Genomic DNA, 57,104 nt, shown 5'->3' on the forward strand with positions numbered 1-57,104 from the left:
CGTGCCCATCTACAATCTATATAAAGAGCGGGAAGGGACAGCGCGACGCGGGGAGGACTATAAGGAAGTCGTCATTGAGTACATGGAAGGGCTGAATTACATGGTTGAGCGGGATTCAGCTTTCCACTCCACGCTTGACGATATTCAGTTTGTGAACAAAGCTACGGGCGATAAAGTGGTAGCCGAGGCGAAAGCGTATTCCACAGGTCTCAGCCCGAACGATTTTAGAGACGAACTCGCCCGGTATTTCCTCGAATACATCAAACAGCCCCAACCCCACCGATTTGATTTCTATATTTTTGCGGAGACTCTCTCTAATGACCAGCTCTGGAAAGCCCTGTTCGATCGTGATGTCACCGATAATCAGAAACTGGTCGACTTCTACGAAAAACTCAAAGACAGCGTTAACGATGAGGTCGTAGATCGGCTAGATGATACTGATGTAGATGAGTTCCGAGATTTTGCTATTGATACCCATGTTTTCGTAGGTACATACGATGACCTCCGTCAACAAGCTCATCAACTCGAGAAAACAGAACGGTTCCAGTACGAACCATATCTTCATTCGTATGAACCGGTTTCTGAGGAAACAGAATATGCGACGAATCTGTTTCAGGTAACCCGCTACCCTGAGACACTGTACATCATAGAGACGACAGAGGAAGCCGAATCTGCTCGCGTCTATAATTACAACAACGAAGCGTTCCCCATCAAGCTTCACGAGCGGAAATTGTATTCGCTCGTTCATCCGGATCATCTTCCGGGGTCTACTCGTCATTACCTCCACGAGGACCGTTTCGAAACACAGGATTTCGAGGAGTTCCTTCGATCAGGTTCTCAAGAGGAAGAACGCGAAAACATCGTAAGGTCGCTTCTCAGAGGGATATTCACTCTCGTTGCAAGAGACAACGATTGTCTCATCGACCGTGAGAAAGGAACAACCGTATACCCGGAACTGGATCGCAGACAGCACGGTACCGAACGAAAACTAGGTCGATCATGGGTCGCAAAGGAGTTAGACTCCTACCCCGATGTCATCCATCGCGGTGTCAAAGTACGAGTACGGCGCTATGCGAGAGAATACTACTACGTTCTGCTACCCACACAGGTTTTCACTTCAGATGGTCGTCGACCTGTAACAGGCGAGCGTAAATCACGGCTCCAAAACGACTTCTCGCCAAATCGTTTCCACGCCCAGAATAGTAAGTACGACCGCCAACTGCGTGTCTGGGAAGAGTTGCTGATGTCGGATCAGACCCAGCTTGACCGGTTTATGGGTGAAAAGATACCCGTCGTAAAGGAACTCGAAGTAACCAGAGTTGACTCGCTGTCCCTCAATGTCCGCCCGCCCAAAGACGGAGACGAACGTGATGAGATCATCGAGTCAGCTTCTGATCTCGAAAACACAGGTGGAATTGAACAATGACGCCTGAAGATACCCCGTTCACGCTTCGTCACCTCGAGGAGCCAGAGATTCAGTTTGAAGGGGGTACTGAAACCTCTCCCAAACGAGGCCTCATCAGATATGGTCCACGGCTCTATGAGGAAGGACACCACACAATCAAACTCGGGATTATCGGCGATCGAGATTCGATCCGCCGGTTGACCGAACTACTTCATGATATGGAGGTCGGGATCCATCCAGGAACAAGTGATAATCCGTGGCAGGTTCCGTATCCCGGGCTAGGTAAGAGTTCCCCGCTCAATCTCTCTATTAATGCAAAAAAGGGCTGGAGACGCCAAATCCGTCGACGAGACATCCAATCTGTTACGAGTAAATCGACCCCCAGAGATCGGATGGAGCGATTCCTGAAGCTAGTGCGGAAAGACATAGAGATAATCGAACGGGATTCGGTTCAGCCGAACGCAATCATCGTCTGTATTCCGCAAGAAGTGATGGACGCGTGTACTCCTGAGAACCAAGACCATGCGCGAATCCAGTCGGAAGGTTCTGATCTGCGAAATCGAATCAAGCTGATCGGGATGGAGGCTCGAATCCCCACACAGCTGATTAAGCCATCCACACTTGCAATCCGTACTGACCGACAGCGAGCATCTCGGGCCTGGAATCTCACAGTTGGACTTCTATACAAGTCTCAACGAGGGCATCCCTGGAAAACTCGGCAGATCGAAGATGGGCACTGCTACGCAGGACTCTCGTTCTACAGAGAGCGAGACGAAGGAGATGATGTAATTCGAGCTGCTCTTGCTCACGTCTTTCACGGACGGGACCATATTATCCTCCAGAGCGATCCACTCCCGGATATCACCGAGGACGAGAATGGATCTCCCCACCTCTCATATGAGGCGGCTAGGCAGGTAGGTGAGCAGATTTTGGAATATTACGAAGCTCAGAAAGGGACACGTCCCAGCCGGTTCGTCCTACATAAGCCATCTGTCTTCTGGGAAGAAGAACGTGAAGGGTTGCTTGATGCCACAGACGGTGTTCGCGATTTAGATCTAGTCTGGGTTCGTAGGCGGCCAAAGGTCAGGTTGTTCCCGCCTACGGATTATCCCGCCATGCGGGGAACCCTCCTGAGCGTCCCTGATGACGACGTCCACTATCTCTACACATCCGGATATGTCCCGGAAGAGACGACCTATCAGGGGAGTGGAGTACCATCACCGATTGAGATCCGACCTGACGAGATTTGTGAGACACCCTCGTTAGAGATCTGTAAGGAGATTCTCTTTTTCACAAAACTCGACTGGAATACATCGGACTACGCAATTCGGATGCCCGCAACCGTGAGTGTTGCAAAGCGTGTCGGTACAATCCTCTCCGAGGTAGATACGGAGTCCATTTCAGAGGTTCGGCCACAGTATTTCTACTATATGTGAATCGGTGAGTGAGAGGCTTATTCGTCTGAATCAGAGATTGGATCTAGCTGATAACCAGCAGACCGCAGAAATTCGCAGATATGCTCAACCTCCTGCTTCTCCTCAGGGGAACTCGTCCCGAGTAGTTCTTCAATTACCTGCTCTCCATCTTCACAGAGAGTAATTGATTCATTGAAGGGGGTGTTCTCCAGTGGATCTCGTCGCTCATCAATCACGATCGGCTGCCACCCGCCCTGGTACTGGTATCGGTAGAGGGTGATCGTGCGGACGGTGTCTTCGTCGACGAAGAAGCTCGTTTGCTCGCGTTTGCTGCCGACCGCGATCTTCCCGCTGTCGAGATCCGCAGCAAAGTCCTCGAAATTGTGAAACTCAGCAGGAATCGGCCCATCGACGACGTGAGTGATGATTCCCGGCCAAGTGAACCCATAGACACGCTCGAAGAAGCTGACACTATTGTCATCGGGAGAATCAAACACGAGAAGAAGATCGCCCAGCTGGAGTTCTGTACCGTCTACGCTGATATGCGACGAATATGGATAGGCGTCGCCGTCGTCGAGGACTTCAATATCCGGCTTCGGCATATTGTCCGAGTCTAATCGGAGCCACAAAGAGATAGCTAATGGAGCACGCCAGATTTTCCCGAGCATTCAAAAAGTGCATCCCTCCCACCATCCGGACCCCTCACGCCGGTTGAACGACGTCGTATCCTTCTCGACCAAGCAAGTCAACAGCTAACTGTTCCAGTCTCGCACCGTCCCCGATAGCGCGGAGATTTGCTTCAAGAGCAGTATTTGGCATCTATTGGTTCATCTGGGAAGTCCATACTTACAAAACTACCCAGCTACTGTGGCTGCTTTGTTGACTTCTCTCGGTTATCGAGGAATTGATCACACCACGTCGGAAGGGAATCCATCGGTCCATTTTCAGTCACTGTCCCATCGCCTGCAATCCGGGTAAACACGCCGTCCCGCCCCCACGCACACACGACTGGCTCTTGGTCTTGATCGGGTCGAGTTACGATTCGCTGTTGGAGTCGCGACGTATCCTTACTCACATCCTGCAGTACTGTGAGGAGCTGTCCTAGAAGTGGATGACCTGGTGCAAGATGCTGAACGGATGGGAACTCGTCAGCACATACAGCCGAGAACGTCACCGCCACTTCGTCAGCACCAGTCGCAATAGCCTGTGCAATCGTCTGTTCCCCATCCCCGGCTGGGACCTCAATCGGTGCGCCACCTACCGAGAGACGATATGTACTGTCCGCAAAGTCGAAGTCTCCATCATCGTACTCAAAATCAATCTCGTGAACCGGGGTGAATTCGACACCGGCCTCGGCAAGCGCATCGTTATCGACCAATACTGACTGAAGACTCGGTGTCTCGAACGGGGGTTGGTACTCGTACTCCTCCTCGCCGACGTCGACGAGATCCGGGTGACTGTAGGACTGCCACGCATCAAGTTTTGCTTCGTCGACGACGTCCTGAGCGACGAGGTCGTCGACGTCCTCGAGTGACTCTCCGACATCGACGCGGTCGCCCTGATCGCGTTCTTCGAGTTCTTCAGAGAACTCGCGGTCAGCTGATTCGACCGCAGACTGGTCGTCAGCGCTGTCGGCGTTCAAGGTCGCATCCCGAATCTGTTGGCTGACGCCGGAGAGTATGGGTTGCATCTCACCGACGACGTTTTCGAAGAGGCCAATCCGGTCGTCAAGGCGATCGTAGATGTCCGTCTCAACCGTATCCTCGTAGCTGTAGTTGAGAATGCGAATCTCGTCGAATCGTTGGCCGATGCGGTCAATCCGACCGATACGCTGTTCAACTCGCATCGGGTTCCACGGCAGGTCGTAATTGATGAGCGCCCCACACTCCTGGAGGTTTAGCCCCTCACTCGCGGAGTCGGTACAGACGAGGATATCGACCTGCCCATCATCACGTGAGAATTCACGCTTCACGCGCTCTTTCCCGACGTGCTCCCACGTTTCAGAATCGGGGTCGTACAGCTCGCCGCCACGACCAGAGTACGTCGCGATTGTCGCTCCAAGAAGGTCCGCGAGACTGTCCCGGATGAAGTCCATTGTGTCCGCGTACTGCGTGAAGACAATCACCCGGTTGTGACCAGCCCGGTCCAGCTCATCGAGGTCGTTGTACAGCTGCTGAATCTTCGGGTCTGTATCAACCAAGTCTAAGTCGTTGACGAACGCTTCCAGGGCCTCGATTTCTTCCTCGATAAGCTGTTTCCCCTCTTCAGTCACGCTCGGGATGAGTTCAGAGAGGTCCAGGTCGTCGCTACTAGCGTCGAGTTCATCCAAAACGTCCCCGTCGTCGAGGTCCGCGTTTTGTAGCGTTTCGAGGACGACCTGCTCCGCATCACCATAGTCCCGATCACGAGCGCGTTCCCGTCCGGCAAGCACGGTTCGTTGAGCCCGAAGTGTCTCAAGCCGGTGTTTCAGGCTCTGACTGATCGCATAGACACTCGACGTGAGTCGCTGTCGGTACGTGGTCATCACGAACCCGATGGCGCGTGTTTGGGCTTCGTCAGTCTGTTGGGCTCGCTTGTAGAACTCACGTGTGTACTCGTCGATCTGGTCGTAGACCGCCCGTGTCTCCTCGGTGAGTTCGATTTTCCGTTGTTCGGGATTTCGGTTCGGAACGGTCGTATCAAGGAGACCGACCGCCTCGTACTTCCGGAGTGTATCCCGTGTATTCCGGTGGATGAGGGCGTCGACGGGCGTGGACTCTGCGAGAACATCGCAGATGACTCGCCAACCGCCCGGGGAAAGTTCGTCAAGTGCGTCCTGTCGGTCGCTGCGGGACGCCATCAACCACTCGTCGGCGTCTTCAGGATAGAGGAGCCGTTTGAGTTTCGTATCCTCGCTCGCCTCGAAGCGGTCGATGTCATAATCTGCCATCGCGTCGTCGACATGGTCGAGATAGCCGTCGTAGGCGTCTCCATAGGCTCGTGCGAGCCGGCACGCGGTCAGCACACGCTCTTTGGCAATGGCACGGTCCTGTCTGTCCTCATTGATCTCGAGTTCGTCTGCAAGGTGCTGGAAGACTTTTGAGGAGAATGGTCGGTCCGTCGGGAGCCGGTCTTGGTGTTCCAGTCCATCGAGCGTGGCTTGCGTGTCCCAGGAAGCCTCCGCTTCGTCGGACTCTGAACTAGGGTTGTCGAGAACCTCGTTGAGGGCCTGCGACAGCCCGTCTCGGGTTTCGAAGAACTCCATGAAGGTATCCCGGTTATCCCAACCACCTGGAAGATCCAGCAACTGCATCAAATCGTAGAGTTCGCCAGAGTGCAATTGCATCGGGGTAGCCGTCAAGAGGTAGTAGGCGTGCGTATAATCGCGAAGCTGTTCGAGAAGAGCGTAGAAATTACTGCCACGCCGGGCGTTGTGCGCCTCGTCGACGATGACGGCGTCCCACACGCCCATCCGGTCTTCCGTATCGTGGTCGCGTCCGCGACAGCTTGCCGGTATGACGTCCCGAGACCGGTCGGATACCCGGTCTAAGGGAGCGACCTGATCCCACCGGTCGTCGAGACGAGCCGTATGCCAGGACATAATGACGACCGTCGGCCCATCCAGCGGCGACGATGCGTCAGTATCAGTCGACTGCTGTTTGTAGAGGAACCGCCAGATGGGGCTGTCCACCCATTCGCGCTCCCCAGTGAGATCGAGGTCCGTTGCCGATGGTGGATAGTGGTCGCGACCGCGGACATCCCGGAATACGTGATCGCCCGCTGTGTCCCGGTCGAATCGGACGGCGTTGATGTTGAACTTCTCCCAGAGCTCTTCCTGCCACTGCCGCTGCAGACTCGCCGGAACCAGCAACAGCCCGGTTTCAAGCTCCCCGGTGAGTCCAAGCCGGGAGAGTGTAAGACCGGCCTCGATCGTCTTCCCGAGCCCCACCTCGTCACACAGCAAGAAGCTCTGTGGATATGTATTGACGAGTGTGTCCGAGACAACTCGTTGATGTGGCCACGGCGTGATCGTGCTCGCTTCCTCGGCCAGTGCGAGCCCACCCGGCGAGAGCGGTCCATCCTGTATGATGTTCGCTTTGTCGCGCTCCGTCGGCGGAGCTGTACCGTTCGCGATCTGAATCGCTTCCTGGAGATCGCTCTCGGTGTCTGGGGCTTTCCAGTCGATGATGTCCTCTTCGATCGCCTCGGGGAGGTCATACACTTCGACGAAGGGGTGTTCATCACTCCACAGTCGCTCGAAGGTTTCCTCGTCGCCGGCGACGTAGTCCGCCTGTTCAGGAACCCACGACCGATGAACTTTGAACCGCTCATAGTTGCGAGCCCAGCCGCCGACCGTCTCGTTGACGCTGCCCTCGAACGAAATCGTGTTTCCGTCGCTATCGTGGAAGAGTCCAACTTTCGGATGGAAGATCTCCCAATCGTGAGAGGGAGAGCGTGGATAGGCGACCTTGATGTGGATCCGGCCCTCGCGGAGGAGACGCGCGAGAATACGGAGGTTCGCATCCAGGCGTTCGTCATCGAGGTCCTCGAGGTTTTCCTCGAGGCGGTCGGTGAGCGTCTCTAGAACCGGACGGTCAGACTCGTACAGTTCGGTGCCGACGATGAGACGCATTTCACCATCGTTCTCGACGAGGGCGTGAATGCCGTTGGCAGCAGCCGCGAGTGCCGTACTGGAGAAGTAGCCCGCAATCCGGTCGTATTGCTGGCTGCGTTCCAATGCGGGCTCGTAGAAGTCCTTGACGAGATGGGCGCGTCCCTGCTCGGGTTTGCTCTCGTAGATGGACTGCCACTCGCGGTCACGTAGATTAGTCATTCTGGAGGAGTTTCAGGTTAGGCGTGGTCACCGAGTTCAGTCTGTTCGGCTCTGTCTTCTGAGACGTCAGTGAAATCAGTGGGGGTGAATTCGAGACCAAGTGCGTCGTGGGTTCGACCTAAGGCGAGGTCGCGAGCAGCTTCCCATTCCGAACTCCTCTGGGGAAGAACTTGCAAGAGAGCTTTCAGTGTTGCCTTGAACCCCGCGTCTGTGTCGAAGTTGCGTTCTTTGAGCCAATCGATCGCGACGTCCTCGCCCTGTTTCTCGTAGACGTGCATAGCGGCGTGAACCGCATCGAGGGCGATCGTGTAGGACAGCGCTTCAGGATCGACGGGCGTTCGGTTGGATCTTTCTTCGGGGGGGAGTGTGATATCTTGGACGCGGTCCTCATGAGTTTTCAGCTGAATATCCCCACGTTTCTTCCCCCAAATTTTCGTAGAGCGCTTAATATCGTCAATGTCGACACCAATACCGAGCCCCAGCTGATGGCCGTCATCGTAATGGAAGGTGTCCGATTCGTGAACCAGCCAGGAGAGGATATACCACTCTGTAATGTCATCCAAGTCGTCTAGTCGCTCGCCTTCAAGATATTCCTCGACGAGGACTCGCGTTACGGCCTCGCGTGCTTCTTCTAGAGCTCGCCGTGGAGGAATCTCATTATCTTGGTCGTCGACGACAGGATAGGCATCTGCGTAAACTTGCAGTGTCGGCCCGAACGCCGAAATGATGACGTCTGTTTTCGTCAGAGAGAGGCCAGCATCAAGCAGGTCTCTCGCTGCCTCTTTCGCTACTTCACGGGTCTCAGCACGGACATCGCTCCACAGGGTTGGAACCGTTTCAGATTCCGTCTTACTATCGTGCGGTTTTCTCCCTGTGAGCAGCAGAGTACTGTCAGCTGAACCTCCACCACGGGTGTCGGTCCGCTGGGGCATCTCGCTGGTGATTGGGTGGGTTGATGTGATGGTGAACCCAGATCGAATCAGCGACTTTGTAAGGGTATCCCATGCGCTGGATTCTTTGTGGGTAAACATGACAGTCATCACACCGCCGGGCTCGAGAACACGGTAGAGTTCTTGGAAAATCTCCGCCATCTTGTTCTCGTAGTCCTCGGCAGCTAATTCGGACTTAGATTTGGAATCCGAAGCGACTTCTTCGTATTCGGCCACATTAGCAACCGCCTCTTGGCTCTTGTCAGTAAGGTCGTCAGAGAAGATGTCTGGATAGATATCTTGGAGGTATTCTTTGAGCCAAACATAGCTCATATCGGACATCTCAGAATAGATGATGCTATCGTAGTAAGGGGGATCAATTACGATGGCTTGGATGGAATCTGACTCAAACGATAGATCGGCAGCATCTCTTTGTGAGACGTGGACGTTTTCCGCATCTTCATCACGGAGATAATCGGCGATTTCTTCGTAAGAGTCCCTAACTCGATCAACAGTATCCTGATAGCTCTGATTCCCTGCCGAAGGGTTGTTTTCGACAAACGACCACTGGAGTGTGAAGTGTTTGCCACCGAGAGAATTGCCGAGGAGGCCATTACTGATGTCCAATGGCGCAAAACGAACATTTCTATCTACAGTCTTTCCAGCCACTAACGCTAATACTGCCAGTATTCCCTCTGCTTTTTGCTTACTGTACTGTTCAAAGATCTCAGCTTGGCACTGCTTGTAAGCTTGGAGATACTCATACTGAGTTACCAGCTGTCTTGGTGTGAATGCATCCCGCCATTTAGTGACGCCATATGGTCCTGCACGGTCTTCGTCACCAATATAGCGCGGTACATCCAGAAGCGAGCTAAGCTCAAAATCAGCTTCAATTCGATCTGCCGCTTTTGATTGGGCCTCATCATCTTCCGGAATAGGGGCTCTCCAGGCAGTCCCCCCACTCGACTTCTCATATTTCACGCCGTAGATTTCATACTCGAACTCGTAATTACGGATCCGGTCTTGAATGGTATCGGATTCCATTACGATACCGCAATTGAGACATTCGGCTCCACTCCGAGTATGAGGCCCATCTTGGGGGTTGTATTCAGACTTTTCAACGTCATCGGGGAGTCTAACAACCTCGTACTCAATCTCGGTACCATCATTAGACACAGAAGGACGTGCTGCGACACCTTTCGATGAGGATTGCTTCTGAAGCCACCACTTCTTCGTTATCGGGATATCACAGCCACATTCCGGACAATCAACTGCGTAAGTGCACGCATAGTGGGAAGGTGTCTGCCGTTCACCATCACTCGGGAAATATGGTTCAAGCTCCTCGCTAGCAAGTTCATCTATTCGGTCGGCCCACTGGTTGAGTTCGCTCTGGAGAGAACCAACGCTGGGCGCATACTCAAGGAGGACCTTAAGCATCACAGTCGGGACGGGGTTGAGTTCGTTCGCTGCTGTCGGTAGGCCATAGCGCAGAGATTCAAACGGAATAACGCCCCCACCGGCAGTCGGGTCTAAGACAGTAGGTAGCTCTCCGTCCCAATGCTCCCGAAGCAACTCGTGCATCTCCGCTTTCTCATCTGTAGTCGGTGTCCGAGTGTACGGGCGAGGATATCCGTAGTGGTCCTCTAAGTTTCCATCCCGATCATCTTCAGTACGCTTCTTTTCTGCCACGTATTCCTCAATATCGACGTCGATTTCGTCACGAGGCTTGATCTGCATCCAATCCAGCAGCGTGTTGGCGTCCACCTCTGGAGGAAGTATGGACGCAAGAATAGCCAGTCTAGAAGCTGGAGTTGGACGACGTGCAAACCACGGGTGAAGATATCGATGAGGCGGCATAAAGTAGGGGTTGGCCTCTTTCAGATTCTCGATACCAACCGCCTTCAGGGGAAGATTCCCCTCAATTGCGACACGCTTCAGCTCCGAATCGCTATCTTGTGTTTCGGGATTTCGGCTCATAGTTAGATCACTCAATATGGTCCGTCAGCAACACTCGAAGGGCCTTTTCGCCGTTCGGACTCGACGGAGACCGACACTTTGCGTACCAGTAGTAACACTCCTCATCGCTCATCCGTGCAACGCCTCGAGCCAGCGACCGCATCCGATCGATACGCTGGATCGGTTTCACGCCACGGAAGGCAACAGCAAGCCGGACGCCTGCCGTCTCGGGTAGGAACACGAATCCAGCCCCACCAGTGAGAACTTCTGAGGAATCTCCTGGCGTGCCCTCGATCGCTTCCCTGACGACGTCCTGGAGCGCACGGACGCGGGTCGGGTCAAGCCGTGCGACCTTTGCGCCGGCCCACTCATCCCACGTCCAACCATCGAGCTTGGAAAGGAGGTCGTCGCCAGCGATGTCCGAGACAAGATCCTCGACTGGTGTGATACTCAGCGAACGACCATCTCGCTCTAGGCGATCACGGCGGGCTTCAGCCTGTTCACGAGGGAGTAGTTCGTGGAGCGTCCACTCGCCGCCACCGTCTGTCTCTCGTCGGACGAGCGTGAACGTCGGGCGGCCACCGAACATACTCGTCCCGTAGCGAACCAGCCGATCCTCCTCTGTTCCCTCAGCGGGTGAGGTCTCAAATTCCGAACCGCGACTCGCCATCAGACCGTCACCTCCGAGCTCGCCTGAATCGGGCCACGCCCTTCGACCCGAACGTCGATGTTGCCCGCATCGAGGTCATTATCGAGGGCAGCGAGAAGGTCGTCACCCTCGTCAGTAATCGGTTCGGGCTCGTCAAACTGGAAGCGGAACTGGATGGTCTCTCGATCATCGCCGAACGAGCCGGGCTGGTCGATCACGTCACGGAATCGGCTCGGTGACCCCGTGAATTCCGCGCTGTACGTCCCGTCGTCAGTCCGGGTTTCGTACTGCATTCGAACCGTCACCGAGTCTTCGCGGGCTTTGAATCCGGGGCGTTGACTGATGAACTTGGCCGCTTGGAAAGGTTCGTCCCCACCGACCTGGATGGTCACCTCTTCAAGCAGCGGCGTCCGGTCAGTTCCGGCCTTCGATTCCGCATCGCGACGAACCTCTGAGAACGCCCGCGAAGCGGACATCATCTTCTTGCTTGCCTCCCAGGATTCGTCTGGCTGGCATTCCTCGCAGCGTCCGCGTGCGTCCAGCAGCTGCTCGCTAGCGACCTCTTTTCCGCAGGAGCTACAGGTCGTATCGGACTGGTGTTCCTCACAGTAGTAGGGTTCGCTTCCTTCTGGGTTTTCAACCTCCGCCCCACACTCGGCACAGGTAGCAACCGTCTGTTCTGGCCGGTCGATTTCGTCGAGGTGGTCGTCGACGAGCGCGTCGATATCTCGATAAACGACGAAGGCACTCCCGATTTGGACATCGCTGTCCCGAATCGAGGTCTCGACATCGGGAGATTTCGCGAACGGTTCCGGATGCGGCCACGTTTCAGGCTCCGTTGTCCCGACCCAGTACGCTGTCCCAGACTCGCCATCCCAGTATGCGTACCCGTGGTCACTAACGAGGGAGGAGACAGTCTCTCGAATCGGTTTTGTGCTGAAGAGGTAGTCCAGCCCCGGCTTCTTCGCGTATTGGTTGACCAGCGCTTCGGTGGACATAGCGTCCTGGGTCTGTTGCCAGAGTTTCTGTTGGACGTGAGCGGACCCACGAGCGCCGGCGTCGCGTTTCACGATCTTATCCTCGAGCGTTGTCTGGACAGCGTCGACCAGTGTCGTCCCGCCGTTGGATTCGGTCGCACCGATGGTGATGTGGGTGAGCCCGTCCCGGTCGGGGTAGTAGAGGTGCCGGTAGACGTTCCGAACGAGCTCTCCGAGCATCAGCTGTGCCTCGTCGCTCCGTTCTCGAAGCTCCTCGATTTGTTCCGAGGAGAGGTCGGCTTTCTGTTCAGGGCTATCAAGCAGGGCCTCTATAGCCTCGAGACGCCGAGCCTCGTCGATTGCAGCATCCATTCGATCAGCGTCAGGGGCGAGGAACAGAGCGTAGTTCTTGTAGATTCGCGTCTCAGTCTCTCCCTCGTGTTTTGCGGCTTGCTGCTCGTAGAGCTGAGTTACCCGGTTCGGCGGCGTATCGCCGCCGTCTTCGACAGCAGCGGTGTCCGGATGCATCACCGCGAGCTTCGGCGTATCCGGGGTATCCGGTAAGTCCGCCGGCGATTCAGGGAACTCCACCGGCTGGAAGCCACCATCGCCGATTTCCTTCGAGGTGAGACGGTTCTGGAAACGCGAATGAGCGCTCGCTTCGGGAGTAGACTCGATCCGCTGGTCGATGATCCGGATCAGATTTGGTTCTTGCTTGAATCGGAGGCGCTCTTCCTCGTAGAGGAAGTAACACGCGACGTCCATATCGTCGCCCCGGAGTGCAGATAGGGCGGCATCGTAGTCGTCGAAGTTCAGATCGGGATGACCGATTGCGAGGTTCAAATCGGCGTGAGTTAGGCCTGCAGCCTGTTCTCCGTATGCAAGGCTGTGCCAGAGAACTGTCGTCGTCAGATGGGTACCGAGAGGCGGGAGACCGTTTTCGGTCCATTTTCTGTCCTCAAGCTGGGCGTGCGCGGTACCATCGTCGTCGTAGATGTCGGCGGTCACTGCGGGACCGAGATCGACGAAGTCGAATAGGCGCTCACGAAGGATCGTCTGAATCCCACCGCCAGGATCGTCATCAGCGACTGTGAGGTCGTAGATCCGAATCCAGTGGCGGTCGTAACTGTCGGGCTGGTGATTCCAGAGGTAGTAGACGGCTCGAGCAAGCAAGCGGAGGGCATCACGCGTGCGCTGGAATCGAGGGATCGTATCGATCTTGTCCGTGAGAGCGTCGATTAAGGAGGGATGGAAGGGGTACTCGCGAGCGAGGACATCCACGTAGCCAGCGTCGGTGGCTTCCTGTGGATACTGCCGGTCTTCCTGATCATAGAATTGGAAGTATGAGTCAGAGGCTTCGCTCGCGGCGTTTTCTGGAACTTCCGAGAAGAGACGGTGTTGAAGGACTTGTCCGATCTCGTTTTCGTCGGTCGGTGTGACCGTCTTGTGCTGTCGCCGGCCGATCTCGTTGACCTCCTCAATGTGATCACGGACGCCATCACGAACCCGGTCAGCCTGTTCACCAAACGCTGTATCCGCGATAGAGTAGACGACCGTGACGTGCTCCGACTCGGCAGCCGCTTCGAGGAGCGCCATCACGAACGAAAGCGTCTGATCGGCGAGCGTCTTGTCGCCGACAGGCGTGCCCGCGGCTTTGTTCATGTAGTCGGCGATTTCGTCGATCAGAATGAGGGCCGGCTGGTCGTGCTGAGCGAAGAGTTTCGAGAGCGTCCCCTCACCGGGGGCGTCTCGGTCTTGGTCGTAGTCCTTGAGGTACTCGTAGCCATCGAGCCCATAGAGCTGGTACGCGAGTTCACCCCACATCGTCCGGGTATTCGGAGCATCCGGATCGTCGTCGGCATGGCGGGCATCCTTGCTATCAGCCTTCGTTCCGATGAAGACCCCCGTCGCAATATCGAGGCCCTCTGCCACCGCATCTTGATAGTCGGCCGCAAGCTCCTCGTCGCCGTCCAGCAGGTAGTGCGAGAGGTCGTCAATATCTACGGGGTTCTCAGCAAGATGGTAAGAGGCGATGAGGTCGTGCGTTTTCCCACCACCGAACCGTGTGTCGAGACAGAGAATGCTCGAAGTATACGAGCCGGGGTCGTACTTTGTGGTCGCCAAGAAACGCCCCGTGAGATTGGAGAGCAGCGTGCGGAGACCCTCAGTGGGATAGGTCATATCGTAGAACGAGTCGGGGTCTCGATAGACTGGTGCTGCCTTCTCAGGGTTGTGGACGACAGTCGAGAGTTTCGCAGCGAACTGTTCCTCCTGGAGCGAGCCGTCTAAGACGTCGTCTCGTGGCTGACAGCTTTCGAAGAGAGAGGGATACTCACTACTCATCGATTTCCTCCGTGGGTGAGGAATCAGCTTCTGGTTTGGATACGATTACGAATTCACACTCCGTGCTGTTCTCGATGATCGCCTTGGCGATCCCCTTCGACTCCGCGACATCGACCTTGATAGCGTCCCCAACCTCCGCATCGAATTGGTCGAGTTCGGGTCCCGACAGATTCACCCGACCCGATTGGCCGGTGTTCTGTCCAATTGTCTTCTGAGTCATCTGGATAGTCACATCACCTAGCGGGAATGTTATAACCTTTACTTAGTCTAAGTTCCCGATTTTGTAATGTGGTATTACTTCTATAGACCCTCCCCCCACCACCCCCTGAATACTAAGTGACTGGGGGTAATCGGTCTACTCACAATGCAAATTAATCGCGGTCCTCGCGACCACCGATATGGGACGTACTGGGATCGTATCCCGGAGTGTATGCCGAGGCACGTTCCGCTAGCAGACCTGGGAGACTTCTCCATACCCCGTAAAGAGAGTGGAGTACCCTCTAGAGAAGAGTTCCCCTATCCAGTAGTCCCGGTCACCGACCAATACCAGTTACATCTGTTTCCGGCACCTGACCATATCCGGCCGATGCTGGTTCGGCTCACCGATGGCGAAGTGCTCACCGATGGTCACGAAGCGTACGGATTCTGGTTGACCGTCGATGGGATTGCCGAAGCTCGAGAGACACTCATCGCACAGGCAGAGAACTATACGAACCAGACGGCCCCTCAAGAACTCGGAACCGCCCTCCAAGACGCTCTCGCCACGGATGAACTACTTCACGACATCTTCTCAGAGCAACTCACTAAGAAGCTCCGTCCACCGACCGTTCGTTGGCTTCGTGACCGTACCAAGTCTGTAAGCGCAGACACTGTCGAATACACTGGTGGAGCGTACGTCAAAACGGAGTGGACCATCGAGTTGGAGCCTGAATCAAACAGGGAAGAGCGATCCCCACGGACACTCGAGTTCCACACCGATGACCTCATTCAGCAGGATTCGCAACGGTTCACGGTTGATTACCGGCAGCTCTTCCGCCAGCAAATTCGATGCTCGAACACCTGGTGGACGGATCTCAGCAGATACTGGATCTCCTCGGCAACGGTCGAAGATATTGTAGACGACGATTATCCCACAGAAGACGAATCTGCATTCTCGCTCCGCCAATCTGGAAAGGCGAAGTACCACCTCGTACGGAATGAAACTGGGACGACCATCTGTGGTCATGAAGCCCGTTCAGGCGACACCCGGCAATTCTCCCCAGATACGCTCCCGATGCCAGCGGCACTCTGCAATCATTGTTCTAGAGAAGTCAAACGACACCTGATTCCCAGAGAATAGTGTCAATTCGGGCTGAATCGCTGATCGTGAATAGCTGAACACGATAGAATCAGGCGGTCCGCAACACCTGTTTAAACCAGACAGAAGCGGTACAGCACCAGAATATTATGACGTTCCAGTCGTGGTATCTTCGTATGAGTATCCCTGATCTCGCCCCGATACGAGAGTCTCTTGATGCCAGAATCGAGGAGCTGGAAGACGAGCAAAAACGACAGGAAGAGCGGCACGAAGGAGATGGAAGCACACCCGCGGTCTGGGACAAGGTGGAACCGAAAATTCGGCGAGATGTCGTGGAGGACTGCCAGGAGGATCTTGATGGCGTGGACGAACAAGACGAGATTCTCCGAATATTGGCTGAATGGCGCCGTAACGAAAATCGAGAGTGGGAATTCAACCGGAACAGTTCCACGGTAGAGAACGAACGGAACAACATCAAGACGGCTGAAATTCGGATCTGGAAGGAGGAGCTCATAGAACTAATTCCCGAGTCCGAATTCAAGACCTGCGGCCTCTGCGAGTCTCTTCAAATGCCAAAAAGCGACCGGCGCAGGAGTCGAGGGTATGTATGGGAATGTCCTGACTGCTTCTAGTCTGGGCCCACGACAGTCTGGTGATACAATCGAAGAACGCTGGAATAACTTGATGGATGAGTGGGACTGTCAAAGTCGCGCTGACAACGAGGTGTACTCATCCCCTGGAGTGAACACGAAGCCGAAGACTGGCAAAATACCGGTGTAACGAGTTTCCGTCCGTGACCTGATTCCGAAATCCCGGAAACCTTGAATTTCCACGAGTGGTCGTCGACGACGAGAAGACCTCACGAGAACGGTCGCGTTGGCCCACGAGGAGATTGAGTCGTACGATTCCTCGTATTACGAGTCGCAGTTGGTCTGAGCTGTCGAGAGCATACTGGCACCTCTTGACTGGATTCGGAACATATTCGACGAGAGATCAACGGAACACGTGTAGTCGGTATCATGGACTGGACCTGGCGAACCCCCTCCCCCCTTTTTCGAGTTGTAAACTCGTGACGGCAGGAGGGGGTGAACAGCAAGAGGGACTGCAAAATAGCTGATTGTGGCAGATACACACGATAGAGAGAGTGAGCACCTCATCTTCTAACTTGTAACTAGAAATGAGAAGGTTTATGTTGTACGTTATCTTACCATAACCGCACTAGAGACAAAGAAAACAAATCGTCTAGCTGCAGCTAGACGATTGAGATCTCTGGAGTAGATGACCTCTTCATCTCGTCCGTGGTTCTGATCCCGTGTACTATCACATCTCATCGCCTCTACGGCAACTTCTGTTACCTCAACGCTCGTTACATAGCGTCTGGTGTGGCCTGTTCCCATCGACTTACAACTCGAAAAAGGGGGGAGGGGGTGAACCATTCGAGATCACCGAAGCGGCTTCACCAGCAATCATGTCCGAAACCCGGTATTCCTCTCACTCGTGAATGGATCCTACGAGTGTCGTTCTTTCGCAGCTATTCTGGCGCTTACTACTCGAAAACGGGGAGTGTGAGTAAGTCCGTATCACCCAGAGCATCATTTACAAAATCCAGATAATGTGGATTTTGCTTCGAGACTCACTTCGACTTCCTTCTCCTTACAACGTGAGGGTGGGAGCATCGAACCAAGTGTGTTACCGCCTCCCAAAATCTTACAACTCGAAAACGGGGGGGTCCGGGTCATCGAGGAAGATCGACGACAGCGAGTTTCGTCGAACCGTTACAACTCGACAACGGAGGGTGATAGATTCCGAAGACGGTATCTGGCTCATCCAGAGGATACGGGGCTGTAGTCGTTAGATAGCCTGTTTTCGCCCGGTTACAACTCCACAAGGGTCCATATTTTTATACCCAGAGTTCGAGGGGGTTCATAATGGGACGAGAGGGACGTAGAGCAGGATCGAATAATCCGGAAGGTGAGGAGGATCGTGAATCATCTGCTGCTGATCCTGAAACTCCTGCATCGACGGATGAGGAGGTGGCCTCTCCTGGCACGTCACAATCGACCTTCGAAAACGGATCAGATTCCGCTGATTCGGCTCAAGAAGCAACTAATGGCGACGGTGGTGGCATCTCAATTCGTGATCGACTCCAAACCGAGTCGTCCGGTGGCGTTTTCGCGAACAAAGACCTCGTCCGGTCAGATACCATCATCGACGAGGACCGTATCGTCGGTCGTGACGACCAGCTAGGCCGTGTCGTCGACAATCTAAAACCGGTTCTCCAGAATGAAGGGATCCCCGATATGCTCCTGAGCGGGCCATCTGGAACGGGGAAATCGCTCATCATTCATGCGGTCTGCAAACAGATCGTCGAACTGTGTGAATCCCAAGGCAAGACCTTCGGGGTCATTTCAATCAACTGCGAGGGGCCGAAGACTGCAGATCGGGCTGTCTATCGGTTAGTCAAAGCTGCTGCCGACGACCTCGGCGTTGATCCTGGTGTTCCCCAAACCGGCGTCTCAACGGATCAGAAGCTCGAGCGACTGTACGAACTCATGCGAGAGTATTACGACGGTGTCATCTTCATTCTCGATGAGATCGATATGCTCGAGGGGCCGTATCAGGAAGCAGAGTACAATTCTCTCATCTACCAGCTTTCACGGGCTCGCAAACTCGCCGACTTTGATGGTCCCATCTCGCTCACGACGATCACGAACTACGCCGACTTTATGAAGGACCTCAACAGCCGCGCACAGAGTTCTTACAACCCTGACGACATCTTCTTCGACGATTACGATGCGAACCAGCTCCGTAGTATTCTCCGCAACCGGCGGGACGCTTTCAAGCCAGACTCACTTGCAGATGACGTTGTTCCGCTTGTTGCTGCATTCGGCTCCCAAACGCACGGGGATGCGCGGAAAGCGATTGACCTCCTCAGATGGGCTGGTGAATTAGCCGAGCGGCGTGGGGCTGACACGGTTATCGAGACTGATGTCCGTGATGCTCAGGAAAAATACACCGAAAACCGCAAGCTCCGCCATATCAGCGGCATTTCGACTCAAAAGAAACTCTCCATCTACGCTGTGGCGGCCACTGCCCACTACGCAAGAGAACATCCTGAGTGGATCCCTGCTGGACCTGCGTTCAAGACGTATCAATTCATTGCCGATACGATGGATGCGGACCAGTACAGCCGCGAGACGTTCGTAAATCACGTCACAGAGCAGAGTACGTACGGTGTACTGGACTTCGAGCGTCGGGGCAAGGGGCGAGGCAGAGGAGTGCATATGTATTTCTCCCTCTCCGAGGATCCGGAAACGATCATGGAGACGATCCGTGAGGATTCCCGGTTCGAAGATCTAGCTCACGAGGAGGCGACTATCAGAGCGGTTGTCCGCGAACGGCTGAAGCAGTTCCGGAGTAAAAACTAATCTCGCCCGTATTCTCCTCACACTTACTTCTCGAAAACGGGGGGTGTTCGTATCCCGCGCGGTGCGTTACAACTCGAAAATGGGGGGTGTCATTCGTCGGGATGTCTCGTTACTACTCGAAAACGGGGGTGGGTGAGCCAAGAGATTTGACGTGCCGGTCGATGTACTGTACTTTCCCCTTTCCCTCTCCCATTTACAACTCGAAAACGGGGGGGTGTGTCCTACGATTTCTTTGTCGTCGGTACCATCGATGATGCGGAAACGGTGGAGAAACGACGGAAACGTGGGGTGGATGTCCTCTCCCTTCGAGTTTCAGTCCGGGTTGACCGGACCCATTCACACTCTGGGGGGTGTCGTCTGCGACGTCTCTAATGGTACTGAAAAGAACATCGGACTACAGTTCAATCTCATCTACTTGTCGGGATTCACCGGCCCCTTGTACTTCGACGTCACCGAATCTCCTTCCCGCCACTGCCAGTAGTAGTAGCGGTTGTCGTTGATCTCCTTGATCGTGATCGTCGCCTTCGCTGGCACGTCGTCCGGGAGGTCATCGGGGCGCTCCTCGATGTCGGCGTCGTCCGCCTCTTTCTCCTCGAGACGAGCTTCACGCTCCTTGTATTCGGCCAACGCCTCGGCGTAGCTGGCAACGTCCCGAAGATGCTCCGATGAGGCTTCGTTGAGAGTGTTGACGATCTCCGTTGGGAGGTTCGCCGGTGGGGTCGGGGGTTCGTAGGACATCGGCTGCTCTCGTGTTAACCAACACTACCCGTGACTCCATAGTTTTGTTGGTTAAGACGATGGGGACGGTTCTCGCGATTGCTGGCTGTAACACTACTCGAAACTTCTTCATATATAAGATTCGTACTATGTTACACCGTGCTCCGGCGCATCGAACTCGAGGTCCTCGCCACGGTCGACCGCGGCGACACGATCTCCGAGCTCGCGACGAAGCTCGACCACAGCGAGAGCTACCTCTCCCGTGCCGTCGCCGACCTCGTCGAGAAGGGGCTCGTCTACACGGAACGCGACGGCCGCCGAAAACGAGTCGTCCCGTCGGATGCTCGTGCCGTCGAATGCTACCAGGACCTCGTTCGCCAGCACTCCCACATCGGCTTCCCCGAGCTGCTAACCGGGAAGGCACTCGAAGTGCTGTACTACCTCGACCAGTCGCGAACGGTCTCCGAGATTGCCGACCGGAGCGACAACTACCGCAACACGGTCAACCGGGTCCTCAAGCGGTTTCGCGACCGGGGTCTCGTCGGGACCGTCGACAGCCACTACGAGTTCAATGCCGACTTCGACCGCCTCCACGAGTTCGCCCGTGAACTCGCACATCATCTGCATCGCCAGCGCCTCGAAGCCGTTGCCCCGAAGGGCACGATTCTCTGGGAAAACTACGACGAATTCCTCGCCCAGGCCGAGACGGAGATCGACGCGGAAGCGTTCCACGAAACCGGCCTCGCTCGATTCGCCGCCTTCGACCTCCAGTTCCTGCTCACCGGCCACCGCTACTACGTCTACTCCGAGGGCCTCGACACAGTCTCGCCGGCAGAGCTGTGTTGTCACACTCTCTTGATCGACGATGGCAGCCGCCACCGCCCGTACTGTCTCCTCCTGCTCAGCCACGTCGACGTCGACGAGGAGGCTCTCCGAGCGCAGGCGGCGAAGTATGGCCTCGAAGACGAAATCGACGCCTTCCTCCGCTACCTTGAGACGCACGGTGAGGTCGCAGATGACCAGCTTCCGGAGTGGGACGAGTTCCAGGAGCTGGCGGCTGACTACGAGGTACGACTATCCTGAGACCGAACATCGTCAGCAGCAGTGCCGTCTGCCAGCGTCAGTTCGGATCGTAGGGATTCGTTGCTGTATCGAGTCGATAGACATCCTCGACAGCGTCAAAATCGTCGTCAAACGCATACAGGTAGCCAAGCCCCTCGGTTTGCATATACGCCACAATGCAGGCATCGACGAAGGAGAGGGGTTCGTGTTGACGAAAGAGTGCCTTCCCGGTCGCGAGGGCATCGGTGGTGAGGGAGTCGATGTGGAAGCGGGCGTTTTCTTCGATGCGATCGAGGAGATCGACGGCTGCGTCGTGGCCGGCGTGGGTCGTGAGGCCGTTGAGCGTTTCCGCGAGCACGTAGTCGAGGACGACTGCTTCCGGGAGCGTTCCGTCGTCGATGCCGTGGAGCACCGGGAGCGCGGCATCGTGGGATCCATCTCGCCGGTATGCGGCGGCAAAGAGGACTGTCGTATCGATGAGTGCCCGCGGCATTTACTCGACGTCGACGCCCCAGGCGTCGTGCTCGCTCGTGACATCGGTCGACTCCTCACCAGCGTAGCCGTCGAAGTCGGCGAATGTTCCCGTTTGCTGTTGGATCACGTGGACCCGAATGCTCCCGTCATCCTCGAGCTGCCAGCGGAGCTGATCGCCATCATCGATATTGAGTTCACGCCGAATCCGGGCGGGGATGTTTGCCTGGTTTCCAGACACCTTGCTTTCGGCGTCGATTCTGTCGCTGCTCATACCTCACGGTAGGTGACCGGCCGTGAAAAGTCTAGTGTGCCGCCACACTACCCAGTATCAGAAGAGCGATTCCGACGAGAAAGATGGCGATTTACCCTGAGGTCGTTGGGAGCCGACCATCCGGACGTGGAACACGACCCTGTTTGATCTCGTGATCGACGCGACGCAGATGCTTACAGCCGCCTTCGGGTGAGCGCTGCTGCCAGTCGGGACAGGAACACGACTCGTCGACGACGTCAACTTCGTACCGGTTTCCGGACGCGGACTGTACTTCGTAGCGGCCACCTTTCGAGAGGAGCGAAACGTCCATCGCTTCGGCGACAGCACGCTTCGTTCGGGGCTCGAGATCGTCCTGTGACTTTGGGTTCTCGTCGACGACCAGTCGGTCGCGAACGTCGCCCGTTCGGCCACCGTCGGGAGCGACGGCTTCCGCAGGGCCACTAAGCCGCTCGTGGAGCACTTCCTCCACCGGATGGCCTTCCGGCCAGAGGTAGTGAACCTCGCAGCGCTCGCGATGGTCGTAGGAGCCGCACGCCGCTGCGCTCCCGGTCCAAACCCGCCAGGCACCAAGCGTAGCCATCACGTCGACGATGTCGCGTGGAACTGTCTGGTGGTCGTCGGGGAAGAACACCCGGAAGCGGGTACACGCCTCCTGTGGCGGGACGGTCTCCCACCAGTCTTCGCTGGAGCTCCAGCTATCGAACATCGCCTCATCGCTCCCGTAGCCGACGGTCACGCCGTCGATATCGGGCACGTCCGCAACCGTGTCGTCAGTCTCGCCTTCGAGCAGCCGAAGGACGCCGTACCGCAGGTACTCGTGTGCTGGATGGTCCGTCGATCGAGCGACCTGGTCGTGCTGTTTTGCAACTCGTTCCGCCTCATTGAGGACAGCGGACAAATACAGTTCAGTCATGGTTCGTGGAGACGGGACTGCGCCCCCGCCCCTCGGCGGGCGCTGAAAAACTTAACCAACAAATAGCGATCAGTCATATCCTTTGTTGGTTAATCCCTCTCTGCTCGAATGCTGCGCCGGATCGGATTACCTGAGCCAAGAGGGTATGTCTGTATAGAGATAACTTTATAAGGGAATACGGGGGACAAGACTAATACAGTTAGATGCGATACCGATAACTATCGATGATGGAGTACGTCGACGAGACCGCGGCGAAAATTATGGTCGCGGCCCGGCCGGGCGACTCGATCCGTCGGATCGCCCAGAAGATCGACGGCTCCTACTCGTGGGTCTACGACTGGATCGAGCGGTTGGATGACGCAGGCTTCATCCGACGTGAGGACGGCGTCTACATCGAGAATTACGCTGTCAGGGATCGCTACTACGATCTCGTCGCGGCCATCTCTCGCGCTGTTCCCCCTTCGATCGGCGATGGCTACGTCATTCCGCACTTCGCCGGGATGCCCTTTGCGTACACGAAAATCGACAGCGTCTACGTCTGGACCCACGGCGGCTATCAGATCGCCCGCGGCCACGACGACTACCCGATCTTCATCCAGGTCGCCGACCGGGATATCGAACGGTGGACGGCGTTCTTCGATGAGTTCGGGATTCCGAGCCGGATCGAAGAGCGGCCGGATGCGAGCGACTACGACGCGACCGTCTCGTACGTGTTGTTCCCGACGAGTGGGGAGATCACTCGCGAGTGGGTCGACGGCAATCCCGTCATTCCGTTGGATGAGGCAATCGAGCACATGTTGGAGTACCGGGTGAACTACGAACCGGCGTTGGAGATGATCGCCGACGAGTACGACCGCGATATCGACGCGTCCCACGAGGATCCGCGTCTCAATGCATGAGCCTCGGTGAACGCGAAGATGAATTGCTGGACACCCTGGAGGCCGTCATTGACGCTGACCTGCCGTACGTGCTCGTCGGTGGGTGGGCGATCGCGGCGTTCAATCAACGCTTCACCACGGACGTCGACGTCGTCATTCCGGCCCAAGCGGTCGACGACTACACGGACCTTCTCACCGACCGCGGCTACGAGAAAACGGCCGATGTCGAGCGAAACGAGCTCTACGAGGGCCGTACCATCCGGTTTGAGAAGGACATCGGGAATCCGGTCCGGTTCGACGCGATGGTCGACGCGTTGGGCTGTCGCCAGACGGAAGCTGAATGGTCGTATCGCTATCTGACCCAGCACTCCGTCACCCAGGAACTGCGAACCGGGCGCCCGGTAACAGCCAGGATTCCGGAACGGGAGTTGCTGTTTGCCGTGAAACTTCACAGTGGCCGCAAGGCAGACTCCCGGGATCTGGTGGTGCTGGCTGCTGGCGCGGATTTCGACCGGATCGCGACTCATCTGCATCGCGGAGAATCCGAGAAGCTCGCTGGTCGCATCGAGACTGTCCTCAACCGCCTCACGTCGGAGAATTTCGCGGACGCATTCAAAGGGGTCTTCGAACAGCAAACGGTTCCCGAACAGGATATCGATGCCGTCGTTGAGTTCCTTCGTGACCAGCAGCGCCGAATCGATTCTGAACGATAACATCGACTGTCGATGGGTATGTCTCGGGACCGATCGAAACACACGGGGTCGGGACGCCGAACGAATTAACCAACAGAGTGGGATAGTACCCTCCGGCGTTGGTTAACAGCCGGGAAGGAGGTGTTCAGCCGTCTACAACTGTCCCGATGACCTCCTGCGCGGTCGAACTGATCCGGCCGAGTCGCTCCTGAATGCTCTCCGCATCGTCGTCCTGCCACGCGGCAAGATAGAACGCTGATCCGCTCGTATCTAGGTTGAAATACCGCCCGACGATGTACGCAACGGCTTCGGCTTCGACCTCGCGTTTTGCACGCTCGGGTTCGTCGTCGACATCGAAATGGAGCAGTGCGTGGGCGTACTCGTGAATCAACGTCACGGCGAGATCGGCCTGATTTGAGCGGGCTTTCGCTTCGACGACGGGTTGGCATTCGTGGAGAGTCCGGTGTTTGCAGACGCCTTTCGCGTCGCCATGCTCCCACTCGGCAGCGTCGACGACACGGACGTCGATATCGAGAGTAGTTGCCGCATGGAGGAGCGCTGGCACCAGGTCGTCGGCGTCACCAGCTGCCTCGGTTTCCAGCTCGGGTAGCGGTTCGCCCTCGGTTTGAGACACATCGAAGACTGCCGTTGGTTTGAATCCAACCAGTCCTTTCGACCACTCCTCGGGCGATGTCTCGTCATAGTCACAGTCACTTTGCTCGTGGTAGCTCGGTGAGTTCTCGCACTCGGGGCACTGCTTCGTAATAATGGGTGCCCAGATCCAGATCGCCTGTTCGCCCTCTTGGACGTGCCGGTCGAACTCCGATCTCCACGTATTGTAGCCCGCCACGCGGGTCGCCTCGGGACACTGGAGTTTGATCAGGAGGGTGTTGCGATGTGAGTAGTCATGGAATCGGGACTGGACATCGAGCCACTCCTGGAACTGTTGGCTGGCTTTTGCCTCGTCGACGTCTGCGACGAGATCGTCGATCCAGTCTTCGATCGTACTGTGCATCTTGTCGTGTCGGGTGTCGGTCTCCTCGAACGAGACCCCCGACTCACTGGCTGTCATCATGGATTGCATCACATCGAGTACGACGACGTCTCGGAGAAGTCAGGACGCGCCGCACCCCTCGGGGGCGCACGATAAACATCGGCGCGACTTCGGGGGGTTTAGATCGGGGCTGCTATCGGAGCGCTGCTTTCTCGTCAGCGAAGCCGACCGTGACGAGGTACTCAAGGAACGCGTCGAACTGGTCGACATCGCTCGGCGTGTCTGTCGCGAGGTGTCGAACCCATTCGATCGCCCACTGGAACGCGGGATCGGTTCCGCCCTTGCCATGTATATACCACCAGCGGGCGGCCTTCAGGACGACGAGCGGATTCGTCGGCGGTTGCTCGCTTGCGAGTCCACGAGTGATCGATCGGATTGCCTCGGGTACCTCGGCGGGGTCGACCTCGCCTGATTGGGTGTTCGATACGTCGACTGGAATGTCGTCGATCGAGACGTCGTTCGGACGCTGTTGTTGACTCACGGAAAATCACCTTCTCGGAGGACTTTTTGGATCGAGCCCTCGCCCCCTCCGGGGCGCGAAAAACCACTCGTGGCGTCACGCCGGCGGAATGTACACGCTCTGCTCGCCGGCGATCTCTTCGAGGTTGCTCCGATGGCGATGTGAGAAGTAGCACTCGTAGCTGCAGTAGCCACAGAGCACGCCGGTATCATACTCAGCGATGAAGGGACCGCGCCGAGTCATCCAGACGTTCGCTTCGCATTCGGTACACACAGCGCTATCGAGATCGGTTGGTGACGGACCCTCGTACTCGATTTCGAGGATGTCGCTATGTGGTATCGAGTCAGGCCAGACGCCGTGAGACTGCCAGAAGGCCTTGATCCGGGCGAGACTGTGTCGGACTGTCTTCCGAACTGTGACGTGGGAGGCGTCACGTCCGCTATCATCCCATCCATCAGCTGTCCAGAACTCCCCGAACTGCGCGCCGCGATGCAGCCCGTTCCAGTCGAGGCCGACGATGTCGGCCGGTGGGTCGTCCGTGAGTGTCGGTCGGGTCAACTGCTGGATAACGTCCCACTGTTTCGGTGGGCTGCCCCCCAAGATGTGAACACGACGGCCACGCCAGTCGGTCGGCTCGGAGAACTCGTGCGCCATTCGATCGGCATACCCCCGCGAGTAGCCGAGCACAAGGTCGTTCGGGATCGTGTCGATCACCTCGCGACACTTTGGGACGATGATGAGTTCTGCGTCGGGATAACTCGCCTGAACTTCGCGGGCAGCGGCCACGTACTTGTCGACGTCGTCTCCCTCGTACACATCTCCGATCACGCCAACCTTGGGTTCGTATTCGAAAAATCGGGCGACGTACCGATCCAGATCGGGATTCCGAAAGTCGTTATCGAGCATCCCGACGGGGATGTTCAGGTCCTGATACTGGGTCTGCTGGTACCCACAGTCTTCTCGGAACCCAGGCAAGAATCCGAGCCGATACGCATCCAGAGCGAACGGCGCTCGATGGAGGAACGCCACGACGTCGGCTTGTCTGGCAGCGGTGATGTCGCGATCAGTACTGCTGCTGGAGTTGATTTCGAGCGACATGAACATGGGCTGCGAGGGCGAATCCAGCCGCCCTGCACCCTCTCTGAGGGGCAATAAACGGAGCCGCAGTCCGCTATTAACCAACACTAGTCTCCAGAACCCGCACATCGTTGGTTAATATAGAGACGACGTAGCCACCGTGTCCGCTCAACGGTGAGTCAGGCCTTCAGTCGAGTCGGTGGGGAACGATACGATGCCCGCACGGCGTGACCACTGCTTCACTCGGCCCGACGATTGTCACGCTCGCGATTCGGCGATCACAGACCGGACACTGCTGGTGGGCGTTTTCGTTTGCCATATGGAAACGCGAAAACGGATGACTGCGCTAGTTCGTCACCTGCTGGAACCGCTCGCGAAGCGCCTCTTCACGTGCTTCGAACTGCTCGACGTTGGCCTGCAGGTCTTCGTTCACACGCTCGATGCTCGCGAGCGCCCGCTCGCCGGCGAGCGACGCCTGCGACCCGTCGTCGCCGTCCGCCTCCAGCTGCTCCTCGTAGGCTCGTTCGACGCGCTCGATGGTGCCCTCCGGGTTGAACAGGATGTCGTTCGCAACGCGGACGTACTGGTCGAGGGACGTGCCCTCTTTCCCCTGGAAAAAGTGGGTGAGCGCGTATGTCGCGCCGGAGTGCAGCGTCCACATATCGATTGCAAACGGCGACGCTGCGTTCGCTTCGGCGTCCTCGGCAGCACGCTCTGCGAGATAGTCCGGGAATCCCAGCAGGCTGTAAAATTCGGTGACGGTGAACGGGAGCTCGGAGAACTCGAGATCAATCTCCTGCGCATCTCGGATGAACTCGAAGAGATCGTCAGCGACGAGCTCGACCTGTGCGAGAATCTCTTCCCACCAGGTCCGGAAGTCCCGAACGTCCCCGACGTGCTTGATGACCTCCTTATCGGTGAGCGAGCGCATCGAATTCGAGCAGTACCCGTCCTGAGCGAATCCCTCTACGTAGACCGCGTGCTCGCCGAAGAAGTCGTAGCCGGAGGTCACACCCATCGTAATCGGGTCCGAGCGGCCCGGGAGGCGCACCTCGAGGCCGTCGAACATGACGTCCATGTGGACCTCGCCACCGCCCCGGTAGCGTCGAATCTCGCCGAACATCACGTCCCCGAGCGACGTGTCTTCGATGGTCTCCTCGCGAAGGACGTCCTCGAGGGGCTGGTAGACATCGACCGGATTGATGATCGAGTAACTGTCTGTCGGGACGTGAAAGAGGGGGTCAGTTTCAGGCTCGCTCTCCGTCGCTTGGTCGCGAGCCCGACCCGGCTCGACGAGCGCGTTGAATCGCTCCGTCTCGACCCACTCGTCGGTATAGGGGTTTTGATAGGCCACGGTTGTCTCGACGGCCTGGGGGAGGTCGCGAACCGCTTCGGCGAAGGACTCGGGATCGTCGACCGTCTTCTTCTGGCGGTACCACTCGGGTAGTTCTGTGTCGGTTCGTCCGTCGACGCCGGCGAATACGGTGCTGGTTTCTGGATCTTTCATTTGGGTCACCTCGAAATCGGACTCATCAACCGCGACGGCGCTCTCATCACGCGCCCTGCGCCCCTCTCACGGGCGCAAAAACAGCACCTCTTAACCAACACTCTGCCCAAGAATCCAGCGCTGTTGGTTAATCATCTGGACGATCCCGACACCTGTCTTCAACTCTCGAACTCACTCGTCGGGCTGCCGGTGCCGGCGTACCTGCTCCGGATTCGGCACCCACGGATGGGCCTCCCAGCAGTGGAGAGCGTGCTCTCGTGGTGTGTCGAACAGCGCCTCGCAGGACCCACATTCGTAGGTCATCTCGGGCCAGCGTTCGGTGACGAACATCGCGGTCACCGTCGATCTGATCGGGTCTGGGGCGGTCGACCGCCGAACGTAGTCGTACCCGATCACCGTCCGTCGACGAAGAGCCGACCGCGCTAGCCGTTCGGGCTTGTCCGTTGGGAGATACACCCAGCGGACGAACGCCTCTTCCGACGCTTTTGCCGACGGTTGGAGTATGAACCATCGGTCGTGCTCGTCACAGAAGAGATACCGCTCAGTGCCTCGATTCTGGAGATAGAACGGATCACCACGACCGGGAATCAGTCGAAGCCCCACGGACGGCGAGATCGGGCTGAGAAGCCGGTCTTCAAGTGAGGGCGAGCGGGACACACCGGACGACGTCTCGGCCTCGAACTCGTCGAGCGTCACTTCACCGGTCATGATTCGTCACGATCTGGCCTGTCTACGTCTCTCCTCGCTGTTCGCTCGTTGTCGCGCTCGTGCCGGTCGTTGTATCGTTCGAGTTCCCGGCCGATGCACTCCAGCGCCTCGACAGCCCGTTCGATCAGCTGGTAGGTGGATCGGGAGAGACGAAGAGCGTCCATCAGGTGGCCTCCTCGTCCGGCTTGACGAGGTCGTTGCTCTCGGCGATGAGTTCTTGGACGGCAGGGGCAGGATCAGCGTCGACCGGCAGGGTTCGATGATCGAGCGGAGCCGGATACGCGCGATCACCCTGCGCACAGAGTATGAGTAGCCAGTCCTCGCTTCCCTCGCCAAGGACGACGTAGTGGTCGATGTCCTGGCGCTGGAAGACCGTCCGATCTGTCCGGTTCACGACACTCCAATTCGCCGGCAGCGACGCCGACGGGTCGCCACCATCCGGCGTGAGGGCGTGGTGGTCGTTGAACTCGCCGAGTGCAGCTTCGATGTCGTCGCCGGTAAGATGCCAGCAGTCAGCCGGCCCATCGCACGCCAAGTGACTGATCACCTCGTTTCGGAACTGGATGTAGTGTTGGTGAGCGACGTTCTCGTCGTCATAGTAATCGAGGAGGAGCGCACAGGCGAGCTGCGCCGGCCCGCTCCCCACGTAGCCCCACTCGAATCCCGCCGGGCTGTGTCGTACGAGCTCGAGGCTCCGATCCGGGGTGAGGCGCTCGTGTTCGGTGAGCTTTAGCACGACCGGCGTTCCGTCGACGCGCATGCCGACGTACTCGACGTCGTCTGCTGTAGACTGGCTGTGATTACTCTCATCCTGTACTACCGTTCTTGGATGGGTGCTCGAATCGATCTCCATAGGTCGAACGCGGGGCTTCGGATGCCCCGCACCCCTCTTGGGGGCCGACAAACCACACCGGACGAGCACACCCAAGGAGCCACACCGCTGAAAACGCGGGTCTAGAGCCAGTCACTGACGTACGCGACGTGGCCGGAGGGGTCAGATACTGATCGTTCAATGACTGGTCCGTCGCCTGTTCTCTCCCCCGTTGCAAATCAGCGCTCAGAGCCGTAGACAATTGCTGAGCGGCTTTCATAGCCACACTCCCGACACTCGAACCATCGTTGGATTTTGGCGCCGTCAGCACTCTTCTGGCCGACGACGACCTCGTTGTTCGGGCACTCTGGACAGCGGAGGTCGGGCTCGGGGCGCTTTTCGAGTTCGTCCCGAAGCGATGAGGCGTCCTTCGTCGCGAATCCGCGCGACCACACCGGGTAGCCGTCGACGAGAATCGCCGCCCGCCACTTATGCACGTACGAGTCCGGCGCTCGGTGCAGGACTGCTCGCGCGTCGGTCTCTATATTTCGGTACGCCAGGGTCGGAGTACGGCTCTCTCGCGTCCAATTGGTGAGTCGTGTCATCGTTGTTCCTCGAAGAGACAGCGAGCAGCTGCGTCGTCGCCGGCGAGCGTCTGCTGGTCCTCGGCTGTGTCGGCGAAAAGACTGGACTGCTCACCCTCGGATGTTTGCTCAACTTCGGGTCGATCGTCGACGCCGAACTCACACGCCTCAGGCTGATCAAGACGCGAATCCCGGTCACGATGATCCACGTCAGCGCCGAAGTCCTCAAGCGAGGTCTCAACGCTTGTTTCGGTTACTTCGAGTTGGCCATCGTCACGGAATGCGGTCTGTCGTTGAATCTCGATCTCTGGTCGATCGCTCATCTGGATTGAGCCTCCACCCACCGAGGCTCCGACAGACACCTCCGGGCGTTGGGTCAATCGTCTTGTGCGCGGATTTCGCTGGCCCGCTGTTCAAGCCGGCGGAGGATTTGGACCCGTTGCTGATTCGCGTTCTCGTAGGCGACGCAGGCTCGCAGCGTCTCCATATCGTTGATCGTCACGATACCAGCGTTGATGAGTCGCGTATTCGATGGCTCGAGCCGTTGTTCTGGCGAAAGCTCGCCTTCGTCTGTTGTTTGACCGTCTGGATTGCTCACTGATAATCGCCTCCGCCACTGCTGAGGCGACAAAAAACTCCCCTCGCCGTTACCCGTCTTCTTCCTCGGGTTGGATCTGGCGAGCGTCCTCCGCGAGATCGTGGATGTATTCTCTGAGGGTTTCCATGTCCTCGCGAGCGTCTTCGAGGGTCTTGCCTTTCGCTTTCGCGATTACCTCGTCCTGATCTCTGGTACCGGTTCCACGCTTGAGCTTTACGGTGAGGGAGACGCCGACGTCACTTCGTTCGACGTACTCCGTTCGTGTCGTCTGTTCGCTCGATTCAGCCGATTCGCCATCCGTACGAGATGGTTGGGTATGTTCTGACATGGATTTCTTTCGGTGATTGGTATTTAGATGGACGGTGCGGCCGGCTCGCCGGGTGTTTCGTGAAGGACTGCGTCGATCTCGGGCCCGGTGAGTCGCCAGCGTCCAGCAGACCCAGCACAGTCCAGTTGGCTCACGACCTCGGTTTTGAATGCCTGGTAGTGGTCGAGGGCGAACGCCTCGTCTCCCGTGTAGTCGAGGAGGAGTGCGAGCGCGAGTTGTGCCGGACCACTACCACCATATCCCCATTCGAATCCCGAGGGACTGTGATTCACCAGCGCGAGACTCCGTTCTGGTGTGAGCCGTTCTTGGCCGGGACGTTTCTCAACGATAGCCTGCCCGCTCTGCCGATACCCGACGTAGACGATGTCGCAGCCGCTCGCTGGGCGTGTCTGTTCAATCGAGTGTGTGTCGCTAGGTCTACTCATCGGTCTGTTCGGGAGCTACTCGTTCGAGCACCCCCGCACCCCTCAGGGGGTGAAAAACAGTCACAGGGACTGCTTGCCCCTACGCGAGATGGGAGATATCGGCTGGTTCCTCCACGTCGTCGAATTCACCACGCTCGACCGGCTCCCAATCCTCCCCAGGTGCTGGACTCCACCAGTCGACTTTGTAGGCCCCCGGTGCGCCGAGGATTTTCACCCGTGCCGATCCATCGGGTAGGTCACGACGGAACTTCTCGTCGACGTGAAGGTTCCACGTCGAGTCGGTGTCGAAGCACGCGAGCACAGCCTCCTCGTAGCCACGGTCTTCTCTGGATTCCCGGAGGATGACCTGCGTGTTGCAGTTCTTGCAGAACACTCCCTCGAAGGGAATGTGACTGAATATCTCGTGCCCGCAGACCGGACACCAGAGGAACTCGAACAGTGCTTCGCTGTGGCGGTCGATGACTTCCAGACTCATCTGTGGATCTGGCCCGCTTGAGACGGGCCACCCATCCCGGCCCACAAATAAACGTCATTCGCCGTGAGGGATGTCGATTGGTGCTGTACTGCTGGCAAAGGTTTATCAGACCACACTGTGTATGGTTTTGTATGTCCGCTCCCACGGCCGGAGAAGCCGGAGACGAAGCCGATAATGAGTCTCCTGAAGCTGTTTCTCCTGAGGAGGCACTTGAGATGCTGCCTGACGAAGACGAGTTTGAGGCCGAATTCTAACACTCGCCTTTATTACTCCTGTTTGCTTGCTGTTCGTATAGATGGGCCGACGATACGTCGTGTTCTTTGAGCCAGCTCTGACGAATCTTGATGCGATGGGGAATCATATGGCGACACGGCTGGAAAACCAAATCACGGATTTTCTTGATGCTTGGCGCCCTGAGGCCGCTTTTGCAAAACCGCTGCAGAGTGATTTATGGCAGTTCAAATGGTCTCCTAGAAATGGTAGCGGTGCGAGAGCGTTTTCTGGGTACTTTGCCGGTGACGAACACAACATCGCGCTTGTGCTGGTAACGTTCAAAAAGAATAACGAGGACAAGTTCAATCTCCAACAGAAGGCATTCAATTCTCGTGCAAAGTCATTAAATAGAACACTTGATAGTAAGTCTCCTTCAGATATCGGCACTTGGCTGGAAGACCAGCGGAACAATTCCGATAGAAAAGTTCTCGACGAAACCGATATTTAGCACGGTAAAGGCGGGGATGTCCCCTCAGCGCTCGGCGCCGTACACGATCCTTGAGGGCGCTTCGTACCCACAGTTCCGACACTCGAACCAGCGCTGGACCTTCGCACCGTCAGCCGATTTATCACCGACGACCACGTCACCGTCCAGACACTCCCGACAACTCATCTCGGGAGCAGGTTGGTCGCGGAGAACGTTCCTGAACGCGTTCGCGTCTTTCGTCTCGTACCCCCGCGACCACACTGGGTAGCCGTCGACGAGGATTGCGCCACGCCACTTGTAGCGGTACGAGTCCGGGGCTCGGTGTAGGACAGCCCGAGCGCCGGTCTCGGTATTCCGGTATGCGAGTGTGGGTGTGCGGCTCTCGCGCTTCCAATTTGTGATCCGGGACATCTGTTAGAAGTGGACGTCGGCGGGCACGATCCAGAGCTCCTCGCTCTCCTCCAGCACTCGATCCAGGTGGTCACGGTGACGGATACCGTTCCCATATTCGTTGTACAGGAATATCGTTGGCCCGTCGTAGGCACCGACCTGGTGGAACGCGTGCCGAGCGAGATCTTCGTCGCGCATGATCTCCTCGTTGGAGAGCTCCTCGATGGCCTCTTTCACCCGGTCGAGATTACGCTCGAATTCCTCCTTCGTCGCCTCCCAGCCACGCTCGAGCAGGTCTTCGCCGTCATCGGAGTCGACGGGGGCTGCCGTCGGCAACTCCCCCCATCGTGCCTTCCCCGCAACGGACGTGTCCTCCTCGTCGAAGGTCACATAGTAGTCGAAGACGGCGCCGGCATGTGGGTCCGCGCCGACCAGGCGATCGAACACCGTCTTTCCGGTGACCAGCGCGTCGTCGTGCGTCGATGCCTCTACCAGTGCGTAAATCACCATATGCATCTCGAACACCTCGAAACGCCGACGCATCGGGAGTGATTGCTCGCTCGCTCCTGCTGCGCCGGCACCCATCGCCGGTGCAATAACAAACACGGCTCTCATGAGAACTCATAACTGATGATTGGCATCTGAGGCTGTGTGAATGGCTGAACGTAGTATGAGTGGCTTGAGCTATATTGGGTGTGTGATTGATTAGAACAGAAGGGAACTTTTACGGCTGAATGTGTTTGGAATGAAATGAGGATCGCAACCAAATCGGACTTCTCCTCAACACAGTACTGCTGTTTTCGATTCTAAGTAGTTCCAAATACAAAACCAGATACCTGAAAGCAGTCGATCCTACGCGATTTCACCCGGAACGCGTCACGAGTCGGTCAGAAGTTGCCGAAGCACGTAGTGCAGGATACCGCCGTGTTCAACATATCGCACACCGGCGGGCGTCCCGACCTGGGCCGTCACCGGGAACTCGACCGACGACCCGTCCGACCGCTCCGCAGTCACCGTCAACTCGGCCATCGGCTCCAGCCCGTCGTCCAACCCGTAGATAGCGAAGACTTCTGACCCGTCTAGTCCGAGCGCTTCACACGAGTCGCCGTCCTGGAACTGCAACGGCAGCACGCCCATCCCGACGAGATTGTCCCGGTAGATGCGCTCGTAGCTCTCGGCGATGGTTGCGCGAACGCCGAGGAGGTCGGTTCCCTTCGCCGCCCAGTCACGACTCGAGCCGGTTCCGAACTCCTCGCCCGCCATCACGACGAGGGGCGTCCCCTCCTCGTGGTAGCGCTGGCTGGCCTCGAACACGGTCGTCTGCTCGTCCGTCGGCTGGTGAATCGTGTAGCCGCCTTCGACGTCGTCGAGCATCTGGTTCTCGATGCGGACGTTGGCGAACGTCCCCCGCATCATCACCTCGTGGTTGCCCCGGCGGGCACCGTACGTGTTGAACTCGTGAGGCTCGACACCGTGGTCCATCAGCCACTGCCCGGCGGGGAGGTCCGAGCCGAACGGTCCTGCGGGGCTGATGTGGTCGGTCGTCACCGTATCACCCAGTGTCAACAGACACCGTGCATCCTCGACGTTGGAGACGCTAGGTTTCTCCAGTGGGAAGTCCTTGAAAAACGGCGGTTCCCGGATGTACGTCGAGTCCTCGTCCCACTCGTAGACCTCGCCAGTCGGCGCATCCAACGCCTCCCATCGTTCGTCGCCCTCGAACACGGAGGCGTACTTCTCCTCGAACATCGACGGGTCGACGAAGTCGTGGACGGCTTCGTGGATCTCGTCGCTGTCCGGCCAGAGGTCCGACAGATAGACCGGGTTGCCGTCCTCGTCGTACCCCAGCGGGTCGTGCTCCAGATCGATGTCCATCCGACCGGCCAGCCCGTATGCCACCACCAGCGGTGGGCTGGCGAGGTAGTTCGCCCGCACTTTTGGATGGATGCGTGCCTCGAAGTTCCGATTCCCGGAGAGTACGCTCGTCGTCCAGAGGTCGTGTTCGTCGATCGCGGTCTCAATCGGTTCGGGGAGTGGCCCTGCGTTTCCGATGCAGGTCGTACAGCCGTAGCCCACGACGTTGTAACCCAGGTCTTCGAGGTACGGCAAGAGTCCCGATGCTTCGAGGTACTGGGTGACGACGCGGCTGCCGGGTGCGAGGCTGGTCTTGACGTAGTCCGGGACGTCGAGGCCGCGCTCGACGGCGTTCTTCGCCAGGAGCCCGGCTGCCAGCATCACGGACGGATTTGACGTGTTCGTACAGCTGGTGATGGCGCTAACGACGACGCTCCCGTGCCCGATCTCGATTTCGTTGCCGTCGAGGTTCACTGTAGCGCGCTTCGTGAGGGGTCCCAGATTCTGTTTTTCAGTGTCGCCCGCTTGTTGAACGCCGCCGTCAGTTCGTTCGGCGTCGGTTGGTTCTCCGGTCAACTCGGCCTGGGTGTTGCCGCCCTCTCCGAGCCACCGGGCCAGCGCCTCCTCATCGATTTCATCGAGGGCTTCTTCGAACTCGCCGTGGAGTAACTCCCGGAAGTGGCCCCGCATGTCACCCATCTCGACGCGGGACTGGGGCTTCTTGGGGCCGGCGAGGCTTGGAGTGACTGTCGAGAGGTCCAGTTCGACTGTCTCGGTGTATTCGGGATTCTGCTCGCCGAACAACCCCTGGGCGTCCAGGTAGTTCCGGACGAGTTCGATGTGTTTCTCGTCGCGGCCCGTCAGTTCGAGGTAGTCGAGGGTGGCCTCGTCGACGGGGAACATGCTGATGGTCGAGCCCTGCTCGGGGGCCATATTGGCGATGGTCGCCCGGTCAGGGACGGTCAGCGTCTCCACGGCGGGGCCGTAGAACTCGACGAATCGGTCGACGACGCCGACGTCCCGGAGCAGTTCGGTGACGTGCAGTACGAGGTCGGTCGCTGTCGCACCCTCGGGGAGTTCACCCGTAAGTTTGACGCCGACGACTTCGGGGAGGTTCATCGTGATGGGCTGGCCGAGCATCGCGGCTTCGGCCTCGATGCCACCGACGCCCCAGCCGACGACGCCGATGCCGCCGATCATCGGCGTGTGACTGTCCGTGCCGACGAGCGTGTCCGGAAGCAGCCAGTTCTCGCCGTTCTGCTCGCGTTCGTGGACGACCTGCCCGAGATACTCTAGGTTCACCTGGTGAACAATTCCCGTTCCAGGTGGGACGACGCTGAAGTCGTCGAAGGCGTTTTGCGCCCACTTCAGTGCCCGGTACCGTTCGCTGTTGCGCTCGTACTCCAGTTCGACGTTCTTCTCGTAGGCGTCCTCGCTACCGAAGTAGTCCACTTGGACGCTGTGGTCGATCACGAGGTCGATGGGCACCTCGGGTTCGACGAGAGTTGGGTCGCGGTCCTTGCGGTCGACGGCCGACCGGAGCGCCGCGAGGTCTACGACGGCAGGGACGCCTGTGAGGTCCTGGAGGATGACCCGGGACGGCTGGAACGGAATGTCGGCGTCGGAAACGTCCGGTTGCCAGCCAGCGAGGTCACGGATGTCGTCCTCGGTAATGTCCTCCCCATCGGCGTTTCGGAGGACGGATTCGAGCATGACACGGATGCTAACCGGGAGTTTATCAAGTTCACAGAGGCCTTCCTCTTCGAGGACGGTGAGGTCGGCCATCTTGTAGGTCGTTCCATCGGCTTCGAACTCGCGGATCGCATTGAAGGGGTTCATTATTGTGGAATACTTCAAACGGAGTAACGGTTATTCTTGTCCCCGTTCTCGGGAGACGGGATTCGAGCAGTTGGACCTGCCCGAAGGGGTTCAGAGAGCTCGTTGCTCTCGCGTTCGACGAGTGGTACAGTTCTGCATAAGGTGGCACTGCCTTCCTCGCTAGTGTTCATGGGTTCAGGCACCCGTTTCTTGGCCAGTCTTACTGTCCATGCGTTCAGGCGCGATTCGTGACAACCGCATCGCGTTCCCGGTGACGCCGAGGCTCATCCCCATGTCGCCGACGATGACCGCGACCGCGACGCTCACCAGTCCCAGCGGGACGCCGAGTGCAAGCAGGGCCTTCACGCCGAGGCTCGACCAGATGTTCTGACGGATCACGCCGTTCGCCGTGTGCGACAGCCCGTAGAGATACGGCAGCTTGCCGATGTCGTCGCCCATCAGCGCGATGTCGGCGGTCTCGATTGCGGTGTCCGTTCCGGCCGCGCCCATCGCGATGCCGACCTCAGCGGTCGCCAGCGCAGGCGCGTCGTTGATGCCGTCGCCGACCATCGCCACGTCGCCGTACTCCGCCTGTAACGCCTCCACGGCATCGACCTTCTCGTCGGGCAATAGTTCTGCGCGATACTCGTCGACGCCGACCTGTTCGGCGATCGCACGGGCCGTCCCCTCGTTGTCGCCGGTCAGCATCACGACATGCGCGACGCCGAGTTCGTGCAGCCGTGCGACCGCCCGTTCGGCGGCCGGCCGCACCTCGTCGGCAATGGCGATAATGCCGATCAATTCGGTATCCGTGCCGACGAGGACGACCGTCTTCCCCTCATTCTCGAACCGCGAGATCGCGCCGTCCTCGAGGTCGGTGCAGTCCTCGCGTTCGCACTGCTCGTGGGCCACTTCGGCGACTGCGCCGCCGTCGGCACGGAGGTGGGCGTGCGACAGGTCGAAACCCAACTCCTCGAAGAGGGCGGGCTTGCCTGCATAGTACGTCTCGCCGTCGATGTCTGCGCTGATCCCCTTCCCGGTGATGCTCTCGAATTTCTCGATACTCGGCACGTCATCGCCGGCATCCTTCTCGGCGCGTTCGAGTATCGCCTCGGCGATTGGGTGTTCGCTTCGCTGCTCGAGTGCAGCCGCGTGCCGGAGTACCGTCTCGTCGTTCGTACCGCCAAGCGCTACGACGTCCGTGACCACGAGTTCGCCCTTGGTGAGGGTACCAGTCTTGTCGAGGGCGATGGCGTCGACATCACCCATCGCTTCGAGGTGGTTGCCGCCTTTGATGAGGACACCGTTCTTCGCGGCACTGGTGATCCCCGACACCACGGAGACTGGGGTCGAGATGACAAACGCACACGGGCAGGCGATCACCAGCAGAGTAAGCCCCCGAATGAACCACGCCTGCCAGTCGCCCGCGAAGGTGAACCCGTAACCGGCTAGGTCCACCGACACCGGATCAGCGATAACCAGCGGCGGGATAGCGGCGGTCAGGATTGCCAGCACGACGACGAGGGGTGTGTAGTAGCCGGCGAACTGGTCGACGAACTGCTCGGACTCGGTCTTCTTCGCCTGTGCGCCCTGCACCATCTCGATGATCTGCGAGAGCGTCGACTCCGAGGCGGCCGAAGTGGCCTCGAACTCGAGGTATCCTTCCTCGTTGATGCTGCCCGCGTACACTTCGTCGCCGGCAGCCTTGTCGACGGGGACGCTCTCGCCCGTGATCGGCGACTGGTCGACTGCACTCTCGCCTTCGATGACCGTCCCGTCGAGCGGAATCTTGTCACCGGGGCGAACAACCACGGTCTCGCCCACCTCCACCTCCTCGGCGGGAACGGTCACTTCCTCACCATCGCGAAGGACGGTCGCCTCGTCGGGCGAGAGTTCCATCAGCTCGCGCAGGGAGTCCCGTGCCCTGTCCATCGCGTAGTCCTCGAGCAGCTCGGCGATGCTGAATAGGACGGCCAGCGTGGCGGCCTCGACGAAGTAGCCGATACCGGTCGCGGCGATGATGGCCGTCCCCATTAGCAGGTCGATGTCCAGACTCCGGTTCTTCGCGGAGTAGTACCCGCTACGGACGACCGGGATGCCACTGGCCGCGACGGCGCCGAGGAACAGGACATCTGCGATGTGGAGCGGGTACTCGAGGACACTTGCGATGGCGATATTCTGTCCTGCGAGGAAGAACTCGAAGAGGAGCCCGACGGTGAGGAACGCCGCGCCGAGCCACGTCTTCTTCGCGCGAGGACTCGTCCAGACCTCCGATGGTGGTGCGATGTCGACGCCATCGGCCGCCTGGTTGTCCTCATCATCGCCCTCGGCGTCCGAGCCCCCGACGACCTCGTAGCCGGCGCCTTCAATCGCCTTGACGACGTCGGCTTCGCTAGTCCGATCAGGGTCGTACGTGACGTTGGCTGTGCCGGTGGTCGGCTGGAGCGTGGCGTCAGTAATGCCGTCGACACGCTGGAGGCTCTTGTCCACCTTTTGGGCGCAAGAGGGACAGTCCATCTCGGGGACGACGAGGCGAGCGGTCAGCTCCCGCCGCTGCCCGCCTCCGCTCGTCTCCCCCGCTGCGTCCGGATTCTCTGTCATCACGTCACGGTAGGAGCGGGAGTTCGATATATCTTTGTTGGAATATTCCAAATCAAGGGTCAGCGTGTTGCTGGGGGCTCTTCGGGCAATCGTTCCCCGGCGACGTGCTGCTTCGCCAAGTGTTCCTCCGCCCGGCGGAGCCGGTAGGTGAGCGTCGACCGCGGCACGTCGAGATGCTCGGCCAGTTCGCCGACGTCGACTTCGCGTGGGGACTCGTAGTACCCGTGTTCGACGGCTGCCCGGAGTGCGGCCTCCTGCTCCGGCGACAGACCACTTTGCGTCTCGTCGCTTCCCCCCACCGACGCAGTCGTGTCCGCGGTTCGGAGCATCTCCATCCGGGCGCAGTCCCCGACGGCGACTTCGAGGGCGTCGAAGAACGCGGACACGTCGCCCTCTCCGGAGTGGATGAGTCGCCACGTGTAGTGGTGGCCCTCGTGACGAGTCTCAAACAGCACGCCGTCGCCGAGGTGGTCGCGAGCGATGTGGGGGACTGAGGCGCAGGTCGGAGTGCGCTCCCAATCTGAGTAGAGGATGAGCGCGTCGTCCGTGCGGTCGAGGACGCGGGTGGTCTGTGTGGCGTTGCAGTCCTCGGTGGCGAGACAGTCAGCGTAGTAGTCGCCGTTGAGAAAGGCGTCCTCGATAGCGTCGAGCGCCCCAGGTGTTCCGGTAGCATGGTCGACCCGCCAGAGACGTTCGGCAGTGGCGTGCAGCGAGAGCGAGCGGACGCGGGCGTCGGAGTGGTCGGCGAGAGCGTCAGCCACCCGGTTACAGCCCGGCTCGTATTCGAGTGCGAAGATGAGTTCGCGCATATCTTGTGTACGGCCTCCTACGACATAACCCATGGTCCGGGGTGTTGTCTACTGGCGGGTATCAGATCACGTCGTCCGGGTCGTGGACCTCCTGCATTCGCTGCGCTTCGGCCGCGTATTGTTCCTGGAGGTCTGGCTCATCGACCATGCCAAGATTGTCGAGTTCAGCATCGACTGCTGCCGTCGTATCTCGGACATCGGTAAATGAGGTTAGCGCCCGCTCCTTCCGATAGTACTGTTCGCCATCGGGCGTTGCGTAGGTGAGGATGATCAGATTCTGCTCGTCATCGGAGTACGTCCGTTCGACAAGCCAAACACGAACGTCATCTTCAGACTGATTTGACATACTTAGACGTCCCCCGATATCCACTAAGAGATTGGTGTTACGGCTTGCCGAGACTCGCTGTCTCGAAGGGTGATTCTCCGGTCGGAATGAGCAGCTCCTGTCGGTCTCCGACCCGCTCAGCGAGCTTCCGTTTCAGATACTGTCTCGCCGTTGACGGTGTGAAGACGCCCTTGTCGATCATGTCGCCGACGACATCTTTGAGGGCCGCGAACTGCCCCTGCAGGTGGCCGTCGCCGACTGGCTCGCCGTCGTACCAGCGCACCGTCGCAAGCGCGCCGTTCCCGACCGTCTCTCCCTGTTCGACTGTCTCCGAATCGTACTGCAACCCGAACCACAGCGTTCGGTAGGCGGTCACCTCGAACGTCGGCGACACCACGAAGAACGCCTCGTGGTGGAGGTAGTCGAGATGGTCAGCGACGATCTCGTCGAGGGTGAGCCCGGTGGCTCGGGGCTTCGGCTCGACGACCGTCGACGGTCGGTCCTCGCCAGCGAGGTAGCCGTCGACCGCATCTGCCTCAAGGCCATCGCCCAGTTCAGCCAGCAGCTGTTTCGCCCACTTGGAGTCGGTGTCGTCGCCACCGAATGGCGACTCAGCCGAGATTCGGTGCTTGAGCTTCAGGTTCGCTGCGCCCCAATGGCTGTAGTGGAGCGTGTACTGTCCGTCAGTTCGTTCGTACGCAACGAGTGCGCGGTGTCCCATCGAGCAATCACCTCACGGGGCGACCGCGACTGGATCGCCCCGCACCCCTCCCGGGGGACGAACAACGCTACTCGTCGATCGGTTCGGGGGAACTGAGGTCCGCGTACAGCACCTCACCGTCGCGGATGACGTACCGTTTCGCCAGCACGGGAAATCGGCACTTGGTAAATCCGGCTGTCTGGATGTCGAATTCTTCGTCCGGTTCGAGATACTCCGCGAGCGACCGGAGGAACTCGTGGGTGACGATGCCACCGTCGTAATCAGGAAGACCGTTCTCACGGGCCTCGTACACTTCGAAGCTGTCGTAGCCCCAGATGACGAGCTCGCTGTCGTCGTTCACTTCCCAGTTGAGCGTCCCGAAGCAGTGGTTCTCACAGAGCTGGCGGACGGCCTGTGGGTCTGTTACAAGCGCGCCGGTCGATGTCGTTGCGGCTTGGAGTGTTGCCATGGGTTGTTCTCGGGAGCGGTCTCGCGCCCCCGCACCCCTTCAGGGGGCAAACAACCGCTCACGCTGTGACGGCCACAGGACGATTCGCTGTCGACGCGTCGTACTGTCAGGATTCTCTGTTGACGTCACCGTCTGATGTCGTATTCGGTTGGGTGAGAACATCCACCTGCTCGAGGAGCGTCGTCGCGGTGCTAATTCGCTCTCGATCAGCGGGCTCCAATTGGTCGGCGTCGATACTGGTGAGACTGCTGAGCGCGCGGTGGAGTCGATAGCCGGGGGTGTCTCGTGGGTCCATGTGTGCGCCTCCGCCAATTTCCGGCGCGAAAAAACACCGGCGAGCAGTCAGCGGGGCAGTCTGGGAGTGATCACGAACTGACCTCTAGTTAACCAACAGAACGAGTCGATATCAGGGTTCGTTGGTTAAACTGACTCCGTCTCTATTGATCGGCTTCTGGTTCGGGTCCATAGCGAGGTGTCCCGCACCGCTGACACTCCCACATGGGCTGCCCGGTCCACTCATCATCGGGGACAGCCTCGAATTCGCGGAATCGATGCTTAGTCTCCCGATCACATTCCCGACACTCGAGGTGAGTCCTGTTTGGGCGCTCGCGTCGTGGCTGTTCGGTATCGGTCTTGTCAACGGATTCCTGGAGCGCAATCGCTGGCACCAGCCAGAAGTCGTCGTCTGCGTCCTCACGAAGGCTTGCAAGCCCCTCTTCGGTGCGAACCGCGCTCCCGGTTTCGTCGTAGAGAAACGTCGCGTGTTCGCCGTCATGACACGACGTCGTCGTCTCTGGCGGCGATGTCTGGTTGCGAGCGGACGTGAGCAGCTGAGTACCACATTCAGACGTGACTCGTGTCGCCGAGGGGAGCGAGGGCCACTGATCGACAAGCTGTGGGGCCGGTTCCTCGTCGAGGTCGTAGATTAGCTTGCAGTCATCGACGACTGGGTCATCATCTGCCTTCGCGAGGAGGGTCGCCGCAGCAGATCCCTTCCCGACGGCGCCGTAGAACGTCGACGCCTCAACGAGCAGCTGGACGACGTGGAGGAGAGTGCATTCGGCAGTCGATGTGTCCTGGTCGTCGGCTCCTTCGAGATGGTTCGTGAGACAGAACCGGCACTTCGACTGGCCAGCGGGGATTGACGCTCCACAGGAAGCGCACTCGGTCTCATCTGCTGTCGGGCCGTCTGGATAGCCCGCGTCGACGCCACCGGAGCGCTGCCGCCGGGGCTCACCACTACTACTGGCGAGTTGATCGTCGGGAACGTGGGTCGCTTCGCCGAGCGGTCGGAGGGCTTCGTAGTCGGCGTACTGGTCGGTCATAGAGTGATCTGGCCGTATCATGCTTCGTCTTCGGATTTAAACAATGGCTCTCACATCAATCAGACAACAAAATACAACCGAAAATCAGCAGTGTGGGCGTTAGACAGCCAGTTCGTCCAGTGTGTCGCGGTGGGTCCGCACGGTGACCACTGAGACGTTCGCTACTTCAGCGATGTCCGACTGGGTGAGCCACCGCCCGTCTTCGCGTCCAGCTTTGTACAGACAGGCTGCGGCGAACCCGGATGGTCGAACCCCCGTGGTTGCTCCGGTCGATTCGGATGCTTCCGCCAGCTGCCGAGCCCGCTGCCGGATCTGATCGGAGACGTCGAGCTCCGAGGCCAACCGCGGAACGAACGCACTCGGCGACACGGGCTGGGCCGGCAGGCCAAGTTCCGTATTCAGCGTCGTGTATGCGTTCGTCACCCGCGATTGCTCGACGCGCGCTGACTCGGTGATGTCGTCGAGCGTTCGCGGCCGCCCGTTGCACCGACACGCTCCGTAGACACTCGCGGCGGCCATCGCCTCGATTGAGCGGCCCTGCAGGAGATCCTCGTTCTGCGCACTCCGAAAGAGCTGACACGCCTGGTCACGGATCGTCTCAGACAGTTCGAGTGCGCTCGCGATCCGGTGGACTTCACCGAGGCCGTGGGCGAGATTGCGCTCGGTTTTCGATTGAAACCGACCCCGGGACTGTTCTCGTCGCATCCGGGATAGCTGCCGGCGCTTCCGCCCGGAGAGTTCGTTCCCGTTCGCGTCGGTTCCGCGGCCGATTTCCGTCGACAACCCTCGATCGTGTCGTGCCGCCGTCAACGGAGCGCCTGTGCGCTCGCGCTCATCTTCGTCGAACGCTCGCCACTCTGGCCCGTGGTCGATTCGCTGCTCGTCGATGACAAGGCCACAGTCCTCGCAGACGGTTTCGACCGCGTTGGTGGTGACCCGGCCGTCGCACTCGGGACACTGATTCGATTTCGTGTCGGATTGGACGTCTTCGTCGAAGCCAGTTTCGTAGATGTCTCTGATTGCCATGAATACACACGAGGGGACGCACGCGAATCGCGTCTCTCGGAATGCCCCTCACCCATCACGGGGCAAATACACACCACACAGGACGTCGCTGACACCGATGGACTGCGGTGGCGAAAGCCCGGCCGCGCAACGGCGCTGTGCGCCGTGAGCAGCCCGGACCGTGGAGGTGGTGGGAGGTGGCGGTGACCGCGTACACACCAGCAAAAAGGGGCGCGTCGCTCCGGCTCCTCATCGACTGGGATGTCTGAATCCCAACCAGACTACATTTATTGGTGCCCAAGTCGTAGTTTTCCCGTTATGAAACCCGATACGCGCGAAATCATCAACGAGGAGCTCTGGCGGAGCGTCGTCTGGCTGGCCATCGGCCTGTTTGGCTGGTCGCTTATCCTCACGTCGACAGATGTGCTTGCGGCAACAGCGCTCACTGCGCTGGGATTACCACTCCTCACAGCAGCGGTGCTGGCAGCGGTAATGGTCGGGATCCGTCTAGTGACTGGCTTCGAACTGAAAGCGAAGACCGAAGGCAGCCAGCTTCTCTGGTTGATCGTCGGGAGTGTGCTTGGAGGGTCGTCGTGCTCTACGACGTGCTCGTGAACGGACGTGACCCGCTCATCGTCCTCGGCTACGCTGTCGCTGTCGGGCTCGGGGTTCTGATCTGGCGTGTCGCTCGGCGACAACAGTCGACGGCGTGAGTATGGATTGGCTCACTGCATACAACGGCCTCCTCGTTCGTATGGGGCTGTATCTTTTGATTTTCTGGCCGACGGTCGGGTACTATGTGTACCGGGATTCGGTGAAACGAGGATTGTCCTCGCCGCAACTTCGCGGGGTCACGTATGGGTTCCTGGGAGTACCAGGGCTGCTCGTCTATTTGTACCGGAAAACTCGTGCAGAGACGCAGTCAGCGTAGCCGTCGAGGTATAGCCACAGAGAACGGTTCGAACGGGCAGTATCTGAGAACAGTTGGATTCTATCAAACGAGCGCTATGTACGATAAGCCTCCCTCAACTCACCATCGCCTGTTTTCATCCCATAACATCGACCGACCACTCTAATTGGTAGTTACAGGGTGTTTAGTGAACCATCTCAATTGACAATTGACGGTCCGTACTGAAGAACCAGCCCAGGGATAATTACGCCGACGAGAATGAGGACGCCAACAAGCACGGTATACGGAAGGGCAGTGAAGGTACTCAATCCGAGGAAGAGCGCCACCGCTACGAATACACAGACTGAAATCACAACGTTCTCTCGGGAAACAAATGGTTCGTTCCGTACGATGATGCCCATTGAAACAGCCAGCAGTACTAAAATCGCGATTACTGCAGCGGTGAACACCTGCATTGAGTCGATTGCAAGTCCGTAGAACAACCCCAGACCGGCGAACACGTACGCGAGCCCCAAGGCTGCGAGCCCGGCCAACTCTGTGCGTGAACGGTCGGCTTCCTCGTTATCCACAGTTGTTGGCATATGGTTATTTTGATAGCCACGACATATAACACCCTGTTATATCGGGGAATTGATCGCTGAGACCAGCCTACAGTACTCGATAGAATTTCCGTGTTGCATACAGAGGGAAGATATATCATGCCAGCAGGAATTTCGAAAGGTATGTCTGGTTCAGAATTTCCGTCCTCGTGGGGTGATCCTCGATACATCACCGCTATTGTCGGTGTGCTTGCTGTCGCCGCACTGTATGTCTATAGCGCCCTCACGCAGTCTGGCCCAACAATAGGCGAAATCACGTTCGTCTTACTGGTTGTCCTCCTCCCAACCACAGTAGCCTATGAAGCCGCTCGTCGCTGGTGAACCACCTCGTTCAGTCCATACGCTCTACGTACTAGTCACGTCAGGAAGCATAGATTGATCTCGACCTCTGGAGGGACTGTCTATGATCTCCTCTATTAGTCCGCAAGGTCGTGGCTGCGCGCGCAGCGACCGTAGGGAGCGAGCACGGAGCGGAGGGTGGGGTGGCGGGGTCTGGGTCGGTCCGGCACACAGCAAAAAAAGAAGAGTGCTCCGACTGGCTATGCTTCCCACCACCGACCGCGCTCTGGGAAGTGGATATCCGACCACCCAGTCAGCGCGATTGAGCACCGACCTTCGTACCAGTTTTTCGCTGCTGCCCGGAACCGCACTGTCTGGCCTTCCCGCACCACGGTTTGATTCGACCGTTCCCAGCAGGTGAACTTGATTTTCCCGCTGTCATCCGCTATCAGCCCGACTTGCTGAATCGCGCTACTGCTCGGTTCCCAAAGGGTCTGCACAGTTCCTTGAACTGTCACCTCACCGACCGGGACGTCCGGCACGTCTGCGATGGGCACGATCGCCCCCGGCGCCGCCTTCAACTCCTCAAGGGTCTCCAGCACCGCCTTCGTCACGTCCTCTCCGCGCTGCACCTTCTCGGCCAGTTGCTTCGCGACGACCGCTCTCGACCAGCCGCCCTTCACTTCATCGCTGATCCGCATCCCCTGCTTGTTCACCGCCGCGAGTTCCTCCTGCGTCAGCTTCTCTCGGGGATCCGTGCACTCCACCGGTTCGGGCTCGTCCCGGCCACACTGCTCGACGACGACCTCCCGCGTCCGCTTCGCGCGTCCCTCCTGCTGACTGAGTTCCGCCTGGGCACTGATGTGCTCCAGCTCGGCTTCCCGGGCCTCGATTCGCTCCTCCTGTTCGAGAGTCTTCCCGAACAGGTGATCCGGGCCTTCTTCGACCCGCGCGTCCGGATGGTTGGAATCGACTTTCGCCTGCACTTCCATGTCGACCGTCGCCCGGAACTCCGGGGTCTCGTCGACGACCTCGAATCCGTCCTCGTTGACCTCGACGTCATCGTGTTTCTCGAAAGCCTGTTCATCGACCGAAACTACTTCACTGGAGACGTTCTTACTTGACATTGGAACTCACCGGTTCCTGAAGGCGCTCACGCGCCCGACACCGCGATGCCTCAAACATCGCGGATTTCCTCGACGACAACGACCGACAGAACCATCTGCGCGCTCTCGCTCGCGCCTTCGCGAGCGCCCTGTGGGCGCGAGCGAGAGCGCGCCCAAGGCAGACGACCATCCAGCACCGCGCGCCGACCCGCCCGAAGCGAGCGGCCAGCGCATTCCCCGTTCGCCGCGACGCAACCACGTCCGTCGCGGTCGGCTTTGCCGAGGTCCGAAGGACCCGAACGGGTGAAGCGCTGGCGCCGAGGGCACATGCACTTTAGCCCGGAACGGGCGCGGGCGGTGCGGAGAGCGCCCGCACGCCCGGAATGGTCGGTCGCGAGCGACGCGGAGGGCGGCAGCGGCGAGCGGGGCGGGCCCGTGGAGAAACATCGTTCAACCGGGTTCGTCGCTCGGAGAACCAGCCAATGTCCTGGTGGACTCAGAAAGGGCGAGGCCGTCTCGGACGTCCCCCGACCCCGCTAGCACCACAGGAACGAGGAGCGCAGCGTGGGGCGCGGGATACCGAGCGGCCGAGGGCTTTCCGAATACCAGTCGCCTCTTGACCTAGATCAGTCGCATCGAGTCGCCGGGATCGTCGCCGATGATGTCCGCCAATCCGTAGACGGTGATTGCGTCCGTGTACCCTTGCGCTCGGACTGCGTTCTCGATGCCCTTCCTGGCCGGCTGATCGTCTGTGAGTACAACTACACTCGTTGTCGAGCGGTCTCTGACGTACTGAATGGCTAGCCCTGCAAGAATTGCGTCCGTCTTTTCGACCTCGTGCTCGGCCTGGTCGGTTTCGCTCGCGATGGTCCGTCTGGTGATATCGCTTGCTGCGACAGCGTCCCCATCAGTTGGTGAGGGTGCGTCGATGATTTCAGCCCAGCCCTCGTCGAGTGCCGTCCGGACACGGTCGGTCTCTGGGCCACCGAGTTCACCGATCACACGTCGTGGGAGTTTGCAGACGACGCCGGCGTGTTGGACTGCGGTTCGGAATCGTTGGTACTGTGGATTCGAGGGCTGGCCGATCGCGTAGAAGATGTTCGCATCGACCAGGACGTCCTGATCAGCCGATAATGGCGTGTCTCGACCCATCCGATGAACTCACCTATCGGGATCCGACGCGTGCGTCGGAGCGTCAGCCACGTCGTCGAGATCGGGAAGCTCCATCTCGTCATGCACATCCGGGAACAGGTACTCGAAGAATGGATCGTGCTCCCGGCCGACGGCCAGCGCGGGTTTGAGCGCGTAGATGATCATCATCGCTTCCGTCTCGCGAACGTCGATGTCGCTGGCGACCATCCGCTGGGTGGTCGTCCCCGCGAAGTGGAGCCCAGCGCCGCGCAACGCGGCGATGAGCTTCCCGAGGCCGTACCGGTCCATGAAGTACTCGACGTCCTCGTCGACCTCCTGGAGCGCGAGGGCGTGGAGGACGGTCGGCGTGATGACAATCGGGACGTACTGCTCGACGATGACGATCGGGTCGGCGGTCAGCTGCTGGGGACGCGTCGAGTCGTCGCGGTCGACGAGGCCGAGGTCGACCAGCCGATCGACGTACTCGTAGGTAGTCGATTTCGAGAGATCGAGAGCCTCCATGATTTCGGGAGGAGCGACCGGGCCCCAGTAGCAGATGTAGACGTAGACGCGGGCCAGTGCTGGGCGGTTGAGCAGTTCCACGACTGTTTCGAGTCGGGGCGCGTTCTCGGCCAGCGTCTCCGGCTCGAGCGTTTCTTCGTTTAGTACGTCGATTGGTGGCGGGTTCAGCGTGCCGATTCCACCATCCGGACGAATGTGATCGCGATTAGGAGTCATAGCAGTTAGTTCGAAGTCCGTGTACTTCACACTATCGGTGTGGCGAGTGATACACTACTGGCCTTATGTGAATGGACGCCGAGAGACGCTCCACCGAGTTGAACGGCTACTCGACAACGTGTGATTCGAGATCTCGCGTCCAGTACGTCGCGGGCCCGTCAGGACTACATCGCGCACACAGCTGGAGCGCTCCCTCGAGCTGCCCGAGTTCGACGCGAAAGCGCGTGAGTGCCGCGAGGGCGTCGACGACGAGCCCACACCCATCGCAGGCGTGGAGATCCTGCTCGTCGGGATCCGGTCGCTCCTGAATCGCACAGTCGACGCAGATCGGGTGCGTCACCCGGTCGTCTTTCCCCCACGTATGCGCCTCGCCCATATCTGACCCGGGCGGTGAATCGCAGAATGCACACCCGGAGAGTGTCTGCTGCATCAATCGTCCTCCGTGTCGACGTCGGTGGCGGCCTGCCAGCCGCGATGGAACACGGCGAGCTGGGTGATCGAGTCGAACGCCTCGCCACTCGGCTCGTGAACGAGGGCGCGCTGGTCGGGGACCGGCGTCACCACATCGTCCTCGACGAGGTCACCAACGAGACGGCGGGCACTCCGCTCGTCGACGTCCGCCGTCGAGACCCGGGCCGCATCCCGGTCCTGGGCAACGAGTTCGGTTTCGAGTCGTTCGTAGTCGTCTGTCGTATCGTCGAGGATATCAGGTCCAGTCATGGAAGCTCACGCTCTGGACGCGCTTCGAGCACGCCTCGCCCCTTTGCGGGCGCGAACGACGACCACGGGCAGTCAGCTCGCCCGGCCGTTTGTGCCCTGCTTTTCCTGGGCACGTACGCGAAACCGTACCTCTCCTGCTGCTGATGGGCTAACTCTCCACCGTCGATAACCCCCTGCGTATTCTGGTGGATTGCAAGAGTCGATAGCGAGGAAGCTCTCTTCCTTCGGGCTGTTAGAGTGCGATCACGAGCCCGGTCACGAGTGTCACGAGTCCGAGTGCCAGCCACGTCGTTCGCGCTGCGAGACGCCGCCAGCACCGCTGCCCCAGCTGGCGGAGTTGATCACGGAGGGCTGCCCGCCGTTCCATTTCGAGGACCGCGACTTCGTCGTAATAGTCGCGGCGCTCTGCGGGAAGCGTCCGGAGTGTCGTCTGGCACTCGCTGCAAGTGTATTCGAACTCTGCCCGGACATGCTGGCGGCGGAAATCTTGTTCGCCCCCCTCGTCGTAGCCTGTGACCTCGTACACAAGGAGTTTCGAGACGAAGCGACGGTTCCCACACTCCGGACATTGGTCCATCCTGAGCGTTGGTGTTCCATCCTCGCTGCTTGCCCCGTCTGGCCATGACGGCTGCGAATCTGTGTCCTCGGTAGCTCGGGGTGGACTCGTGTGGTTTTCTGACGGCGATGCACTCGCTGTCTCGGAGTTACTGAACGTGGACATGGATTCTCCTGTGACTGCACTCAGCTGACACCAGGCTGGACACCACGACGGCTCTCGTGGTGGTGCCCATCGCACTGAGCGCCGTCACCCTTGGTCGGCGCAATAAACGCTACTGTGGAGGAATTGTCTACTCGCCCCCCAGTACTGCAATCTACTTTTCGGCCTCGTCGAGGACGAGTCGCAGGACATTACGATGGTCCACCGGCAGGAGTCATCGTCACCGGGCGTCGGGGGGCGGTGGGTGGGGGATGGAGCACGATATAACGAGCGCGTTGGGTAATCCGCCTCCGTTCAGGGAACCAGTGCTCCGGAAGTAGTTTCCTCAGATAGGGATGATTGTCCTGGCGTTTCAGTCCCCGCCGCTACTCAGACCGACCACCGAAGAATCGGCTCAACAGAGAGGCTGGCTCTGAGTCATCACCGGTCTCGCTCGCAGTACCGGAGTCTTCCTCGTGGGACTGCTCAGTTTCCCCGTCACGGGCCGCGAGTTCGTCGGTGAGTCGCTCGATTTCTGCTTCGAGGGTCTCGATCCGCTCAGTCTTCTGTTCGAGTGTTGCCTCGAGTTCGTCGACGCGCTCGCTCAACAAGCGGTTTTTCTCCGCCAGATACGCACGACTCCGGTCTGCGTCATCAGGCGTACTACCAGCAGTGACCTTGTCAGGTGCGTCGTGGGAATCTGCGGCGTCGTCGCCGGCGTCCGGGTTGTAGAACTCTGATGTGGTCGCAATCGCTCGCTCGATGGTCTTCTCGCCGTACGTCGACCCGTCAGCGTAGTGAACCTCGTCCCACTTCTCCCGCATCAATCCCGACTGGCGGAACAGCTGCTCCATTTGGATCCGGTCACCACCGGTCCAGAACGCCAGCAAACAGCACAGCGCCATGTCGGCCTCGGACTGACTGTCGTAGCCGACCGTATTCCCGTTCCAGAGCCGCTCGAACTTCTCGCCGTTCGATGCGTTGCGTGCTTTCTCGAGGAGGTCCTCGTCTTCGAGGTCGACGTCAACGTCGGCCGTATCGGTTGTCGGTGATTCGTCGTCAGCGCCATCACGCTGCTCGGACTCGGATGCTGTGTCGCGATCAATGTCCTGGACGTACTCACGGTGAATCGCTGTGAGCGCGTCCTGCCGGCGTGCAACGCGAGTGGGTGTCCGCTCGACGTGGTCGCCAGTGACGGTGAAAAAGCGTGCCGTGTCGTACAGTTCGACGCTCCCGCGCCGATTCCGCCCCTCGGGGAGTTCGCCGGTGATCAGGACGTGATAGCCGGTACCGGACGGTGACACCTCCGTATAGGAGTCGAGTCGTTCGATGATGTCCAGCGCTGCGTCGTCGACGTCATCTGTCTCGGGACCACGGCAGTCGTCCAAGTCGACGCCGACGATGGGGTCGTCGTCGGTAAACACGAACCCGACGCCATCGGCGTACTCCGTCTCGGTGTAGTCGAGTGCGGCTTCGAAACTCGCCCAGGTCTCCGACTCTGTTGCTGACGCGAACCCCCCAGCCCCTGGCGTCACCGGAATCTTCGTCGGTTTGCCGTCCCGCTCTGCTTCCCGCCAGCATACCCACTGGTCGCGTTCGCGTAACCTCTCCGGAATATTCTCTTGATCCCCGACCAGCCCATCACTCATGATCTCACGCCACCTGACATGGCTCTCACTGGCTCTGAGCCAGAACAGAACTCTCCCTGCTCTATGTCTCGATCCAATCCCTTGGTCCCAACGGGGACCCCCCGTTCTATACTAGTTGGTTTTTGCCGTAACAGATCATCCAACTCCGCGAAATTCTGGGCTTGAGACACCAGAGACGTGCATACGGCAAAATCTCTCCAGAATGCTTGTGTTACGGCATTTCGGTTGATTGCCGTAACACCTCGCCGTCTGTTGATTTCGGTGCTGTAGAGACGATATGCCTCGATATTCTCGTAACGCGAGAAGCATTTCCCGTTATGCAAACTTGAATTTCTATTTACGATATATTTGGCGCTGAGTATGGATTGCATTGTATTCACCTCCAACTCTATTCTGATTTGAGTGCAAGCCCCTCGTAGTATCGAACAGAGTCGCCGTTCTCACTGTCTGTGTCCCGCTCGAACGTGACATAGTTCCCGAGGCGACGACCGAACCAGGGTTTGCTATCTGTATCAATCCCGTGAGCTTCAGCCCACTGTTCGTAGATTTCGTAGACCTCTCCGGCGGATACTCTGCTTTGCGGGTCTTCGACGAGGTGTGTCTCTGCGAATCGCTCAACAACCGCCTCTGGATCATCAGCAATATCGTCAATCGATGGCTGAGGCGCCTGTTGGATATGGTCAGCCTGTTGTCCCGCCGTTTCTTCGCCCTCACTTGTGGTGACGGTATCGAGTATGGTGTCCATTGAGTACGTACCGTCAGTATCGTACACGACCGGATTGCCTTCCTCAGGGAGAATGACGATAGCGTACGACGTGGGGCTATAATCGGGTGTCTGGAGTTCGGCTTCGGGGATGAATGGCTTCTTGACACGTACCCAGTCGTCCTCGAACGCCGATTTCGTCTCGTAGATGTGTTGCTCACCGTGCTCGTATACGACGTACTCGTCGGCAGCGTGATCGTAGCTGTAGATGGCCGGAACACGATCTTTCGAGAGTTTTCCAAGCGATGGGAGGCGGATGTGTTCCGTCCCGCTGGTATCATGAAGGACGATCTCGTCGCCATCACGCTGCCAGATGTTCTGGGTCCCGTTCTCGTCGTCGGTCGCCGGTCGCACGGCCGTCACTCCACCTTCTTCGGTCGCTCCGCCGTTGAACGTGAGATTCGAGTCAGTCGTGTAGAACCGTGTCTCACCATTCTGGAGGGTACGGACGGGTGGCGTGAGAATGCCGTCGACACGCTCGGCCCACTCAGTTTCGTCGTTTCCTGGGCGAACGACAAACAGCGGGATATCCCCTGCTTCTTGGGCCTTCCGGAGGTTCGTGAGCACCTTTGCGGGATTCTCGGGCGTCGTCGTCTCGACCTCGATGGCGAAGCGGTCGTCAACGTCGGGGTGACTCGCCCTCGCGTCAGGTTTCTCGCTGCCATCCTGTGCGAGGATCGAGACGGTGAAGCCGAGTGCGGTGAGCTCTTCTTCGATCTGAAGGAGTACTGCGTCGTGGGCACTCCCACCGGCGGCCTGCACGCCACCAGTATCGGGTGTCGAGACATCCTCTCCGGCTTCAGTGAGCCGGATGCGGAGCTCGTCGGCGTCGATATCGACGGTCGTATCGAGGTATCGTGATCGTTCTCGGATGTCCGCGAGTGCATCATACGATGGCGGCTCGGTGTCGACGTCGTCGAAGAGGCGTCTGAGTTCGTCGTCAACTGCTTCGACAGCCACCCAGCCGTTCTCCTCACGGCACCCCTCTCGAAGCTGTAGACTCCGAACCACCTTTGCAATCGCGACGTCCAGGTCGTCGCTCCCGATATCGAGCACTTCGTGTCCGTCGGTCGGTGTGCTCGTTGTTGAGGCGTCTGTTGCGGCCGGCACGCCGTGTTCGTCACTGATGTCCTCGTGCATCGAGGAGAGGGTCTCAGTGAACTGCTCCTCTTCACGCTCGGTGAGCGGGGATTCGCTCTCGGGGTGGCCCGGTGGAATCGGGAGTGGTTCGAGACTGAACGGATACGGCCCCGTTTCACCGAACGTCGGGCTTGGCAGGCTGGCGATCCACTCTCCGCGCGGCAGCGAACGAATTCGATTGGCGAAATCCGCGGGGTCCATCTCTTCGTGGGCCATCGCTCGCGCCAGTTCCCGGTCGACGTTGATTTTCCCGATGAGCGAACTGCCGATGTTGTTCAGAGCGTTTAGGTAGATCTTCCGCCCGCCTTCGGCCTCCATCTGTTCGGGGAACTGCATCGACAGGCCGACAGAGAGCCGGAATCCCCGGCCTTTCTCGAGAAGATCGTTCATGATGTCGGAGACCACGACTGATGCTGCCTCGTCGACGAGCAAGTTCACGACGTAGTCGTCCGGGTGCTGGGAGAGCGCCTGTTTGCGATCTTTGAGGGCTGCATCGAGATTGGTCAGGATCACACCGGTCATAATCCGGGCGGCGTCGTCGCGGAGGTCGCCGAGGTCGAAGAGGATGACCGTATCCTCGTCGAGGACATCCCGAAAGTCGAACTGGTTCTCGGTATTGTTGAATATCTGCCGCAGGTGCGTATCCTGTGAAATGTACGCAAGGCGGTTTCCGACACCACCCATCACGTTCGCGAAGGTGTTCGGGTCTAACTGGAGCTGCCGTCGAATCGTCCGGGTGACTTCCTCGTCGCTCGACCGTGGGGCGTCGCCGATGTTTTCGTTCGGTGGCCCGGCCTCCCAGAGCTGGTCGACGACGTGTTCGAGCTGTCGGTGGGCGAAGTAATCCGTCGACGCTCGGTACAGTCCGTTTTCACGCCCGTATTCCTCGTCGAACAGTGCCTTGATGAGCGTCTTGATGAGAGTCGGGGCTACAGTCGCCCGCTCGTAGCGGTCGGTTCCCATCACGAGCTTCAAAATCTCTTCGTAGTGGTCGGCCTTCCGTTGGACGGCGTCTTCGCGGCGCCGTCCGCTCTCCATCGACGGTTCGAGATCGAAAAACGAGAACCCGGGGAGCACGTCCGGGATTGGGAAGTGGACGACGTTCTCTTCGAGGTCGGTCATTCCGAACCGACGCGCGTGAGCTCGCATATAATTCTGGGCCATATCGTCGTTCTTCGGGATGATGAGGATCGTCGGCCCCTCGGTGTTGTCGTACAGCGACAGCAGATCGTTGATGAGGGCTTTTGACTTCCCAGAGCCGGTTGTTCCGAACCGGCCGTAATGAGTGGGCAGCAGACCGGGTGGAATGTGTGTCGGCACGTCTTCGGCCTCGCCGGTGTCGTCGAGGGCATACCCGATTGCCATCCCGTCTCGGAACTCACTCATGAGGTCTTGGTGCGGACGGGGCAACGGATTCCGACTCTGCTGTTCCGCACGCGTCCCCCGTGTCCCCTCGACAGTAAGCTGTTCCGAGGAAGGTACGAGTACGAAGTGCGCGAGTTCTCGGCCGCTCAGGACGAACTCCGGTCGGGTCTTTCCACGGCCAGTCGTGATCTCACGATCCAAGAGCCGCTGCAGCGCCGCTCGTGCGTTTCGGTCTTTCGTGGCTGCCCGCAAGCCGTTGTCGCGTACCCGTTCGGCAGCAACCTCATAGTACGGCCCGTCAAGCGGGTCGAATACCGGAACAAGTGATTGCATCCGCTCATCGAGATCATCGCGACCGTCACCACCGGATGGAATCCCGATTGCTCGGATGTTCGCGGTGAACGACCGCTTCGGATTTTTCGCCTCGATTGCCGCGACACGTTTTGCAACCGCGTCGCTAACCTGGTTTCTATCGCGACTCTCCGGCTGATCGTCGAGTTCGAAGAGGGAGCCAATAATCTCCTGAGCGAGTGTGTCCCGTCCGTCGATGACGTCCTCCTTGCGAAGGTCGGCATCGGACTGCCAGCTCTCGCGTCGTTGGAAGACGACTTGGAACGCTACTGGTGCTGTCGCCTCCATTAGGTGGTCGACGAGCGACGCGAGCGCACCTCCTGGCTGATCGACGGTTGGGAGTTCTGCTTCGTCGTCAGCAGTAAATGGCGAGAGTGAGGTCATCCAGTCTTGCTTCCGAGTCGCCGACCCTTGCCACCGTACGCCGAGTGGGGAGACGGATTCGGTCGTTGGCCGGGCGAGTATCGTCCCTTCTGATGTTACCGTTGGTTTGGCAAGCGTCGTGAGTGGCTCATCCTCGGGAATCGCATCTGGTGGGGCGAGTTCGAGGGCAGTATCGCCGATCTCGATGAAGTGGTCGGGAAACTGGTCGCTGACCGTTCCTCCATCCGCGACTGATTCGGCGTCCCCTGGCCCCGCTTGACTGTTGTCGTCAGTGCCACACTCGTATTGCTCGTCAGGGTCGAATTCGTACTGGAGGTCGCCCGCCTCATAGTGCTCGACGAATGTCTCGCGGTCGAATTCGACAGGCTGTACGAGTCGGGATGCGATGTCGACCTCGGTACGCTCGATGTCGAACGTCTCGGGATAGACCGACTGGAGCCGCTTCTCAAGGGTATCCAGATGGTCGTCGGCACCGTAGTAGAATTCGACGGGGTCATCTTTCCCCTCGCTCAGCGCGAGGAATTCGAAGCGTAGCGGTGTGTCGCTATGTAGCGGATTGAGTTTGTCAGCTATCCCTGTCGAGTCCGTTGAGGTCAGTTTGTGGAGGCTCTCCAGTGCCTGCGGCAGACGCTCCGGATTGAGCCGTTCGGAGGTTGGCGTCACGCGAAGGTACTCACGCATCCTCGTCACCTCCCGCTGCGCCACCATCAGTCTCTGCTGGCGTCTGCTCAGGTGGGCGTTGTCCGTTGTCGGTCGCCCGGCTTTCAATATCGTCCTGGAACGCCTGCACCTCCGCGTCTACAGCATTCTCGCCAGTCCCGGGGAGTGAGGCTCGCCGTTGCTCGGTTGGCTCGAAGTCGATGACCTGCTTCTCTTTGGGCATCGCTTTGACCTGGATGCCGCGCCACTCGCCGTCGACGCCGACGAGCGCCTCGGAGAAGCCGGCGTCCTCGTTGCCGGGCACGGCGTCCTGGACGAACCGCATCTGCGCGTAGTTCAGCCCGAACTCGTCGGCCCACTCCTCGTCCAT

The 57,104-nt window shown here is 58.7% G+C and carries 55 protein-coding genes (1 of these 55 cut by a window edge); 11 read left to right on the plus strand and 44 right to left on the minus strand.

Annotation, left to right across the window (positions count from 1 at the left end):
* The first annotated feature begins 1 nt into the window (after window position 1).
* Together DVK05_RS15540 and DVK05_RS15545 are read left to right on the plus strand one after the other, a co-directional pair.
* Window positions 2–1,426 carry a hypothetical protein gene (locus DVK05_RS15540; RefSeq protein ID WP_199712346.1) on the plus strand — a complete coding sequence of 475 codons (1,425 nt, stop codon included), beginning with the start codon at window positions 2–4 and terminating at the stop codon, window positions 1,424–1,426.
* A complete protein-coding gene (locus tag DVK05_RS15545; protein ID WP_233562226.1) occupies window positions 1,423–2,841 on the plus strand; it encodes a hypothetical protein in 1,419 nt (472 codons plus the stop codon). Before DVK05_RS15540 ends, DVK05_RS15545 begins: the two co-directional genes overlap by 4 nt.
* A 17-nt stretch (window positions 2,842–2,858) precedes the next feature.
* On the opposite strand, the gene DVK05_RS15550 is transcribed toward DVK05_RS15545, so the two are convergent.
* The 6 genes from DVK05_RS15550 to DVK05_RS15575 all read right to left on the minus strand — a co-directional run bounded on the left by DVK05_RS15550 (window position 2,859) and on the right by DVK05_RS15575 (window position 14,707).
* A complete protein-coding gene (locus DVK05_RS15550) occupies window positions 2,859–3,422 on the minus strand; it encodes a hypothetical protein (protein WP_121564756.1) in 564 nt (187 codons plus the stop codon).
* 260 nt (window positions 3,423–3,682) lie between these two features.
* Window positions 3,683–7,633, minus strand: a complete 3,951-nt coding sequence (locus tag DVK05_RS15555) for a helicase-related protein (protein WP_121564758.1) — start codon at window positions 7,631–7,633, stop codon at window positions 3,683–3,685.
* Between the two features lie 17 nt (window positions 7,634–7,650).
* Window positions 7,651–10,539: a DUF1156 domain-containing protein gene (locus DVK05_RS15560; RefSeq protein WP_121564760.1), complete on the minus strand. Its 2,889-nt coding sequence runs from the start codon at window positions 10,537–10,539 to the stop codon at window positions 7,651–7,653.
* Window positions 10,540–10,546: 7 nt separating this feature from the next.
* Window positions 10,547–11,188: a hypothetical protein gene (locus DVK05_RS15565; RefSeq protein ID WP_004594464.1), complete on the minus strand. Its 642-nt coding sequence runs from the start codon at window positions 11,186–11,188 to the stop codon at window positions 10,547–10,549.
* Window positions 11,188–14,487 carry an ATP-binding protein gene (locus tag DVK05_RS15570; RefSeq protein ID WP_233562229.1) on the minus strand — a complete coding sequence of 1,100 codons (3,300 nt, stop codon included), beginning with the start codon at window positions 14,485–14,487 and terminating at the stop codon, window positions 11,188–11,190. Before DVK05_RS15570 ends, DVK05_RS15565 begins: the two co-directional genes overlap by 1 nt.
* Window positions 14,480–14,707 carry a hypothetical protein gene (locus tag DVK05_RS15575; protein WP_004594467.1) on the minus strand — a complete coding sequence of 76 codons (228 nt, stop codon included), beginning with the start codon at window positions 14,705–14,707 and terminating at the stop codon, window positions 14,480–14,482. Before DVK05_RS15575 ends, DVK05_RS15570 begins: the two co-directional genes overlap by 8 nt.
* A 366-nt stretch (window positions 14,708–15,073) precedes the next feature.
* Here DVK05_RS15575 and DVK05_RS15580 point away from each other — a divergent pair, with 366 nt between their 5' ends.
* The 3 genes from DVK05_RS15580 to DVK05_RS15595 all read left to right on the plus strand — a co-directional run bounded on the left by DVK05_RS15580 (window position 15,074) and on the right by DVK05_RS15595 (window position 19,212).
* Window positions 15,074–15,826, plus strand: coding sequence for a hypothetical protein (locus DVK05_RS15580; RefSeq protein WP_121564762.1), 753 nt, complete (start codon window positions 15,074–15,076; stop codon window positions 15,824–15,826).
* 134 nt (window positions 15,827–15,960) lie between these two features.
* Entirely contained in the window at window positions 15,961–16,416 is a 456-nt protein-coding gene (locus DVK05_RS15585) for a hypothetical protein (RefSeq protein ID WP_199712348.1), read from the plus strand.
* Window positions 16,417–17,712: 1,296 nt separating this feature from the next.
* Window positions 17,713–19,212: a Cdc6/Cdc18 family protein gene (locus DVK05_RS15595; protein WP_199712349.1), complete on the plus strand. Its 1,500-nt coding sequence runs from the start codon at window positions 17,713–17,715 to the stop codon at window positions 19,210–19,212.
* Between the two features lie 411 nt (window positions 19,213–19,623).
* Here the strand turns inward: DVK05_RS15595 and DVK05_RS15600 are convergent, their stop codons facing one another.
* Window positions 19,624–19,950, minus strand: coding sequence for a hypothetical protein (locus DVK05_RS15600; protein WP_121564767.1), 327 nt, complete (start codon window positions 19,948–19,950; stop codon window positions 19,624–19,626).
* A gap of 138 nt (window positions 19,951–20,088) precedes the next feature.
* Between DVK05_RS15600 and DVK05_RS15605 the strand changes: the two genes are divergently transcribed.
* The gene (locus tag DVK05_RS15605; RefSeq protein ID WP_121564769.1) at window positions 20,089–21,012 is read left to right on the plus strand and encodes a MarR family transcriptional regulator; all 924 of its coding nucleotides are present in this window, start codon (window positions 20,089–20,091) and stop codon (window positions 21,010–21,012) included.
* A 37-nt stretch (window positions 21,013–21,049) separates the two neighbouring features.
* On the opposite strand, the gene DVK05_RS15610 is transcribed toward DVK05_RS15605, so the two are convergent.
* The 3 genes from DVK05_RS15610 to DVK05_RS15620 all read right to left on the minus strand — a co-directional run bounded on the left by DVK05_RS15610 (window position 21,050) and on the right by DVK05_RS15620 (window position 22,649).
* Entirely contained in the window at window positions 21,050–21,484 is a 435-nt protein-coding gene (locus tag DVK05_RS15610) for a PIN domain-containing protein (RefSeq protein ID WP_092635736.1), read from the minus strand.
* Window positions 21,485–21,736: an AbrB/MazE/SpoVT family DNA-binding domain-containing protein gene (locus tag DVK05_RS15615; protein ID WP_092635734.1), complete on the minus strand. Its 252-nt coding sequence runs from the start codon at window positions 21,734–21,736 to the stop codon at window positions 21,485–21,487.
* A gap of 91 nt (window positions 21,737–21,827) precedes the next feature.
* Window positions 21,828–22,649, minus strand: coding sequence for a hypothetical protein (locus DVK05_RS15620; RefSeq protein WP_092635732.1), 822 nt, complete (start codon window positions 22,647–22,649; stop codon window positions 21,828–21,830).
* 227 nt (window positions 22,650–22,876) lie between these two features.
* On the opposite strand from DVK05_RS15620, the gene DVK05_RS15625 reads away from it, so the two are divergent.
* Window positions 22,877–23,548: a helix-turn-helix domain-containing protein gene (locus DVK05_RS15625; RefSeq protein WP_092635730.1), complete on the plus strand. Its 672-nt coding sequence runs from the start codon at window positions 22,877–22,879 to the stop codon at window positions 23,546–23,548.
* Window positions 23,545–24,240 (plus strand): nucleotidyltransferase domain-containing protein, encoded by a 696-nt coding sequence (locus DVK05_RS15630; protein WP_092635728.1) that lies wholly within the window; start codon window positions 23,545–23,547, stop codon window positions 24,238–24,240. Before DVK05_RS15625 ends, DVK05_RS15630 begins: the two co-directional genes overlap by 4 nt.
* Window positions 24,241–24,364: 124 nt before the next feature.
* Here the strand turns inward: DVK05_RS15630 and DVK05_RS15635 are convergent, their stop codons facing one another.
* The 13 genes from DVK05_RS15635 to DVK05_RS15690 form a co-directional block, all read right to left on the minus strand.
* Window positions 24,365–25,294, minus strand: a complete 930-nt coding sequence (locus tag DVK05_RS15635; RefSeq protein ID WP_092635777.1) for an ArdC-like ssDNA-binding domain-containing protein — start codon at window positions 25,292–25,294, stop codon at window positions 24,365–24,367.
* A 112-nt stretch (window positions 25,295–25,406) separates the two neighbouring features.
* Window positions 25,407–25,754, minus strand: a complete 348-nt coding sequence (locus DVK05_RS15640; RefSeq protein WP_092635726.1) for a hypothetical protein — start codon at window positions 25,752–25,754, stop codon at window positions 25,407–25,409.
* A 75-nt stretch (window positions 25,755–25,829) separates the two neighbouring features.
* The gene (locus DVK05_RS15645; protein ID WP_092635775.1) at window positions 25,830–26,831 is read right to left on the minus strand and encodes a DUF6610 family protein; all 1,002 of its coding nucleotides are present in this window, start codon (window positions 26,829–26,831) and stop codon (window positions 25,830–25,832) included.
* Window positions 26,832–27,156: 325 nt separating this feature from the next.
* Window positions 27,157–28,317 (minus strand): hypothetical protein, encoded by a 1,161-nt coding sequence (locus tag DVK05_RS15650; protein ID WP_092635724.1) that lies wholly within the window; start codon window positions 28,315–28,317, stop codon window positions 27,157–27,159.
* Window positions 28,318–28,488: 171 nt separating this feature from the next.
* Entirely contained in the window at window positions 28,489–29,025 is a 537-nt protein-coding gene (locus DVK05_RS15655; RefSeq protein WP_092635722.1) for a hypothetical protein, read from the minus strand.
* Window positions 29,022–29,189, minus strand: a complete 168-nt coding sequence (locus DVK05_RS17435; RefSeq protein ID WP_176791249.1) for a hypothetical protein — start codon at window positions 29,187–29,189, stop codon at window positions 29,022–29,024. Before DVK05_RS17435 ends, DVK05_RS15655 begins: the two co-directional genes overlap by 4 nt.
* Window positions 29,189–29,878, minus strand: coding sequence for a DUF6166 domain-containing protein (locus DVK05_RS15660; protein ID WP_092635720.1), 690 nt, complete (start codon window positions 29,876–29,878; stop codon window positions 29,189–29,191). The genes DVK05_RS17435 and DVK05_RS15660 overlap by 1 nt, the downstream gene beginning before the upstream one ends.
* Before the next feature lie 197 nt (window positions 29,879–30,075).
* Complete coding sequence (locus DVK05_RS15665; RefSeq protein ID WP_092635718.1) at window positions 30,076–30,441, minus strand: hypothetical protein; 366 nt, start codon at window positions 30,439–30,441, stop codon at window positions 30,076–30,078.
* Window positions 30,438–30,743, minus strand: a complete 306-nt coding sequence (locus DVK05_RS15670; RefSeq protein WP_092635716.1) for a hypothetical protein — start codon at window positions 30,741–30,743, stop codon at window positions 30,438–30,440. The genes DVK05_RS15665 and DVK05_RS15670 overlap by 4 nt, the downstream gene beginning before the upstream one ends.
* Before the next feature lie 53 nt (window positions 30,744–30,796).
* Window positions 30,797–31,018, minus strand: coding sequence for a hypothetical protein (locus tag DVK05_RS15675; RefSeq protein WP_092635714.1), 222 nt, complete (start codon window positions 31,016–31,018; stop codon window positions 30,797–30,799).
* Window positions 31,019–31,067: 49 nt separating this feature from the next.
* Window positions 31,068–31,346 (minus strand): hypothetical protein, encoded by a 279-nt coding sequence (locus tag DVK05_RS15680; RefSeq protein WP_092635712.1) that lies wholly within the window; start codon window positions 31,344–31,346, stop codon window positions 31,068–31,070.
* Between the two features lie 23 nt (window positions 31,347–31,369).
* A complete protein-coding gene (locus DVK05_RS15685; protein ID WP_092635710.1) occupies window positions 31,370–31,771 on the minus strand; it encodes a DUF6166 domain-containing protein in 402 nt (133 codons plus the stop codon).
* A gap of 79 nt (window positions 31,772–31,850) precedes the next feature.
* Window positions 31,851–32,246, minus strand: a complete 396-nt coding sequence (locus tag DVK05_RS15690) for a hypothetical protein (RefSeq protein ID WP_092635708.1) — start codon at window positions 32,244–32,246, stop codon at window positions 31,851–31,853.
* Window positions 32,247–32,377: 131 nt separating this feature from the next.
* Here DVK05_RS15690 and DVK05_RS17725 point away from each other — a divergent pair, with 131 nt between their 5' ends.
* Window positions 32,378–32,500: a hypothetical protein gene (locus DVK05_RS17725; RefSeq protein ID WP_255409719.1), complete on the plus strand. Its 123-nt coding sequence runs from the start codon at window positions 32,378–32,380 to the stop codon at window positions 32,498–32,500.
* 41 nt (window positions 32,501–32,541) lie between these two features.
* Window positions 32,542–32,967: a hypothetical protein gene (locus DVK05_RS17000; protein ID WP_144800164.1), complete on the plus strand. Its 426-nt coding sequence runs from the start codon at window positions 32,542–32,544 to the stop codon at window positions 32,965–32,967.
* Window positions 32,968–32,991: 24 nt separating this feature from the next.
* Here the strand turns inward: DVK05_RS17000 and DVK05_RS15695 are convergent, their stop codons facing one another.
* From DVK05_RS15695 to DVK05_RS15745, 11 genes are all read right to left on the minus strand, one after another.
* Entirely contained in the window at window positions 32,992–33,357 is a 366-nt protein-coding gene (locus DVK05_RS15695) for a hypothetical protein (RefSeq protein WP_092635706.1), read from the minus strand.
* Window positions 33,358–33,360: 3 nt separating this feature from the next.
* On the minus strand, window positions 33,361–33,852 hold the full coding sequence (locus DVK05_RS15700; protein ID WP_092635773.1) for a hypothetical protein: 492 nt from the start codon (window positions 33,850–33,852) through the stop codon (window positions 33,361–33,363).
* Between the two features lie 360 nt (window positions 33,853–34,212).
* Window positions 34,213–37,029 carry an aconitate hydratase gene (locus DVK05_RS15705; RefSeq protein ID WP_092635704.1) on the minus strand — a complete coding sequence of 939 codons (2,817 nt, stop codon included), beginning with the start codon at window positions 37,027–37,029 and terminating at the stop codon, window positions 34,213–34,215.
* A 174-nt stretch (window positions 37,030–37,203) separates the two neighbouring features.
* Entirely contained in the window at window positions 37,204–39,609 is a 2,406-nt protein-coding gene (locus DVK05_RS15710) for a cation-translocating P-type ATPase (RefSeq protein ID WP_121564771.1), read from the minus strand.
* 59 nt (window positions 39,610–39,668) lie between these two features.
* The gene (locus DVK05_RS15715; RefSeq protein WP_121564773.1) at window positions 39,669–40,418 is read right to left on the minus strand and encodes a helix-turn-helix domain-containing protein; all 750 of its coding nucleotides are present in this window, start codon (window positions 40,416–40,418) and stop codon (window positions 39,669–39,671) included.
* A 61-nt stretch (window positions 40,419–40,479) separates the two neighbouring features.
* Entirely contained in the window at window positions 40,480–40,764 is a 285-nt protein-coding gene (locus DVK05_RS15720) for a hypothetical protein (RefSeq protein ID WP_115803949.1), read from the minus strand.
* A 37-nt stretch (window positions 40,765–40,801) separates the two neighbouring features.
* The gene (locus DVK05_RS15725) at window positions 40,802–41,464 is read right to left on the minus strand and encodes a DUF6735 family protein (RefSeq protein ID WP_121564775.1); all 663 of its coding nucleotides are present in this window, start codon (window positions 41,462–41,464) and stop codon (window positions 40,802–40,804) included.
* 67 nt (window positions 41,465–41,531) lie between these two features.
* A complete protein-coding gene (locus tag DVK05_RS15730; RefSeq protein WP_121564777.1) occupies window positions 41,532–41,912 on the minus strand; it encodes a hypothetical protein in 381 nt (126 codons plus the stop codon).
* Window positions 41,913–42,018: 106 nt separating this feature from the next.
* A complete protein-coding gene (locus DVK05_RS17595) occupies window positions 42,019–42,207 on the minus strand; it encodes a hypothetical protein (RefSeq protein WP_121564779.1) in 189 nt (62 codons plus the stop codon).
* Window positions 42,208–42,349: 142 nt separating this feature from the next.
* Window positions 42,350–43,237: a hypothetical protein gene (locus DVK05_RS15740; protein WP_121564781.1), complete on the minus strand. Its 888-nt coding sequence runs from the start codon at window positions 43,235–43,237 to the stop codon at window positions 42,350–42,352.
* 99 nt (window positions 43,238–43,336) lie between these two features.
* On the minus strand, window positions 43,337–44,263 hold the full coding sequence (locus tag DVK05_RS15745) for a transcription initiation factor IIB family protein (protein WP_121564783.1): 927 nt from the start codon (window positions 44,261–44,263) through the stop codon (window positions 43,337–43,339).
* A gap of 297 nt (window positions 44,264–44,560) precedes the next feature.
* On the opposite strand from DVK05_RS15745, the gene DVK05_RS15750 reads away from it, so the two are divergent.
* A complete protein-coding gene (locus DVK05_RS15750) occupies window positions 44,561–44,857 on the plus strand; it encodes a hypothetical protein (RefSeq protein WP_121564785.1) in 297 nt (98 codons plus the stop codon).
* A gap of 492 nt (window positions 44,858–45,349) precedes the next feature.
* Here DVK05_RS15750 and DVK05_RS15760 read toward each other — a convergent pair whose 3' ends face one another.
* The 10 genes from DVK05_RS15760 to DVK05_RS15815 form a co-directional block, all read right to left on the minus strand.
* Entirely contained in the window at window positions 45,350–45,733 is a 384-nt protein-coding gene (locus DVK05_RS15760) for a hypothetical protein (protein ID WP_121564787.1), read from the minus strand.
* 557 nt (window positions 45,734–46,290) lie between these two features.
* Entirely contained in the window at window positions 46,291–47,157 is an 867-nt protein-coding gene (locus tag DVK05_RS15770) for a DNA-binding protein (RefSeq protein ID WP_121564789.1), read from the minus strand.
* A gap of 600 nt (window positions 47,158–47,757) precedes the next feature.
* Window positions 47,758–48,288: a hypothetical protein gene (locus tag DVK05_RS15780; RefSeq protein ID WP_121564791.1), complete on the minus strand. Its 531-nt coding sequence runs from the start codon at window positions 48,286–48,288 to the stop codon at window positions 47,758–47,760.
* Window positions 48,289–48,297: 9 nt separating this feature from the next.
* A complete protein-coding gene (locus DVK05_RS15785; protein ID WP_121564807.1) occupies window positions 48,298–49,005 on the minus strand; it encodes a helix-turn-helix domain-containing protein in 708 nt (235 codons plus the stop codon).
* Between the two features lie 106 nt (window positions 49,006–49,111).
* Window positions 49,112–49,435 (minus strand): hypothetical protein, encoded by a 324-nt coding sequence (locus tag DVK05_RS15790; protein ID WP_121564793.1) that lies wholly within the window; start codon window positions 49,433–49,435, stop codon window positions 49,112–49,114.
* Entirely contained in the window at window positions 49,435–49,725 is a 291-nt protein-coding gene (locus DVK05_RS15795; protein ID WP_121564795.1) for a hypothetical protein, read from the minus strand. The genes DVK05_RS15790 and DVK05_RS15795 overlap by 1 nt, the downstream gene beginning before the upstream one ends.
* 232 nt (window positions 49,726–49,957) lie before the next feature.
* On the minus strand, window positions 49,958–50,302 hold the full coding sequence (locus tag DVK05_RS15800; RefSeq protein ID WP_121564797.1) for a hypothetical protein: 345 nt from the start codon (window positions 50,300–50,302) through the stop codon (window positions 49,958–49,960).
* Between the two features lie 506 nt (window positions 50,303–50,808).
* Window positions 50,809–52,071 (minus strand): hypothetical protein, encoded by a 1,263-nt coding sequence (locus DVK05_RS17150; protein ID WP_158598866.1) that lies wholly within the window; start codon window positions 52,069–52,071, stop codon window positions 50,809–50,811.
* A 388-nt stretch (window positions 52,072–52,459) separates the two neighbouring features.
* The gene (locus DVK05_RS15810) at window positions 52,460–56,755 is read right to left on the minus strand and encodes a type IV secretory system conjugative DNA transfer family protein (RefSeq protein ID WP_121564809.1); all 4,296 of its coding nucleotides are present in this window, start codon (window positions 56,753–56,755) and stop codon (window positions 52,460–52,462) included.
* Window positions 56,748–57,104: the end of a VirB4 family type IV secretion system protein gene (locus DVK05_RS15815; protein ID WP_121564799.1), read on the minus strand. Its footprint extends 1,851 nt past the window's final position; the window shows 357 of its 2,208 coding nt (coding positions 1,852–2,208); its start codon lies off the right edge, out of view; its stop codon occupies window positions 56,748–56,750. Before DVK05_RS15815 ends, DVK05_RS15810 begins: the two co-directional genes overlap by 8 nt.

This window comes from Halorubrum sp. Atlit-8R, from assembly GCF_003666025.1.
In the GTDB taxonomy this organism is placed as follows: domain Archaea; phylum Halobacteriota; class Halobacteria; order Halobacteriales; family Haloferacaceae; genus Halorubrum; species Halorubrum salinarum.

Bases quoted from the DNA above. Each gene is read 5' to 3' on its own strand.
- DVK05_RS15710 (WP_121564771.1), bottom strand. From the start codon at position 39,609: ATGACAGAGAATCCGGACGCAGCGGGGGAGACGAGCGGAGGCGGGCAG.
- DVK05_RS17435 (WP_176791249.1), bottom strand. From the start codon at position 29,189: ATGGACGCTCTTCGTCTCTCCCGATCCACCTACCAGCTGATCGAACGG.
- DVK05_RS15780 (WP_121564791.1), bottom strand. From the start codon at position 48,288: ATGGGTCGAGACACGCCATTATCGGCTGATCAGGACGTCCTGGTCGAT.
- DVK05_RS17150 (WP_158598866.1), bottom strand. From the start codon at position 52,071: ATGAGTGATGGGCTGGTCGGGGATCAAGAGAATATTCCGGAGAGGTTA.
- DVK05_RS15730 (WP_121564777.1), bottom strand. From the start codon at position 41,912: ATGGCAACACTCCAAGCCGCAACGACATCGACCGGCGCGCTTGTAACA.
- DVK05_RS15795 (WP_121564795.1), bottom strand. From the start codon at position 49,725: ATGACTGGACCTGATATCCTCGACGATACGACAGACGACTACGAACGA.
- DVK05_RS15665 (WP_092635718.1), bottom strand. From the start codon at position 30,441: ATGACACGACTCACCAATTGGACGCGAGAGAGCCGTACTCCGACCCTG.
- DVK05_RS15760 (WP_121564787.1), bottom strand. From the start codon at position 45,733: ATGCCAACAACTGTGGATAACGAGGAAGCCGACCGTTCACGCACAGAG.
- DVK05_RS15715 (WP_121564773.1), bottom strand. From the start codon at position 40,418: ATGCGCGAACTCATCTTCGCACTCGAATACGAGCCGGGCTGTAACCGG.
- DVK05_RS15595 (WP_199712349.1), top strand. From the start codon at position 17,713: ATGGGACGAGAGGGACGTAGAGCAGGATCGAATAATCCGGAAGGTGAG.
- DVK05_RS15790 (WP_121564793.1), bottom strand. From the start codon at position 49,435: ATGCAGCAGACACTCTCCGGGTGTGCATTCTGCGATTCACCGCCCGGG.
- DVK05_RS15580 (WP_121564762.1), top strand. From the start codon at position 15,074: ATGCTGGTTCGGCTCACCGATGGCGAAGTGCTCACCGATGGTCACGAA.
- DVK05_RS15700 (WP_092635773.1), bottom strand. From the start codon at position 33,852: ATGCATATGGTGATTTACGCACTGGTAGAGGCATCGACGCACGACGAC.
- DVK05_RS15685 (WP_092635710.1), bottom strand. From the start codon at position 31,771: ATGAGTAGACCTAGCGACACACACTCGATTGAACAGACACGCCCAGCG.
- DVK05_RS15800 (WP_121564797.1), bottom strand. From the start codon at position 50,302: ATGGACCAATGTCCGGAGTGTGGGAACCGTCGCTTCGTCTCGAAACTC.
- DVK05_RS15680 (WP_092635712.1), bottom strand. From the start codon at position 31,346: ATGTCAGAACATACCCAACCATCTCGTACGGATGGCGAATCGGCTGAA.
- DVK05_RS15645 (WP_092635775.1), bottom strand. From the start codon at position 26,831: ATGTCGCTCGAAATCAACTCCAGCAGCAGTACTGATCGCGACATCACC.
- DVK05_RS17595 (WP_121564779.1), bottom strand. From the start codon at position 42,207: ATGGACCCACGAGACACCCCCGGCTATCGACTCCACCGCGCGCTCAGC.
- DVK05_RS15600 (WP_121564767.1), bottom strand. From the start codon at position 19,950: ATGTCCTACGAACCCCCGACCCCACCGGCGAACCTCCCAACGGAGATC.
- DVK05_RS15725 (WP_121564775.1), bottom strand. From the start codon at position 41,464: ATGGGACACCGCGCACTCGTTGCGTACGAACGAACTGACGGACAGTAC.
- DVK05_RS15745 (WP_121564783.1), bottom strand. From the start codon at position 44,263: ATGGCAATCAGAGACATCTACGAAACTGGCTTCGACGAAGACGTCCAA.
- DVK05_RS15585 (WP_199712348.1), top strand. From the start codon at position 15,961: ATGAGTATCCCTGATCTCGCCCCGATACGAGAGTCTCTTGATGCCAGA.
- DVK05_RS15610 (WP_092635736.1), bottom strand. From the start codon at position 21,484: ATGCCGCGGGCACTCATCGATACGACAGTCCTCTTTGCCGCCGCATAC.
- DVK05_RS15620 (WP_092635732.1), bottom strand. From the start codon at position 22,649: ATGACTGAACTGTATTTGTCCGCTGTCCTCAATGAGGCGGAACGAGTT.
- DVK05_RS15570 (WP_233562229.1), bottom strand. From the start codon at position 14,487: ATGAGTAGTGAGTATCCCTCTCTCTTCGAAAGCTGTCAGCCACGAGAC.
- DVK05_RS15750 (WP_121564785.1), top strand. From the start codon at position 44,561: ATGAAACCCGATACGCGCGAAATCATCAACGAGGAGCTCTGGCGGAGC.
- DVK05_RS15560 (WP_121564760.1), bottom strand. From the start codon at position 10,539: ATGAGCCGAAATCCCGAAACACAAGATAGCGATTCGGAGCTGAAGCGT.
- DVK05_RS15810 (WP_121564809.1), bottom strand. From the start codon at position 56,755: ATGCGTGAGTACCTTCGCGTGACGCCAACCTCCGAACGGCTCAATCCG.
- DVK05_RS15785 (WP_121564807.1), bottom strand. From the start codon at position 49,005: ATGACTCCTAATCGCGATCACATTCGTCCGGATGGTGGAATCGGCACG.
- DVK05_RS17000 (WP_144800164.1), top strand. From the start codon at position 32,542: ATGGGCCGACGATACGTCGTGTTCTTTGAGCCAGCTCTGACGAATCTT.
- DVK05_RS15655 (WP_092635722.1), bottom strand. From the start codon at position 29,025: ATGACCGGTGAAGTGACGCTCGACGAGTTCGAGGCCGAGACGTCGTCC.
- DVK05_RS17725 (WP_255409719.1), top strand. From the start codon at position 32,378: ATGTCCGCTCCCACGGCCGGAGAAGCCGGAGACGAAGCCGATAATGAG.
- DVK05_RS15575 (WP_004594467.1), bottom strand. From the start codon at position 14,707: ATGACTCAGAAGACAATTGGACAGAACACCGGCCAATCGGGTCGGGTG.
- DVK05_RS15625 (WP_092635730.1), top strand. From the start codon at position 22,877: ATGGAGTACGTCGACGAGACCGCGGCGAAAATTATGGTCGCGGCCCGG.
- DVK05_RS15770 (WP_121564789.1), bottom strand. From the start codon at position 47,157: ATGTCAAGTAAGAACGTCTCCAGTGAAGTAGTTTCGGTCGATGAACAG.
- DVK05_RS15635 (WP_092635777.1), bottom strand. From the start codon at position 25,294: ATGATGACAGCCAGTGAGTCGGGGGTCTCGTTCGAGGAGACCGACACC.
- DVK05_RS15720 (WP_115803949.1), bottom strand. From the start codon at position 40,764: ATGTCAAATCAGTCTGAAGATGACGTTCGTGTTTGGCTTGTCGAACGG.
- DVK05_RS15555 (WP_121564758.1), bottom strand. From the start codon at position 7,633: ATGACTAATCTACGTGACCGCGAGTGGCAGTCCATCTACGAGAGCAAA.
- DVK05_RS15550 (WP_121564756.1), bottom strand. From the start codon at position 3,422: ATGCCGAAGCCGGATATTGAAGTCCTCGACGACGGCGACGCCTATCCA.
- DVK05_RS15660 (WP_092635720.1), bottom strand. From the start codon at position 29,878: ATGGAGATCGATTCGAGCACCCATCCAAGAACGGTAGTACAGGATGAG.
- DVK05_RS15615 (WP_092635734.1), bottom strand. From the start codon at position 21,736: ATGAGCAGCGACAGAATCGACGCCGAAAGCAAGGTGTCTGGAAACCAG.
- DVK05_RS15690 (WP_092635708.1), bottom strand. From the start codon at position 32,246: ATGAGTCTGGAAGTCATCGACCGCCACAGCGAAGCACTGTTCGAGTTC.
- DVK05_RS15740 (WP_121564781.1), bottom strand. From the start codon at position 43,237: ATGACCGACCAGTACGCCGACTACGAAGCCCTCCGACCGCTCGGCGAA.
- DVK05_RS15545 (WP_233562226.1), top strand. From the start codon at position 1,423: ATGACGCCTGAAGATACCCCGTTCACGCTTCGTCACCTCGAGGAGCCA.
- DVK05_RS15565 (WP_004594464.1), bottom strand. From the start codon at position 11,188: ATGGCGAGTCGCGGTTCGGAATTTGAGACCTCACCCGCTGAGGGAACA.
- DVK05_RS15630 (WP_092635728.1), top strand. From the start codon at position 23,545: ATGAGCCTCGGTGAACGCGAAGATGAATTGCTGGACACCCTGGAGGCC.
- DVK05_RS15650 (WP_092635724.1), bottom strand. From the start codon at position 28,317: ATGAAAGATCCAGAAACCAGCACCGTATTCGCCGGCGTCGACGGACGA.
- DVK05_RS15670 (WP_092635716.1), bottom strand. From the start codon at position 30,743: ATGAGCGATCGACCAGAGATCGAGATTCAACGACAGACCGCATTCCGT.
- DVK05_RS15705 (WP_092635704.1), bottom strand. From the start codon at position 37,029: ATGAACCCCTTCAATGCGATCCGCGAGTTCGAAGCCGATGGAACGACC.
- DVK05_RS15695 (WP_092635706.1), bottom strand. From the start codon at position 33,357: ATGTCCCGGATCACAAATTGGAAGCGCGAGAGCCGCACACCCACACTC.